Annotated in this window: 64 protein-coding genes and 1 tRNA gene (1 of these 65 cut by a window edge); 56 read left to right on the forward strand and 9 right to left on the reverse strand. The window is 59.4% G+C overall.

Annotated elements, in window-relative coordinates:
• Positions 1-2: 2 nt before the first annotated feature.
• From tuf (H6A60_RS08690) to H6A60_RS08900, 43 genes are all read left to right on the forward strand, one after another.
• Complete coding sequence (gene tuf / locus H6A60_RS08690; protein ID WP_205103554.1) at positions 3-1193, forward strand: elongation factor Tu; 1191 nt, start codon at positions 3-5, stop codon at positions 1191-1193.
• Positions 1194-1239: 46 nt separating this feature from the next.
• Positions 1240-1315, forward strand: a tRNA-Trp gene (locus H6A60_RS08695).
• Between the two features lie 200 nt (positions 1316-1515).
• Positions 1516-1899: a preprotein translocase subunit SecE gene (gene secE, locus H6A60_RS08700; RefSeq protein WP_205103556.1), complete on the forward strand. Its 384-nt coding sequence runs from the start codon at positions 1516-1518 to the stop codon at positions 1897-1899.
• Between the two features lie 21 nt (positions 1900-1920).
• Positions 1921-2466, forward strand: coding sequence for a transcription termination/antitermination protein NusG (gene nusG, locus H6A60_RS08705; protein WP_205103558.1), 546 nt, complete (start codon positions 1921-1923; stop codon positions 2464-2466).
• 139 nt (positions 2467-2605) lie between these two features.
• On the forward strand, positions 2606-3037 hold the full coding sequence (gene rplK, locus H6A60_RS08710) for a 50S ribosomal protein L11 (RefSeq protein WP_205103560.1): 432 nt from the start codon (positions 2606-2608) through the stop codon (positions 3035-3037).
• A complete protein-coding gene (rplA, locus tag H6A60_RS08715; RefSeq protein WP_205103562.1) occupies positions 3038-3733 on the forward strand; it encodes a 50S ribosomal protein L1 in 696 nt (231 codons plus the stop codon).
• A 487-nt stretch (positions 3734-4220) separates the two neighbouring features.
• On the forward strand, positions 4221-4751 hold the full coding sequence (rplJ, locus tag H6A60_RS08720) for a 50S ribosomal protein L10 (protein WP_205103564.1): 531 nt from the start codon (positions 4221-4223) through the stop codon (positions 4749-4751).
• Between the two features lie 44 nt (positions 4752-4795).
• Positions 4796-5173 (forward strand): 50S ribosomal protein L7/L12, encoded by a 378-nt coding sequence (gene rplL, locus H6A60_RS08725; RefSeq protein WP_205103566.1) that lies wholly within the window; start codon positions 4796-4798, stop codon positions 5171-5173.
• A 286-nt stretch (positions 5174-5459) separates the two neighbouring features.
• Complete coding sequence (gene rpoB / locus H6A60_RS08730; protein ID WP_205103568.1) at positions 5460-9623, forward strand: DNA-directed RNA polymerase subunit beta; 4164 nt, start codon at positions 5460-5462, stop codon at positions 9621-9623.
• Between the two features lie 13 nt (positions 9624-9636).
• Positions 9637-13989, forward strand: a complete 4353-nt coding sequence (gene rpoC / locus H6A60_RS08735; RefSeq protein ID WP_205103570.1) for a DNA-directed RNA polymerase subunit beta' — start codon at positions 9637-9639, stop codon at positions 13987-13989.
• Positions 13990-14288: 299 nt separating this feature from the next.
• A complete protein-coding gene (rpsL, locus tag H6A60_RS08740; RefSeq protein WP_005434247.1) occupies positions 14289-14666 on the forward strand; it encodes a 30S ribosomal protein S12 in 378 nt (125 codons plus the stop codon).
• Positions 14667-14826: 160 nt separating this feature from the next.
• Positions 14827-15297 (forward strand): 30S ribosomal protein S7, encoded by a 471-nt coding sequence (gene rpsG, locus H6A60_RS08745; RefSeq protein WP_205103573.1) that lies wholly within the window; start codon positions 14827-14829, stop codon positions 15295-15297.
• 63 nt (positions 15298-15360) lie between these two features.
• On the forward strand, positions 15361-17463 hold the full coding sequence (fusA, locus tag H6A60_RS08750) for an elongation factor G (RefSeq protein WP_205103575.1): 2103 nt from the start codon (positions 15361-15363) through the stop codon (positions 17461-17463).
• A 116-nt stretch (positions 17464-17579) separates the two neighbouring features.
• Entirely contained in the window at positions 17580-18770 is a 1191-nt protein-coding gene (gene tuf, locus H6A60_RS08755; RefSeq protein WP_205103554.1) for an elongation factor Tu, read from the forward strand.
• 116 nt (positions 18771-18886) lie between these two features.
• On the forward strand, positions 18887-19198 hold the full coding sequence (gene rpsJ / locus H6A60_RS08760) for a 30S ribosomal protein S10 (RefSeq protein ID WP_005431601.1): 312 nt from the start codon (positions 18887-18889) through the stop codon (positions 19196-19198).
• Positions 19199-19373: 175 nt separating this feature from the next.
• Positions 19374-20018 carry a 50S ribosomal protein L3 gene (rplC, locus tag H6A60_RS08765; RefSeq protein ID WP_205103577.1) on the forward strand — a complete coding sequence of 215 codons (645 nt, stop codon included), beginning with the start codon at positions 19374-19376 and terminating at the stop codon, positions 20016-20018.
• A gap of 11 nt (positions 20019-20029) precedes the next feature.
• Positions 20030-20650 (forward strand): 50S ribosomal protein L4, encoded by a 621-nt coding sequence (gene rplD / locus H6A60_RS08770; RefSeq protein WP_205103579.1) that lies wholly within the window; start codon positions 20030-20032, stop codon positions 20648-20650.
• Positions 20647-20946 carry a 50S ribosomal protein L23 gene (rplW, locus tag H6A60_RS08775; RefSeq protein ID WP_205103581.1) on the forward strand — a complete coding sequence of 100 codons (300 nt, stop codon included), beginning with the start codon at positions 20647-20649 and terminating at the stop codon, positions 20944-20946. Before rplD ends, rplW begins: the two co-directional genes overlap by 4 nt.
• Complete coding sequence (gene rplB / locus H6A60_RS08780; protein WP_205103582.1) at positions 20946-21773, forward strand: 50S ribosomal protein L2; 828 nt, start codon at positions 20946-20948, stop codon at positions 21771-21773. Before rplW ends, rplB begins: the two co-directional genes overlap by 1 nt.
• An 11-nt stretch (positions 21774-21784) precedes the next feature.
• Complete coding sequence (rpsS, locus tag H6A60_RS08785) at positions 21785-22063, forward strand: 30S ribosomal protein S19 (protein ID WP_205103584.1); 279 nt, start codon at positions 21785-21787, stop codon at positions 22061-22063.
• Positions 22064-22402, forward strand: coding sequence for a 50S ribosomal protein L22 (rplV, locus tag H6A60_RS08790; RefSeq protein ID WP_205103592.1), 339 nt, complete (start codon positions 22064-22066; stop codon positions 22400-22402). It begins immediately after the preceding gene.
• Between the two features lie 14 nt (positions 22403-22416).
• Positions 22417-23202, forward strand: a complete 786-nt coding sequence (gene rpsC, locus H6A60_RS08795; RefSeq protein WP_205103595.1) for a 30S ribosomal protein S3 — start codon at positions 22417-22419, stop codon at positions 23200-23202.
• Between the two features lie 2 nt (positions 23203-23204).
• On the forward strand, positions 23205-23621 hold the full coding sequence (gene rplP / locus H6A60_RS08800) for a 50S ribosomal protein L16 (RefSeq protein WP_205103603.1): 417 nt from the start codon (positions 23205-23207) through the stop codon (positions 23619-23621).
• Positions 23622-23638: 17 nt separating this feature from the next.
• Positions 23639-23833 carry a 50S ribosomal protein L29 gene (gene rpmC, locus H6A60_RS08805; protein WP_205103605.1) on the forward strand — a complete coding sequence of 65 codons (195 nt, stop codon included), beginning with the start codon at positions 23639-23641 and terminating at the stop codon, positions 23831-23833.
• Entirely contained in the window at positions 23830-24099 is a 270-nt protein-coding gene (rpsQ, locus tag H6A60_RS08810) for a 30S ribosomal protein S17 (RefSeq protein ID WP_205103607.1), read from the forward strand. The genes rpmC and rpsQ overlap by 4 nt, the downstream gene beginning before the upstream one ends.
• Before the next feature lie 245 nt (positions 24100-24344).
• On the forward strand, positions 24345-24713 hold the full coding sequence (gene rplN / locus H6A60_RS08815; RefSeq protein WP_205103609.1) for a 50S ribosomal protein L14: 369 nt from the start codon (positions 24345-24347) through the stop codon (positions 24711-24713).
• 14 nt (positions 24714-24727) lie between these two features.
• Positions 24728-25048, forward strand: coding sequence for a 50S ribosomal protein L24 (gene rplX / locus H6A60_RS08820; RefSeq protein ID WP_205103611.1), 321 nt, complete (start codon positions 24728-24730; stop codon positions 25046-25048).
• An 11-nt stretch (positions 25049-25059) separates the two neighbouring features.
• Complete coding sequence (gene rplE, locus H6A60_RS08825; protein WP_205103613.1) at positions 25060-25599, forward strand: 50S ribosomal protein L5; 540 nt, start codon at positions 25060-25062, stop codon at positions 25597-25599.
• A 12-nt stretch (positions 25600-25611) separates the two neighbouring features.
• Complete coding sequence (rpsN, locus tag H6A60_RS08830; protein ID WP_205103620.1) at positions 25612-25917, forward strand: 30S ribosomal protein S14; 306 nt, start codon at positions 25612-25614, stop codon at positions 25915-25917.
• Positions 25918-25934: 17 nt separating this feature from the next.
• Positions 25935-26330, forward strand: a complete 396-nt coding sequence (gene rpsH / locus H6A60_RS08835; RefSeq protein ID WP_205103622.1) for a 30S ribosomal protein S8 — start codon at positions 25935-25937, stop codon at positions 26328-26330.
• 15 nt (positions 26331-26345) lie between these two features.
• A complete protein-coding gene (gene rplF / locus H6A60_RS08840; protein ID WP_205103624.1) occupies positions 26346-26879 on the forward strand; it encodes a 50S ribosomal protein L6 in 534 nt (177 codons plus the stop codon).
• Between the two features lie 15 nt (positions 26880-26894).
• Entirely contained in the window at positions 26895-27263 is a 369-nt protein-coding gene (gene rplR / locus H6A60_RS08845; RefSeq protein ID WP_205103627.1) for a 50S ribosomal protein L18, read from the forward strand.
• A gap of 14 nt (positions 27264-27277) precedes the next feature.
• Complete coding sequence (gene rpsE, locus H6A60_RS08850; protein WP_205103629.1) at positions 27278-27796, forward strand: 30S ribosomal protein S5; 519 nt, start codon at positions 27278-27280, stop codon at positions 27794-27796.
• A 14-nt stretch (positions 27797-27810) separates the two neighbouring features.
• Positions 27811-27993, forward strand: a complete 183-nt coding sequence (gene rpmD, locus H6A60_RS08855; RefSeq protein WP_205103631.1) for a 50S ribosomal protein L30 — start codon at positions 27811-27813, stop codon at positions 27991-27993.
• Between the two features lie 16 nt (positions 27994-28009).
• On the forward strand, positions 28010-28444 hold the full coding sequence (rplO, locus tag H6A60_RS08860) for a 50S ribosomal protein L15 (RefSeq protein WP_205103633.1): 435 nt from the start codon (positions 28010-28012) through the stop codon (positions 28442-28444).
• 29 nt (positions 28445-28473) lie between these two features.
• The gene (gene secY / locus H6A60_RS08865; protein WP_205103635.1) at positions 28474-29799 is read left to right on the forward strand and encodes a preprotein translocase subunit SecY; all 1326 of its coding nucleotides are present in this window, start codon (positions 28474-28476) and stop codon (positions 29797-29799) included.
• A 219-nt stretch (positions 29800-30018) separates the two neighbouring features.
• Positions 30019-30132 carry a 50S ribosomal protein L36 gene (rpmJ, locus tag H6A60_RS08870; protein WP_205103637.1) on the forward strand — a complete coding sequence of 38 codons (114 nt, stop codon included), beginning with the start codon at positions 30019-30021 and terminating at the stop codon, positions 30130-30132.
• 12 nt (positions 30133-30144) lie between these two features.
• Entirely contained in the window at positions 30145-30510 is a 366-nt protein-coding gene (gene rpsM, locus H6A60_RS08875; protein ID WP_205103639.1) for a 30S ribosomal protein S13, read from the forward strand.
• A gap of 13 nt (positions 30511-30523) precedes the next feature.
• On the forward strand, positions 30524-30925 hold the full coding sequence (rpsK, locus tag H6A60_RS08880) for a 30S ribosomal protein S11 (RefSeq protein ID WP_205103646.1): 402 nt from the start codon (positions 30524-30526) through the stop codon (positions 30923-30925).
• 101 nt (positions 30926-31026) lie between these two features.
• Positions 31027-31653: a 30S ribosomal protein S4 gene (gene rpsD / locus H6A60_RS08885; protein WP_205103655.1), complete on the forward strand. Its 627-nt coding sequence runs from the start codon at positions 31027-31029 to the stop codon at positions 31651-31653.
• Positions 31654-31956: 303 nt separating this feature from the next.
• Entirely contained in the window at positions 31957-32979 is a 1023-nt protein-coding gene (locus H6A60_RS08890; protein ID WP_205103658.1) for a DNA-directed RNA polymerase subunit alpha, read from the forward strand.
• 183 nt (positions 32980-33162) lie between these two features.
• Positions 33163-33570, forward strand: a complete 408-nt coding sequence (gene rplQ / locus H6A60_RS08895; RefSeq protein WP_205103660.1) for a 50S ribosomal protein L17 — start codon at positions 33163-33165, stop codon at positions 33568-33570.
• Positions 33571-33656: 86 nt separating this feature from the next.
• Positions 33657-34040 carry an RNA-binding S4 domain-containing protein gene (locus tag H6A60_RS08900; protein WP_205103663.1) on the forward strand — a complete coding sequence of 128 codons (384 nt, stop codon included), beginning with the start codon at positions 33657-33659 and terminating at the stop codon, positions 34038-34040.
• Positions 34041-34136: 96 nt separating this feature from the next.
• On the opposite strand, the gene hemB is transcribed toward H6A60_RS08900, so the two are convergent.
• The 7 genes from hemB to lptM all read right to left on the reverse strand — a co-directional run bounded on the left by hemB (position 34137) and on the right by lptM (position 41402).
• Positions 34137-35150: a porphobilinogen synthase gene (hemB, locus tag H6A60_RS08905; RefSeq protein WP_205103665.1), complete on the reverse strand. Its 1014-nt coding sequence runs from the start codon at positions 35148-35150 to the stop codon at positions 34137-34139.
• A gap of 59 nt (positions 35151-35209) precedes the next feature.
• Positions 35210-35893, reverse strand: coding sequence for a ribosome biogenesis GTP-binding protein YihA/YsxC (yihA, locus tag H6A60_RS08910; protein WP_205103668.1), 684 nt, complete (start codon positions 35891-35893; stop codon positions 35210-35212).
• Positions 35894-36033: 140 nt separating this feature from the next.
• Positions 36034-36861 carry a MetQ/NlpA family ABC transporter substrate-binding protein gene (locus tag H6A60_RS08915; RefSeq protein ID WP_205103670.1) on the reverse strand — a complete coding sequence of 276 codons (828 nt, stop codon included), beginning with the start codon at positions 36859-36861 and terminating at the stop codon, positions 36034-36036.
• 223 nt (positions 36862-37084) lie between these two features.
• The gene (locus tag H6A60_RS08920; protein ID WP_239477675.1) at positions 37085-38356 is read right to left on the reverse strand and encodes a hydantoinase/carbamoylase family amidase; all 1272 of its coding nucleotides are present in this window, start codon (positions 38354-38356) and stop codon (positions 37085-37087) included.
• Between the two features lie 241 nt (positions 38357-38597).
• A complete protein-coding gene (locus H6A60_RS08925) occupies positions 38598-39644 on the reverse strand; it encodes a GMP reductase (RefSeq protein WP_205103671.1) in 1047 nt (348 codons plus the stop codon).
• A 204-nt stretch (positions 39645-39848) separates the two neighbouring features.
• Positions 39849-41270 carry a diaminopimelate decarboxylase gene (lysA, locus tag H6A60_RS08930; protein WP_205103673.1) on the reverse strand — a complete coding sequence of 474 codons (1422 nt, stop codon included), beginning with the start codon at positions 41268-41270 and terminating at the stop codon, positions 39849-39851.
• 3 nt (positions 41271-41273) lie between these two features.
• A complete protein-coding gene (lptM, locus tag H6A60_RS08935) occupies positions 41274-41402 on the reverse strand; it encodes an LPS translocon maturation chaperone LptM (protein WP_205103675.1) in 129 nt (42 codons plus the stop codon).
• Positions 41403-41418: 16 nt separating this feature from the next.
• Between lptM and cyaY the strand changes: the two genes are divergently transcribed.
• Positions 41419-41715, forward strand: a complete 297-nt coding sequence (gene cyaY / locus H6A60_RS08940) for an iron donor protein CyaY (RefSeq protein WP_205103677.1) — start codon at positions 41419-41421, stop codon at positions 41713-41715.
• A 139-nt stretch (positions 41716-41854) separates the two neighbouring features.
• Here cyaY and H6A60_RS08945 read toward each other — a convergent pair whose 3' ends face one another.
• On the reverse strand, positions 41855-44245 hold the full coding sequence (locus H6A60_RS08945; RefSeq protein WP_205103679.1) for a PBP1A family penicillin-binding protein: 2391 nt from the start codon (positions 44243-44245) through the stop codon (positions 41855-41857).
• Positions 44246-44686: 441 nt separating this feature from the next.
• Here H6A60_RS08945 and H6A60_RS08950 point away from each other — a divergent pair, with 441 nt between their 5' ends.
• The 12 genes from H6A60_RS08950 (at position 44687) to tatC (ending at position 52888) form a co-directional block, all read left to right on the forward strand.
• Positions 44687-45169 (forward strand): acyl-CoA thioesterase, encoded by a 483-nt coding sequence (locus H6A60_RS08950; RefSeq protein ID WP_205103681.1) that lies wholly within the window; start codon positions 44687-44689, stop codon positions 45167-45169.
• A gap of 12 nt (positions 45170-45181) precedes the next feature.
• A complete protein-coding gene (locus tag H6A60_RS08955) occupies positions 45182-45985 on the forward strand; it encodes an ABC transporter ATP-binding protein (RefSeq protein WP_205103682.1) in 804 nt (267 codons plus the stop codon).
• Complete coding sequence (gene mlaE, locus H6A60_RS08960) at positions 45982-46767, forward strand: lipid asymmetry maintenance ABC transporter permease subunit MlaE (protein WP_205103684.1); 786 nt, start codon at positions 45982-45984, stop codon at positions 46765-46767. Before H6A60_RS08955 ends, mlaE begins: the two co-directional genes overlap by 4 nt.
• A gap of 22 nt (positions 46768-46789) precedes the next feature.
• Positions 46790-47269 carry an outer membrane lipid asymmetry maintenance protein MlaD gene (mlaD, locus tag H6A60_RS08965; protein ID WP_439145080.1) on the forward strand — a complete coding sequence of 160 codons (480 nt, stop codon included), beginning with the start codon at positions 46790-46792 and terminating at the stop codon, positions 47267-47269.
• Between the two features lie 33 nt (positions 47270-47302).
• A complete protein-coding gene (locus tag H6A60_RS08970; protein ID WP_205103688.1) occupies positions 47303-48067 on the forward strand; it encodes an MlaA family lipoprotein in 765 nt (254 codons plus the stop codon).
• A gap of 66 nt (positions 48068-48133) precedes the next feature.
• Positions 48134-48805, forward strand: coding sequence for an MlaC/ttg2D family ABC transporter substrate-binding protein (locus H6A60_RS08975; RefSeq protein WP_239477677.1), 672 nt, complete (start codon positions 48134-48136; stop codon positions 48803-48805).
• A complete protein-coding gene (locus tag H6A60_RS08980) occupies positions 48802-49083 on the forward strand; it encodes an STAS domain-containing protein (protein ID WP_205103689.1) in 282 nt (93 codons plus the stop codon). The genes H6A60_RS08975 and H6A60_RS08980 overlap by 4 nt, the downstream gene beginning before the upstream one ends.
• Positions 49084-49188: 105 nt before the next feature.
• Positions 49189-50442 (forward strand): UDP-N-acetylglucosamine 1-carboxyvinyltransferase, encoded by a 1254-nt coding sequence (gene murA / locus H6A60_RS08985; RefSeq protein WP_205103691.1) that lies wholly within the window; start codon positions 49189-49191, stop codon positions 50440-50442.
• A 180-nt stretch (positions 50443-50622) separates the two neighbouring features.
• Positions 50623-50961, forward strand: a complete 339-nt coding sequence (locus H6A60_RS08990) for a histidine triad nucleotide-binding protein (RefSeq protein WP_205103693.1) — start codon at positions 50623-50625, stop codon at positions 50959-50961.
• A gap of 62 nt (positions 50962-51023) precedes the next feature.
• Complete coding sequence (gene tatA, locus H6A60_RS08995; RefSeq protein WP_205103695.1) at positions 51024-51269, forward strand: Sec-independent protein translocase subunit TatA; 246 nt, start codon at positions 51024-51026, stop codon at positions 51267-51269.
• 134 nt (positions 51270-51403) lie between these two features.
• Positions 51404-52072 carry a Sec-independent protein translocase protein TatB gene (gene tatB / locus H6A60_RS09000; protein ID WP_205103696.1) on the forward strand — a complete coding sequence of 223 codons (669 nt, stop codon included), beginning with the start codon at positions 51404-51406 and terminating at the stop codon, positions 52070-52072.
• Positions 52073-52084: 12 nt separating this feature from the next.
• Complete coding sequence (tatC, locus tag H6A60_RS09005; protein ID WP_205103698.1) at positions 52085-52888, forward strand: twin-arginine translocase subunit TatC; 804 nt, start codon at positions 52085-52087, stop codon at positions 52886-52888.
• Positions 52889-53014: 126 nt separating this feature from the next.
• Here the strand turns inward: tatC and H6A60_RS09010 are convergent, their stop codons facing one another.
• Positions 53015-53098 carry the end of a S1C family serine protease gene (locus H6A60_RS09010; RefSeq protein ID WP_205103700.1) on the reverse strand. It continues 1140 nt past the right edge of the window, so 84 of the gene's 1224 nt are visible here — the last part of the coding sequence; its start codon lies off the right edge, out of view; the stop codon is at positions 53015-53017.

Below are 53098 nucleotides of genomic sequence, written 5' to 3' on the forward strand. Positions count from 1 at the left end.
AAATGGCAAAGGAACATTTTGAGCGCAAGAAGCCGCACGTCAACGTCGGCACCATTGGTCACGTCGACCACGGCAAGACGACGCTCACGGCTGCTATCACGACGATTCTCGCCCAGAAGTTCGGCGGCGAAGCTAAGGCCTACGACCAGATCGACGCGGCGCCTGAAGAACGCGCTCGCGGCATCACGATCAACACCGCGCACGTTGAATACGAAACGGAACACCGTCACTACGCGCACGTTGACTGCCCGGGCCACGCCGACTACGTGAAGAACATGATTACGGGTGCCGCCCAGATGGACGGCGCGATTCTGGTGGTTTCGGCCGCTGACGGCCCCATGCCCCAGACCCGTGAGCACATCCTGCTTGCCCGCCAGGTCGGCGTTCCCTACATCATCGTCTACCTGAACAAGTGCGACATGGTCGACGACGAAGAACTGCTCGAACTCGTGGAAATGGAAGTTCGCGAACTTCTCTCGAACTACGACTTCCCGGGCGACGACATTCCCATCGTCAAGGGTTCGGCCAAGCTCGCCCTCGAAGGCGACGAAAGCCCGATCGGCGTTCCGTCGATCCTCAAGCTTGCCGAAACGCTCGACAGCTACATCCCGACGCCTGAGCGCGCCGTTGATCAGCCGTTCCTCATGCCGATCGAAGACGTGTTCTCGATTTCGGGCCGCGGCACCGTTGTGACGGGCCGTGTCGAACGCGGCGTGATCGCGGTTGGCGACGAAATCGAAATCGTCGGCATCAAGCCCACGGCGAAGACGACCTGCACGGGCGTCGAAATGTTCCGCAAGCTGCTCGACCAGGGCCAGGCCGGTGACAACGTCGGCATCCTGCTTCGCGGCACGAAGCGTGAAGAAGTCGAACGCGGCCAGGTTCTCGCCAAGCCGGGTTCGATCACCCCGCACACCCACTTCAAGGGCGAAGTTTACGTTCTGACGAAGGAAGAAGGCGGCCGTCACACGCCGTTCTTCAAGGGTTATCGTCCGCAGTTCTACTTCCGTACGACGGACGTGACGGGCACGATCGAGCTGCCGGAAGGCGTCGAAATGGTCATGCCTGGCGACAACATCACGATGACCGTCAAGCTGATCTGCCCGATCGCTATGGAACAGGGTCTGCGCTTCGCTATTCGCGAAGGCGGCCACACGGTCGGCGCCGGCGTCGTTGCCCAGATCATCGAATAATGATCGAAATTTTCAGCAACCGATCTAGTCGGTTGCTGGAAAGTGTAGGGGTATAGCTCAATCGGCAGAGCGACGGTCTCCAAAACCGTAGGTTGAGGGTTCGATTCCTTCTGCCCCTGCCAAAAATTTAAAGCCAAGCTGCTCAATGCAGCTTGGCTTTTATTTTGATCGCAAAAAAGTGCTTCGAATGTCTGCAGGGCGAAAGCGATCTCGTTAAAATCTCTTGTTATTTTTCGAATTCATATCATTGTCCGCATTGCGCTAGGCGCACCGTGCGCCGCATGCCGGTGCGCTGCGGACATGACTTAAGGATCTGCTATCAATGAGCAACCAAGATGTTGAAATCGTAACGAGTAAGAGCGACATCGTTCTCGTTACGCTGGCGGTTCTTTGCGCCCTGGCCGGTGTTGTCGCTTTTGCTCTGCTTTCGGAACAGTCGCTGGCAGTGCGGCTCGGCTCGCTCGCGGGCGGCATCATCCTCGGCATCGGTATCGCCTGGATGAGCCCTTCTGGCAAGCGATTGCTCGCCTACGGCCGGCAGTCCTATGAAGAGCTTCGCCGCGTTGTTTGGCCGACCAAGAAAGAGACGCTCAACACGACCGGCCTCGTGATGGCCTTCGTCGTGATCATGGCCTTCTTCCTCTTCATTTGCGACAAGATCATCGAGTGGGGCCTGTACGACGTTCTGCTTCAGATGACCATCTAACGATTCAAGGACCGCGTGATCATGAGTAAGGATACGAGCAAGATGCACTGGTACACGCTTCATGTGTACTCGTCGATGGAAAAGAGCGTGAAGAATGCGCTCGAAGAGCGTATTGCTCAGAGCGGCTCGCTGCGGGACAGCTTCGGCGAAGTGCTGCTGCCGATTGAGCGCGTGCACGAAATTCGCAATGGCCGCAAGGTCACGAGCGAGCGTCGTATGTATCCGGGCTACGTCTTCATTCAGATGGAAATGAATGATGCGACGTGGCATCTGGTCAACTCTACGCCGCGCGTTATCGAATTTCTCGGCAACAACAACCCTGTCATGCTTTCCGAGGCGGAGGTTTCGAGCATTCTGAATGCTGCGGAATCGAGTGCCGAAAAGCCGCGTCCCAAGATCGAATTCGAAGTCGGAGAAATGGTTCGCGTCAAGACGGGCGCTTTCGAAGACTTTACGGGTCGCGTGGACGCTGTCGACTACGACAAGAGCCGCCTCGAAGTCTTTGTTTCCATCTTCGGTCGCGACACGCCGGTTGACCTGGCTTTCAACGAAGTCGAGAAAATTTAAAAAAATCGACATTTCGGGTTGCAGCGCAGTTTTTACCGTTGTATATTGCCGCTTCTCGAATTTCCACCCCAACTGGGGAGCTCCGGAGAAAGCGCCTTTGCTTTTGAGGGGCGTCTGAACCCAAAGGAAACTTTTCAAAATGGCTAAGAAAATCGTCGGCTTTATCAAGCTGCAGGTTCCTGCAGGTAAAGCCAATCCTTCGCCTCCTATCGGTCCGGCGCTCGGCCAGCGCGGTCTGAACATCATGGAGTTCTGCAAGGCCTTTAACGCTAAGACGCAGGGCATGGAAGCCGGTCTTCCGATCCCGGTTGTCATCACCGCGTACGCCGACAAGAGCTTCACGTTCGTCATGAAGACCCCCCCGGCCACCGTCCTCATCAAGAAGGCGGCTAAGGTGCAGAAGGGTTCTTCGCGTCCGCACATGGACAAGGTGGGTAAGATCACCCGTGCCCAGGCTGAAGAAATCGCCAAGCAGAAGGAACCTGATCTTACGGCTGCCGACCTCGACGCCGCCGTCCGCACGATCGCCGGTTCCGCTCGTTCGATGGGCATCATCGTGGAGGGTCTCTAAATGGCTAAGCTTACGAAGCGTGCAAAGGCTCTCCAGGGCAAGATCGAAGCCGGCAAGCTCTACGCTGCCGCTGACGCTTTCGCCCTCGTTCGCGAATGTGCCACCGCCAAGTTCGACGAATCCGTTGACGTTGCCATCCAGCTCGGCATCGATCCCCGTAAGTCCGACCAGGCTGTTCGCGGCGCTGTCGTGATGCCGGAAGGCACGGGCAAGACGGTTCGCGTTGCGGTCTTCACGCAGGGCGCCAAGCAGGAAGAAGCTCGCGCTGCTGGTGCCGATATTGTCGGTTTCGACGACCTCGCTGCCAAGGTCAAGGCCGGTGAACTCGACTTTGATGTTGTGATCGCCTCTCCGGATGCGATGCGTGTCGTCGGTCAGCTCGGTCAGATCCTCGGCCCGCGCGGCCTCATGCCGAACCCGAAGGTCGGTACGGTCACGCCGAACGTTGCCCAGGCTGTCAAGAACGCCAAGGCAGGTCAGGTTCAGTTCCGTGCCGACAAGGCCGGTATCATCCATGCTCCGATCGGCCGCGCCTCGTTCGAAGCCGATCGTCTGCAGAAGAACCTCGCTGCGCTGATCGATCAGCTCAACAAGCTTAAGCCCGCCTCCTCGAAGGGTCAGTACCTGCGCAAGGTTGCCGTCTCTTCCACGATGGGCCCGGGCGTCCGCGTCGATATCGGTACGATCGGCGCTTAATGAAGCGAAATTTCAGGGGCAAACACTCCTGCTGAGCGCTGAAGACGGATACTCTCCGTCTTCGGCGAACTCCGAAAAAACACATCGGAGATGTTCGAAAAAAGCGTTTTGCGTTTTTTTCGTGAGGTCGTGAGGCCTCAAGGGCTTTGGGTGATGCGGTCGCCTTACGGTTGACTGCGTCGCTGTCAAAGACCGCTGGAGAGCGCTGTCGTGCAATCGCTCGAAAGCATCTGCGGCGATCCGCAGGCAGGCTTTTAATCGTCTTGTGTCTCTTGTGCAAAGGCTTTCTTTGCTGAGGGAAGACCGCCAAGACATCCAGCGCAGACGGTAAACCGAAGAGAGATATTGCGTTGTGTTTCCATGCGGTGCGAGAGCGGCTCGAAAAGCCCGATCGTGCTGAATGAATCAGCCAAAACTCTCAGAAGTATGCCGGTTATTAGAAACCGGTGTTTCTCGCAAGAGGAACACCTCTGAGTGGAGCCAGACCATGGGTCTTAATCGTCAAGATAAGGCTGCTGTCATCGCGGAAGTGTCGGAAATCGTTTCCAACTCTGCCTCGATCGTCATCGCCGAATACCGTGGGCTGAGCGTTGAGGCCGTCACCAAGCTTCGCGCCAATGCGCGTAAGGAAGGGGTGACGTTGCGTGTTGTCAAGAACACGCTTGTCCGCCGCGCCGTTGAAGGCACCGAGTTTGCCGGGCTTGCCGACCAGTTCGTTGGTCCGCTCGTCTACGCTTTCTCCGCCGATCCGGTCGCTGCGGCCAAGGTTCTCGTCAACTTCGCCAAGGACAACGACAAGCTCGTCGTTAAGGGCGGTGCGATGGCCAACTACGTCATGGACGTGGAAGCCGTCAAGAACCTCGCCTCGATGCCGAGCCGCGACGAACTCCTTGCCAAGTTGATGGCCACGATGAACGAGCCGATCGCGAAGTTCGTCCGTACCATCAACGAAGTCCCGGCGCGCTTCGTGCGCACCGTGGCTGCCGTGCGCGATGCCAAGGAACAGGCTGCTGCCTAATCAGCTATCAAATTAATTAAACACTACGTAATACGGAGCTAAAAATGGCCCTTACCAATGAAGAAATCCTCGACGCGATCGCGTCCAAGACCGTCCTCGAAATCTCCGAACTCATCAAGATGATGGAAGAGAAGTTCGGTGTTTCCGCCGCTGCCGCTGCTGTTGCTGTTGCCGCTCCTGGCGCCGCTGCCGCTGCCCCGGCTGAAGAAAAGACCGAATTCGACGTCGTCCTCGAAGCCGCTGGCTCGAACAAGATCGCCGTCATTAAGGCTGTCCGCGAACTCACGGGTCTTGGCCTCAAGGAAGCCAAGGACCTCGTCGAAGGCGCTCCGAAGGCCGTTAAGGAAGGCCTCCCGAAGGCCGACGCCGAAGCTGCTGCCAAGAAGCTCGAAGAAGCCGGCGCCAAGGTCGCTCTCAAGTAATTTTTTACTTGAATCAGCCTTCCAAGTGGGCGCATAATAATGCGCCTGCTTGTCTCAAAGCCTCCGCAAGGAGGCTTTGATCTGATCAGCTTCGGGAAACCGGAGGTCAGATCAAAGTCTATTCCTTGATGAAATCTACGCTTAAGCTCAATTCTCACTATTGACGCCGCGCGGACTCAGAAAATTCTGAAGTGCCGAGCGGCTTTTCGGCGTCTTCAATTTTCCCCGTCCATTTCTCATCAAGCCCCGACTTTTTGGTTCATCCCTAGTGCCGAACGGAGTGTCCATGTCGTACTCGTTCACTGAAAAGAAGCGCATCCGCAAGAGCTTTGCCTCTCGTCCGAGCGTCCTTGAAGTGCCTTCCCTGCTTGATATCCAGCTTCGTTCCTACGAAGACTTCCTGCAGGCGAACGTGGCTCCTGCTGCCCGCAACATCAATATGGGGCTTCAGGCTGCTTTCTCGTCCATTTTCCCGATCCTGAGCCACAACGGCTATGCGTGCCTGAAGTTCGTCAATTACGAACTCGCCGAGCCTGAATTCGACGTGGCCGAATGCCAGCTCCGCGGCCTGACCTATTGCAGCCGCCTTCGCGCCAAGATCCGTCTTGAGATCTATGACCGCGAAGCATCCCAGCCCGGCACGATCAAGGAAATCCGTGAAAACGATGTTTACATGGGCGAAATTCCGCTGATGACGGAAAAGGGCTCGTTCATCGTCAACGGTACGGAACGCGTCATCGTCAGCCAGCTGCATCGCTCTCCCGGCATCTTCTTCGAGCACGATAAGGGCAAGACCCATTCGTCTGGGAAGCTGCTTTTCTCCGCGCGCGTGATTCCCTATCGCGGTTCGTGGCTCGACTTCGAATTCGATGCGAAGGATATTCTTTACTTCCGTGTCGACCGCCGCCGCAAGATGCCCGGTACGATTCTGCTCAAGGCCATCGGCTACACGGTTGAAGAAATTCTTGCTCGCTTCTTCAAGTTCGACTGCTTCACGCTCACGAAGACGGGCGCGAAGTTGCCGTTTACGCCGGAACGCCTTAAGGGGCAGACCGTTTCGTTCGACATTGAAGACGCAGAAGGCAAGGTGATCGTGCCGCGCGACAAGCGCATTACGGCCAAGCACATTCGTGACCTCACGAAGGCGGGTGTCACTTCGATCCCCGTGCCCGATGAGTACATCATCGGCCGCGTGCTTGCCAAGACCGTTCTTGATGCCGAAACGGGCGAAATCATCGCCAACGCCAACGACGAGATCACCGATGTGATCCTCGAGCGTCTGCGTGCGGCCCGTGTCCGCAAGTTCGAGACGATCTTCACGAACGAGCTTGATCACGGTCCCTATATCTCCAACACGTTGCGTCTCGACGATACGCCGGATCAGTTCTCGGCGCGCGTTGCTATTTACCGCATGATGCGCCCGGGTGAACCGCCTACGGAAGAAGCCGTCGAAATGCTCTTCGACCGTCTCTTCTTCGATCCGGACGCCTACGACCTCTCCCGTGTCGGCCGCATGAAGGTCAACGCGCGCTTCGGCCGTGAGTCCGCCGAAGGCGAACGCACCCTCACGCGCGAGGACATCGTCGACACAATGGCGATGCTCGTTGCGCTGCGTAACGGTCAGGACAATGTTGAGCTTGTCGACGAAAAGGGCGAAGTCCGCGTCTGTGCCGTCAATGGTGTCGACGACATCGACCACCTCGGCAATCGCCGCGTGCGCTGCGTAGGCGAACTGGCGGAAAACCAGTTCCGCTCCGGCCTTGTTCGTGTTGAACGCGCTGTTAAGGAACGTCTCAACCAGGCCGAAAGCGACGGTCTTACGCCGCAGGACCTTATCAATTCGAAGCCCATTTCCGCCGCGATCCGCGAATTCTTCGGCTCGAGCCAGCTTTCGCAGTTCATGGATCAGACGAATCCGCTCTCGGAAATCACGCACAAGCGCCGTATTTCTGCTCTCGGTCCGGGTGGTCTGACGCGCGAACGTGCTGGCTTCGAAGTGCGAGACGTTCACTCGACGCACTACGGCCGCGTCTGCCCGATCGAAACGCCTGAAGGTCCGAACATCGGTCTGATCAACTCGCTCGCCCTTTATGCGCGACTCAACGAGTACGGCTTCCTCGAAACGCCCTATCGCAAGGTCGTCAACGGCGTTGTGACCAAGGAGATCACGTACCTTTCCGCCATTGAGGAAGGCCGTTATATCATTGCGCAGGCCAACGCCGAAATGGATGACGAAGGTCGTCTCACGCAGGAGCTTGTTTCCGCGCGTGACAACGGCGAAACGATTCTTGCCTCGCCCGATCGTATTCAGTACATGGACGTCGCGCCGTCGCAGATCGTTTCCTGCGCTGCTGCGCTTATTCCGTTCCTGGAACACGACGACGCGAACCGTGCTCTGATGGGTGCGAACATGCAGCGTCAGGGTGTGCCGTGCCTGCGTCCCGAAAAGCCTGTTGTCGGTACCGGCATTGAACGCACGGTTGCTGTCGACTCGAAGACAGCTGTCCAGGCGCGCCGCGGCGGTGTTGTCGACTTCGTCGACGCCAACCGCGTCGTTATTCGAGTTAACGACGAGGAATCGGTTGCGGGTGAAACGGGCGTTGACATCTACAACCTGCAGAAGTTCACGCGCTCGAACCAGTCGACCAATATCAACCAGCGTCCGATCGTTGTGAAGGGTGACCGCGTTGCCGTGGGCGACGTACTTGCCGACGGTGCTTCGACCGATACGGGTGAACTCGCGCTCGGCCAGAACATGCTGGTCGCGTTCATGCCGTGGAACGGCTACAACTACGAAGACTCGGTCTTGATCTCCGAGCGCGTGGTTGCCGACGACCGCTATACGTCGATTCACATCGAAGAACTGTCCGTCGTTTCGCGCGATACGAAGCTCGGGCCTGAAGAAATCACGCGAGACATTTCGAATCTGTCGGAAAACCAGCTCTCGCGCCTCGACGACTCGGGCATCGTATTCATCGGTGCCGAAGTGAAGGCTGGCGACGTGCTCGTGGGCAAGGTAACGCCGAAGGGCGAAACCCAGCTTACGCCGGAAGAAAAGCTGCTTCGCGTCATCTTTGGCGAAAAGGCGAGCGATGTGAAGGACACCTCGCTGCGCGTACCGTCCGGCATGACCGGTACGGTGATCGACGTTCAGGTGTTCACGCGTGACGGTGTCAAGCGCGACAAGCGTGCCGAAAGCATCATTGCCGACGAACTCAAGCATTACCACCGTGACCTTGACGACCAGCTGCGCATTGTCGAACGCGATGCGTTTGACCGTCTGCGCCGCCAGCTCGTCGGCCGCAAGGTTGTCTCGACGATGAAGCTCGACGGTCTTGCTGCCGACTTCGTGCTCACGCGCGAGTTCCTCGAATCCATGCAGGGCTACGATCTCTTCGACCTGCGCATGGAGGATGAAGACGCCCAGCACTACATCGAGCTCACGAAGCAGACGATCGAACACACGCGCGAAGAAAACGCTCGTAAGTACGAAGTCAAGCGCGATAAGCTTACGCGCGGCGACGAGTTGCCTCCGGGTGTGCTCAAGATGGTGAAGGTGTACATCGCCGAACGCCGTCGTCTGCAGCCTGGTGACAAGATGGCCGGCCGTCACGGTAACAAGGGTGTGGTTTCGAAGATTTGCCCGATCGAAGACATGCCTTACATGGCCGACGGTCGTCCTGCCGACATCGTGCTCAACCCTCTCGGCGTGCCGTCGCGTATGAATATCGGTCAGGTTCTCGAAGTTCACCTCGGCTGGGCTGCCAAGGGCATCGGTTGGCGCATTGCCGAGATGCTCAAGACTGAAACGGTTCGCCAGATTCGTGCATTCCTCAATGAGGTCTACAACCGTACGGGCAAGCACGAGGATCTCGACAGCCTCACGGATGAAGAGCTGCTTCGCATGGCCGAAAACCTCAAGGAAGGCGTGCCGTTTGCGACGCCGGTCTTTGACGGTGCTTCCGAAGAGCAGATTCGCATGATGCTCGACCTCGCGTTCCCGGACGATGAAGCCAAGCGCCTGCAGCTGACGCCTTCGAAGACGCAGGCCACGCTTTATGACGGCCGCACAGGCGATCCGTTCGAACGTCCTGTCACGGTCGGCTACATGCACTACCTCAAGCTGCACCACCTTGTCGACGACAAGATGCACGCTCGCTCGACGGGCCCGTACTCGCTCGTGACGCAGCAGCCGCTCGGCGGTAAGGCGCAGTTCGGCGGCCAGCGTTTCGGTGAAATGGAAGTCTGGGCGCTTGAAGCCTACGGCGCTTCGTACGTTCTGCAGGAAATGCTGACGGTGAAGTCCGACGACGTGAACGGCCGCACGAAGGTGTACGAAAACATCGTCAAGGGCGACCACAAGATTGAAGCCGGCATGCCCGAGTCCTTCAACGTGCTCGTCAAAGAAATCCGGTCGCTTGGCATCGACATCGACCTCGTGAAGAATTAAGAGGACTTAAGCGATGAATTCTGCGCTTAACGATATTTTCAATCAGGTCCAGAAGGACGATCACTTCGAAGCGATTCGCATCGGTCTCGCGAGTCCCGAAAAGATCCACTCCTGGTCTTACGGCGAAGTCAAGAAGCCGGAAACGATCAATTACCGCACCCAGAAGCCCGAGCGCGACGGTCTGTTCTGCGCGAAGATCTTCGGGCCGGTGAAGGATTACGAGTGCCTTTGCGGCAAGTACAAGCGTCTGAAGAACCGCGGCGTCATTTGTGAAAAGTGCGGCGTGGAAGTGACGCTTGCCAAGGTGCGCCGCGAACGCATGGGCCACATTGATCTGGCGAGCCCGGTCGCGCACATCTGGTTCCTCAAGAGCCTGCCGAGCCGTATGGGCATGGTGCTCGACATTCCGCTTCGCGACATCGAACGCGTGCTCTACTTCGAAGCCTATATCGTTGTCGATCCGGGCCTCTCGACGCTCGAGCGCGGTCAGCTTCTGACCGAGGACGAGTTCATCCAGTGCACGGCTGAATTCGGCGACGACTTCAAGGCCATGATGGGTGCCGAAGCCATCGGCGAACTGCTTCGCACGATCGATATCGACAGCGAAGTACTGCGTCTGCGCGACGAGCTCAACAGCACTTCGTCCGAAGCTAAGATCAAGAAGTACGCCAAGCGCCTCAAGGTGCTCGAGGGCTTCCAGCGCTCGGGTATCAAGCCCGAGTGGATGATCATGACGGTGCTGCCGGTGCTGCCGCCCGATCTGCGTCCGCTCGTGGCGCTCGATGGCGGCCGCTTTGCGACCTCGGATCTGAACGATCTCTATCGCCGCGTTATCAACCGCAACAACCGTCTGAAGCGCCTTCTTGAAATCAAGGCGCCGGACATCATCGTGCGTAACGAAAAGCGCATGCTGCAGGAAGCCGTCGACTCTCTGCTCGACAACGGTCGCCGCGGCAAGGCGATGACGGGCGCCAACAAGCGCCCGCTCAAGTCGCTCGCCGACATGATCAAGGGGAAGAGCGGCCGCTTCCGTCAGAACCTGCTCGGTAAGCGCGTTGACTATTCCGGACGTTCGGTTATTACGGTCGGTCCTGAACTGCGTCTGCACCAGTGCGGTCTGCCGAAGCTGATGGCGCTTGAGCTCTTCAAGCCCTTCATCTTCAACAAGCTCGTTCAGCGCGGTCTTGCGCCCACGCCGAAGGCTGCCAAGAAGATGGTTGAGAATCAGGAGGATATCGTTTGGGACATCCTCGAAGAAGTGATTTTCGAACATCCGGTGATGCTCAACCGTGCCCCGACGTTGCACCGTCTCGGTATTCAGGCGTTCGAGCCGAAGCTCATCGAAGGCAAGGCCATTCAGCTGCATCCGCTCGTCTGCGCGGCGTTCAACGCCGACTTCGACGGCGACCAGATGGCCGTTCACGTGCCGCTCTCGCTCGAAGCTCAGCTTGAAGCGCGCGGCCTCATGATGTCTTCGAACAATGTCCTCTTCCCGGCCAACGGCGATCCGTCGATCGTGCCGTCGCAGGACATGGTGCTCGGTCTTTACTACGCCACGCGCGAAAAGATCAACGGCAAGGGTGAAGGCATGTTCTTTGCCGACGTGAGCGAAGTTCAGCGTGCTTGGGATTCGGGTGTCGTCGAGCTGCAGACCCGCTGTACGGTCCGCATCAAGGAGTACGAGCTCAACAAGGAAACGGGTGAGGCCACGGAAAAGGTCGTTCGCTATGAAACGACTGTCGGGCGTGCGCTCCTTTCCGAAATTCTTCCGAAGGGCATGAGCTTCAAGGAGCTCAACATCACCCTCAAGAAGAAGGAAATCGCCAAGCTCATCAACCGCTGCTTCCGCAAGTGCGGTCTGCGCGCGACGGTGATCTTTGCCGACAAGCTCAAGGACAACGGCTATCGCCTTTCCACGCGCGCCGGCATCTCCATCTGCGTGGGCGACATGAAGGTCCCCGCTCAGAAGGAAGAGCTCATCCGCGAGGCCGAAAAGGAAGTGAAGGAAATCGAAAGCCAGTACACCTCCGGTCTTGTTACGCAGGGCGAACGCTACAACAAGGTCGTCGACATCTGGGGCCGCACGTCGGATCAGGTCGGCAAGGTGATGATGCAGGAGCTTTCGACGGAACCCACGATCGACCGCCACGGCAAGAAGGTCCGTCAGGAATCCTTCAACAGCGTGTACATGATGGCCGACTCGGGTGCCCGAGGCTCCGCTGCTCAGATTCGTCAGCTTGCCGGTATGCGCGGCCTGATGGCCAAGCCGGACGGCTCGATTATCGAAACGCCGATTACCGCGAACTTCCGCGAAGGTCTGAACGTTCTGCAGTACTTCATCTCGACGCACGGTGCGCGTAAGGGTCTGGCCGACACGGCGCTGAAGACCGCTAATTCGGGTTACCTCACCCGTCGTCTCGTCGACGTGACGCAGGACCTCGTGGTGACCGAAGACGATTGCGGCACGACGAACGGTTTTGAAATGCGCGCCCTCGTGGAAGGCGGTGAAGTCATCCAGGCGCTTCGCGACCGCGTGCTCGGCCGCGTTGCTGCCGTCGATGTGAAGAACCCGGATACGGGCGAAGTCGTGATCGAAGCCGGGACGCTCATTGACGAAGATCTCTGCGATCTCATCGACGAGCTCGGCATCGACATGATCAAGGTCCGCACGCCGCTTACTTGCGAAACCCGTTACGGTCTTTGCGCGAAGTGCTATGGTCGCGACCTCGGCCGCGGTTCGCTTGTCAACGCGGGCGAATCCGTTGGCGTTATCGCTGCTCAGTCGATTGGTGAACCGGGTACGCAGCTGACGATGCGTACGTTCCACATCGGTGGTGCGGCTTCGCGTGCGGCGGTTGCTTCGAGTGTTGAAGCCAAGTCCGCCGGTGTCGTGAGCTTTACGCCCGCGATGCGCTACGTGCTTACGCAGAAGGGCGAATACGTCGTTATTTCGCGCTCGGGCGAGATCGTCATTACCGATCACGGCCGCGAACGCGAACGTCACAAAGTTCCGTACGGCGCAACGCTTCAGGTCAAGCCTGATCAGACGATCAAGGCCGGCCAGCAGCTCGCTACGTGGGATCCGATGACGCGTCCGATTATCTCGGAATACGCCGGTCGCATTCGCTTTGAAAACGTGATCGACAACGTGACGGTGATGAACCAGGTTGACGAAGTGACGGGGCTTTCGAGCCTCGTCGTCATCGACCCGAAGAAGGCCAAGGGCGGCAAGAGCGCCGCTGCCGGCATTCTTCGCCCCTTGGTCCACCTGATCGATGCTGACGGCAACGAAGTGAAGATCCCGGGTACGGATCATGCCGTGACGATTCAGCTTCCCGTGGGTGCGTTCGTCGTGGTTCGCGACGGGCAGGAAATCGGTGAAGGCGAAGTCCTGGCCCGTATCCCGACCGAATCGCAGAAGACCCGAGACATTACGGGCGGTCTGCCTCGTGTTGCCGAACTCTTCGAAGCCCGCAGCCCGAAGGATGCCGGCATGCTCGCCGAAGTGACCGGTACCGTGACGTTTGGCCGCGAAACGAAGGGCAAGCAGCGTCTGATCATCACCGACAGCGAAGGCTACGCGCACGAAACGCTCATCAGCAAGGACAAGACCGTTCTCGTTCACGACGGTCAGGTTGTGCAGAAGGGCGAAGAAATCGTTGACGGACCGGTTGATCCGCACGACATCCTGCGCCTGCTCGGCATTGAAGAGCTCGCTCGCTACATCGTCGACGAAGTGCAGGACGTCTACCGTCTGCAGGGCGTGAAGATCAATGACAAGCACATTGAAGTGATCGTTCGCCAGATGCTTCGCCGCGTTCAGATCACCGATCCGGGCGACACGAAGTTCATCCAGGGTGAACAGGTCGAACGTTCGGAAATGCTCGATGAGAACGATCGCGTCATTGAGCTCGGTAAGCGTCCCGCGCAGTATGAAAATATTCTGCTCGGCATCACGAAGGCCTCGCTCTCGACCGACAGCTTCATCTCTGCGGCCTCGTTCCAGGAAACGACCCGTGTGCTGACCGAAGCTGCCATCATGGGTAAGCGTGACGAACTGCGCGGTCTGAAGGAAAACGTGATCGTCGGCCGTCTGATTCCTGCGGGTACGGGCTTGGCGTATCACAAGGCGCACAAGGCCAAGGAACTTGCGGAACGCCTCGAGCGCGAAACGCAGTCGTTCCTTGACTCGAGCGCGCCGGAAACCGCGCCGGCCGACGAGCCCGAAGAGCTCTTCGAGCGCAAGCCCGTCGCCGATCCCTTTGCCTTCATCGACCACAAGGGCGTTGAAGTGCAGGAAGAAGTGAAGAAGGCGCAGAAGAAGCCAGAAGCGGCAGCTCAGACGGAAGAAAAACCGACTGAATAAGTCCTTTCGGAAAGCGCTAGGCAGCGGGCGCTGAGTGCCCGCATGAAAAGAGCCGTTTGACTCCAACTGGGGTCGAGCGGCTCTTTTTCGCTCAAGGACTGCGAAAATTCGCCATATTTGGCTTGACAGGTCAAAAACTTTATTCGAAAATCACGTGCTTTCGGGATTTCCAAAGCTCGATCGAATCGTGTCTACGCTACTGCGTCGGGCGCGTTCGGGGAGAATAGGGGGCCCCGGATTCTTTTGAAACCTTGTCTTTCAGCGAATTCGGCTGAAAGCAAATTTTTTAGACGGACGATATGCCTACCATTAACCAGCTTGTTCGCAAGCCCCGCGAGCTCACGCACGATAAGAGCAAGAGCCCCGCGCTGAAGAACTGCCCGCAGAAGCGCGGCGTCTGCACGCGTGTCTACACGACGACCCCGAAGAAGCCGAATTCGGCTCTTCGTAAAGTTGCTAAGGTTCGCCTCACCAACGGCTTCGAAGTCATTTCGTACATCGGCGGTGAAGGCCACAACCTGCAGGAGCACTCCGTTGTGCTTATCCGCGGCGGTCGTGTGAAGGACCTTCCGGGTGTGCGTTACCACATCGTGCGCGGCTCCCTCGACACGCAGGGTGTCAAGGACCGTAAGCAGGCCCGTTCCAAGTACGGTGCCAAGCGCCCGAAGGCCGCTTAATGCTTCGCGGCGTTCAGCCGCAGGAGAACGGTCGAGACGGCTGAGCCGTTCGAGGCCGAGTAAGTCGCGGTCGTTGACCGCAATGAAATTGAATTGCGCATATCGTGGCCGTTAATTATCAAAGGCCCTTGCGCAAAGACTGAAGTAAAGAGGAATTCAAATGCCCCGTCGTCGCGAAGTACCCAAGCGCGAAGTGCTGCCTGATCCGAAGTTTGGCAGCGTCGAAATCACCAAGTTTGTCAACGTGATCATGCTCGATGGTAAGAAGGCCGTCGCCGAACGCATCGTCTACGGCGCCCTCGCGCAGATCGAAGAAAAGACCGGCAAGAACGCTCTGGAAGTGTTCACCACCGCCCTCAACAACGTCCGTCCGCTGGTGGAAGTCAAGTCCCGCCGCGTCGGTGGTGCCAACTACCAGGTGCCGGTCGAAGTCCGCCCCGTCCGCCGCATGGCTCTTGCGATGCGCTGGCTCCGCGAAGCGGCTAAGAAGCGTTCCGAAAAGTCGATGCCGCAGCGCCTTGCTGGCGAACTGCTCGATGCCGCTGAAGGCCGCGGCGGCGCTATGAAGAAGCGCGACGAAGTGCATCGCATGGCTGAAGCCAACAAGGCCTTCTCGCACTTCCGCTTCTAACCGCTTTTGCAAAGCTGTCAAGGCCCTCCGGGGCCTTGTATGCGATTCTGAGAGGAACCTCAAATGGCTCGTCAAACCCCGATTTCGCGTTATCGCAACATCGGTATTTCTGCCCACATCGACGCGGGCAAGACCACCACGACCGAACGCATCCTGTTCTACACGGGCGTTAATCATAAGATCGGCGAAGTGCACGACGGTGCTGCGACGATGGACTGGATGGAACAGGAACAGGAACGCGGCATCACGATTACGTCGGCCGCTACGACCTGCTTCTGGCGCGGCATGGAAATGCAGTGGCAGCCGTACCGCCTGAACATCATCGACACCCCGGGGCACGTCGACTTTACGGTCGAAGTCGAACGCTCCATGCGCGTCCTTGACGGCGCCTGCATGGTGTACTGCGCCGTGGGCGGCGTTCAGCCGCAGTCGGAAACGGTCTGGCGTCAGGCAAACAAGTACCACGTGCCCCGTCTTGCCTTCGTGAACAAGATGGACCGTACGGGCGCCAACTTCTTCAAGGTCTATGACCAGATGAAGAAGCGCCTCAAGGCCAATCCCGTGCCCGTCGTTATTCCTATCGGTGCCGAAGACCAGTTCAAGGGCGTCGTCGACCTCATCAAGATGAAGTCGATCATCTGGGATGACGCGACGCAGGGCATGAAGTTCACGTACGAAGACATCCCGGCCGATCTCGTCGACACTGCCAACGAATGGCGCGAAAAGATGATCGAAAGCGCTGCGGAAGCCAACGAAGAGCTGATGAACAAGTACCTCGAGAACGGTGAGCTCTCCGAGGAAGACATCATCGCTGGCATCCGTGCCCGTACGATCGCCTGCGAAATCCAGCCGATGCTCTGCGGTACCGCCTTCAAGAACAAGGGCGTGCAGCGCATGCTCGACGCTGTCGTTCAGTTCCTGCCCGCCCCGACGGATATTCCGCCTGTTGCCGGCTTCAACCTCGACGGTGCCGAAGAAACTCGCGAAGCCAAGGACGACGCTCCGTTCTCGGCTCTCGCCTTCAAGATCATGACCGACCCCTACGTCGGCCAGCTCACCTTCCTTCGTGTGTACTCGGGCCTCCTTAACTCGGGCGACACGGTTCTCAACTCGACGAAGGACAACAAGGAACGCATCGGCCGTCTGCTGCAGATGCACGCCAACGATCGTAAGGAAATCAAGTTCGTCGAATGCGGCGACATCGCAGCTGCCGTGGGCCTGAAGGCCGTGACGACTGGCGACACGCTCTGCGCGCTTGATCACCCGATCATCCTCGAACGCATGGAGTTCCCGGATCCGGTTATCTCGCAGGCCGTCGAACCGAAGACCAAGGCCGACCAGGAAAAGATGGCCCTCGCCCTCAACCGCCTGGCTCAGGAAGACCCGTCGTTCCGCGTTCGCACGGACGAAGAATCCGGCCAGACGATTATTTCGGGTATGGGCGAACTGCACCTTGAAATTCTCGTTGACCGCATGAAGCGCGAATTCAACGTTGAAGCCACGGTCGGCAAGCCCCAGGTGGCCTACCGTGAAACGATCCGCTCCGTCGTCGAAAACGCCGAATGCAAGTTTGCCAAGCAGTCTGGCGGCCGCGGCCAGTACGGCCACGTCGTGCTCAAGCTCGAACCGCTCGAACCCGGCAAGGGCTTCGAATTCGTCGACGCCATCAAGGGCGGCGTGGTTCCGCGCGAATACATCCCGGCCGTTCAGAAGGGCGTTGAAGATACCCTTAAGTCTGGCGTTCTTGCCGGCTTCCCGGTCGTTGACGTCAAGGTGACGCTGCACTTCGGTTCCTACCACGAAGTCGACTCGAACGAAAACGCGTTCAAGATCGCCGCTTCGATGGCTTTCAAGGACGGTATGCGCCGCGCCAACCCCGTGCTTCTCGAGCCGATCATGGCCGTTGAAGTCGAAACGCCTGAAGAAAAAATGGGCGACGTCATGGGCGACCTTTCGTCCCGTCGCGGCGTCATTCAGGGCATGGAGGACCTCGCCGGCGGCGGCAAGAGCATCAAGGCTGAAGTGCCGCTCGCCGAAATGTTCGGTTACGCCACGCAGCTGCGTTCGCTCACGCAGGGCCGTGCGACGTACACGATGGAATTCAAGCACTACGCTGAAGCGCCTCGCAATGTCGCCGAGGCCGTGATGGCCGACAAGGCGAAGTAATAAAATCGGAGTGCACTCCGCGGCACTCCGGACCGTGGGAGTTGCCGGCGTCAGCGCGAAGCGCGGCGCCGCTCTCACGGGACAGAAAGTTTTTTATCTAGATCTAAGGAACCAAAATGGCAAAGGAACATTTTGAGCGCAAGAAGCCGCACGTCAACGTCGGCACCATTGGTCACGTCGACCACGGCAAGACGACGCTCACGGCTGCTATCACGACGATTCTCGCCCAGAAGTTCGGCGGCGAAGCTAAGGCCTACGACCAGATCGACGCGGCGCCTGAAGAACGCGCTCGCGGCATCACGATCAACACCGCGCACGTTGAATACGAAACGGAACACCGTCACTACGCGCACGTTGACTGCCCGGGCCACGCCGACTACGTGAAGAACATGATTACGGGTGCCGCCCAGATGGACGGCGCGATTCTGGTGGTTTCGGCCGCTGACGGCCCCATGCCCCAGACCCGTGAGCACATCCTGCTTGCCCGCCAGGTCGGCGTTCCCTACATCATCGTCTACCTGAACAAGTGCGACATGGTCGACGACGAAGAACTGCTCGAACTCGTGGAAATGGAAGTTCGCGAACTTCTCTCGAACTACGACTTCCCGGGCGACGACATTCCCATCGTCAAGGGTTCGGCCAAGCTCGCCCTCGAAGGCGACGAAAGCCCGATCGGCGTTCCGTCGATCCTCAAGCTTGCCGAAACGCTCGACAGCTACATCCCGACGCCTGAGCGCGCCGTTGATCAGCCGTTCCTCATGCCGATCGAAGACGTGTTCTCGATTTCGGGCCGCGGCACCGTTGTGACGGGCCGTGTCGAACGCGGCGTGATCGCGGTTGGCGACGAAATCGAAATCGTCGGCATCAAGCCCACGGCGAAGACGACCTGCACGGGCGTCGAAATGTTCCGCAAGCTGCTCGACCAGGGCCAGGCCGGTGACAACGTCGGCATCCTGCTTCGCGGCACGAAGCGTGAAGAAGTCGAACGCGGCCAGGTTCTCGCCAAGCCGGGTTCGATCACCCCGCACACCCACTTCAAGGGCGAAGTTTACGTTCTGACGAAGGAAGAAGGCGGCCGTCACACGCCGTTCTTCAAGGGTTATCGTCCGCAGTTCTACTTCCGTACGACGGACGTGACGGGCACGATCGAGCTGCCGGAAGGCGTCGAAATGGTCATGCCTGGCGACAACATCACGATGACCGTCAAGCTGATCTGCCCGATCGCTATGGAACAGGGTCTGCGCTTCGCTATTCGCGAAGGCGGCCACACGGTCGGCGCCGGCGTCGTTGCTCAGATCATCGAATAAGTCTGAAAAATTTCGCCTAGCGAAAAAAATCGACTTTTGAGTTGATCACAAGAGGGAGCGGAGGCTATACTCCGCTCCCTCTGTTCTTTTATTGTTCTTTTACTTAGGAAAACGAAATGCAGTCTCAGCGCATTCGCATCCGCCTCAAGGCCTACGACTACAAGCTGATCGATCAGTCGGCTCTCGAAATCGTCGATACCGCCAAGCGTACCGGCGCCGTTGTTCGTGGTCCCGTTCCCCTGCCCACCCGCATTCAGCGTTTCGACATTCTCCGTTCGCCGCACGTCAACAAGACGAGCCGCGATCAGCTCGAAATCCGCACGCACCAGCGTCTCATGGACATCGTTGACCCGACCGACAAGACGGTTGACGCGCTCATGAAGCTTGACCTGCCCGCCGGCGTTGACGTCAAGATCAAGGTCCAGTAAGCAATTTGATTTTTACCGTGAAATTTCCGGCAATTTGCGTTGCAGGATGAAATAAATCGCGGCTAAAATCGCGCCTTTGTGCTCTTGAAGAGGTCGTTTCCTCTTTTCCGAAGCGACCTTGAGCAATTTCCCAAAAAAACGGTCCCGGCCAATCGCAGCCGGGGTGGAGAAAACAATGAGTGATAAGCTCGGCCTCGTCGGTCGCAAGATCGGCATGACGCGTATTTTCACGGAAGACGGTGTGTCCGTTCCCGTGACCGTGCTCGACGTGTCGAATAACCGTGTCACGATGGTGAAGACGGTTGAAACCGACGGCTACAATGCAATCCAGGTCGCGTTCGGCTCCAAGAAGCCCTCGCGCGTCAACAAGGCTCTGACCGGTCACTACGCCAAGGCTGGCGTCGAAGCCGGTTCGATGCTCAAAGAGTTCCATATCGATGCCGATAAGGTCGCCGAGTTCAAGCCCGGCATGACCCTCACGGCCGAAATGTTCACGGAAGGCCAGAAGGTCGACGTGACCGGTACGACCATCGGTAAGGGTTTTGCAGGCGCCATTAAGCGCCACCACTTCTCGTCGAACCGTGCTTCGCACGGTAATTCCGTGACGACGAACGCCCCCGGCTCCATCGGTAACCGCCAGGATCCGGGCCGCGTCTTCCCCGGCAAGCGCATGGCTGGCCACCTGGGTGACGTGCAGCGTACGACCCAGAATCTCGTCATCGCGCGTGTCGACAAGGAACGTCAGCTTCTGCTGGTTCGCGGTGCCGTCCCCGGCGCCAAGGGCGGCGAAGTCATCGTCCGTCCGGCTGTTAAGGCGTAAGGAGCGAAACAATGGAACTCAATGTCCTGAACGAACAGGGAAAGACGGTCGAAGCCGCCGACGCCGTGTTCGGTCGTGAATACAACGAAGCCCTGGTGCACCAGATCGTGGTCGCCTACCAGGCCAATGCTCGTCTCGGTACGCGTGCTCAGCTCAACCGCCGCGACGTGCATCATTCCACGAAGAAGCCCTGGCGTCAGAAGGGTACGGGCCGCGCCCGTTCGGGTATGACTTCCTCCAACGTTTGGCGTGGTGGTGGTCGTGCCTTCCCGAATACGCCGGATGAAAACTTCAGCCAGAAGGTCAATAAGAAGATGTATCGCGCCGCGATGGCTTCGATCTACTCGAAGCTCGTTGCCGATCAGCGTCTCGTCGCTGTCGACACGATCAAGGCCGAACTTCCGAAGACCAAGGCTTTCGTCGGCCAGCTCAAGTCGCTCGGCCTGACGGAACGTACCCTCATCATCGTCGGTGAGGAAGAATATGACGACAACCTCATCCTCGCCTCGCGCAACCTCAAGGATGTGCTCGTCGTTCCCCCGCGCTTTGCTGATCCCCTCTGCCTAATCTATTTCGACAAGGTTGTGGTCACGAAGGCGGCTGTTGCTCAGATCGAGGAGATGTTGGCATGAATCAGGAACGTCTGATGAAGGTGCTCGTCGGCCCCATCGTCTCGGAAAAGAGCACGATGATCGGCGAAAAGCACAAGCAGATTTCTTTCGTGGTCGTCCCGGACGCTACGAAGTATGAGGTCAAGGCTGCGGTCGAGCTGCTTTTCAACACGAAGGTCAGCTCCGTTCAAATTCTGAACCTCAAGGGCAAGCAGAAGCGCTTCGGCCGTTACATGGGCAAGCGCAACGACGTCCGCAAGGCGTACGTCACGCTCGCTGAGGGTCAGGAAATCAACTTCGAACAAGAGGTGATGTAATGGCTCTCGTCAAACTCAAGCCGACGTCCCCGGGCCGCCGTCATGCGGTTAAAGTGGTCAACAAGGAGCTCCACAAGGGCAAGCCCTGGGCCGCTCTGGTCGAGAAGAAGAACCGTATCAACGGTCGTAACAACGATGGTCACATCACCTGCCGTCACAAGGGCGGCGGTGCCAAGCGTCACTATCGTCTGATCGACTTCAAGCGTCAGAAGGACGGTATCCCCGCCCGCGTTGAACGCATCGAATACGATCCGAACCGCTCGGCCAACATCGCTCTCGTCTGCTATGCGGACGGCGAACGCCGTTACATCATTGCCCCGAAGGGCCTTGTTGTCGGCCAGGAAATCATGAACGGTGCGGAATCCCCGATCAAGGTCGGCAATACGCTTCCGCTTCGCAACATCCCCGTTGGTTCGACCATTCACTGCATCGAACTGCTTCCGGGCAAGGGTGCTCAGCTCGTTCGTGCTGCCGGTGCTTTCGCTCAGCTCGTCGCTCGCGAAGGCGAATACGCTCAGATCCGTCTGCGCTCCGGCGAAGTCCGCCGCGTTCTTATCGAATGCCGTGCCACGATCGGTACGGTCGGCAATGAAGAAAACAGCCTGCGTGAACTCGGCAAGGCCGGCGCCAAGCGTTGGCGCGGTATCCGTCCGACGGTCCGCGGCGTTGCCATGAACCCGGTGGATCACCCGCACGGTGGTGGCGAAGGCAAGACCGGTACCGGTCGCGCGCCTGTTACGCCGTGGGGCCAGCTCACGAAGGGCTATCGTACCCGCAACAGCAAGCGCACCGACTCGATGATCGTGTCGCGCCGTAACCGTAAGTAAGGGGGCCTCGAATGTCTCGTTCTTTGAAGAAAGGCCCGTTTGTTGACGGGCACCTCATGAAGAAGGTTGAAGCCGCCCAGGCGAGCCGCGACAAGCGTCCGCTCAAGACCTGGTCGCGCCGCTCGACGATCGTTCCGGAATTTGTCGGTCTGACGATCGCCGTTCACAACGGCCGTCAGCACGTGCCGGTCTACATCAACGAAAACATGGTCGGTCACAAGCTCGGCGAATTTGCGCACACGCGCACGTTCAAGGGTCATGCCGCCGGCGATAAGAAGGTGGGTAAGTAAATGGAAACTACTGCTATCGTTCGTGGCGTCCGCCTGTCTGCCCAGAAGGGCCGTCTGGTGGCTGACCTCGTCCGCGGCAAGCCCGTGGACAAGGCTATTGCCATCCTGACCTTCACGCAGAAGCGTGCCGCCGGGATCATCAAGAAGGCTCTGGAAAGCGCCATCGCTAACGCCGAACACAACTTCGGCGCCGACATCGACACGCTCGTCGTGACGAAGATTCACGTTGAAAAGGCCGCCACTCTGCGCCGCTTCGGTGCTCGCGCCAAGGGTCGCGGCACGCGAATCAACAAGCAGACGAGCCACATCTACATCACCGTCGGCGACGGCGAAAGCTAATAAGGTGAATTACCATGGGTCAGAAAATTAATCCCACCGGCTTCCGTCTTCCCGTTACGCGCAATTGGACGTCGCGCTGGTATGCGATCGGCCGTGACTATCCGAAGACCCTTCAGGAAGACCTGAAGGTCCGCAGCTTCCTCATCAAGAAGCTTCGCAACGCGAGCGTGAGCCGTATTCTTATCGAACGTCCGGCTAACAATGCCCGTATCACGATCTTCACGGCTCGTCCGGGTATCGTAATCGGCAAGCAGGGGGCCGACATCGAAGCGCTCAAGACTGAAGTTCAGAAGATGATGGGCGTGCCCGTTCACGTCAACATCGAAGAAGTTCGTCGTCCCGAACTCGACGCTCAGCTGATTGCCGACGGCATCACGCAGCAGCTCGAAAAGCGCGTTATGTTCCGCCGCGCGATGAAGCGCGCCATGCAGAACGCCATGCGCCTCGGCGCCCAGGGCATCAAGGTCATGTCGTCCGGCCGTCTCAACGGCGCCGACATCGCCCGTGCCGAATGGTACCGTGAAGGCCGCGTGCCTCTGCAGACGCTTCGCGCCAACATCGACTACGGCTTCTCCGAAGCTCGTACGACGTACGGCGTCATTGGCGTTAAGGTTTGGGTCTACAAGGGCGACAACCTCGGTGCCGCTGAGGCGATCGAAGCGCCGGCTCCGCGCGAAGACCGCCGCGGCCGCCGCAACGACCGCGCCGGCAAGCCCGGTGCTCGCCGCGGCAATGCCCGCCGCAACGATCAGAAGCAGGACCGCGCTGCTCGCAAGCCGGCTGCTAAGGACGGAGAATAACGATGCTGCAGCCTAATCGTCGTAAGTACCGCAAGGACCAGAAGGGCCGCAACTACGGCCTCGCTACGCGCGGCGCCAACGTTTCGTTCGGCGAATTTGGTCTCAAGACGCTTGAACGCGGCCGCATCACGGCCCGTCAGATTGAAGCCGCTCGTCGTGCCATCACGCGCCACATCAAGCGCGGCGGCCGCGTGTGGATTCGTATCTTCCCGGACAAGCCCATTTCGAAGAAGCCTGCCGAAGTCCGTATGGGTAACGGTAAGGGCAATCCTGAATACTGGGTTGCGCTGGTCCAGCCGGGCCGCGTGCTCTACGAAATGGACGGCGTGGACGAACAGCTCGCCCGCGAAGCCTTCGCGCTCGCAGCTGCCAAGCTGCCCGTGAAGACCACGTTCGTTGTCCGCCAGGTCGGCATGTAATTGAAGGAGACACGGACATGAACGCTAAGGAACTGCGCGCCAAGGATGTGGCCGCGCTCAACCAGGAACTGCAGGATCTTCTGAAGACGCACTTCAAGCTGCGCATGCAGAAGGCCACCCAGCAGCTTCAGAACACGGCTTCGCTGCGTCAGACGCGTCGCGACATCGCGCGCGTTCGCACGATCCTCACTGAAAAGGCGACCACGAAATGACGGAACAGAGCACTGAAAAGCTGACCCGCACCCTCCAGGGCGTGGTCACCAGCGCCAAGATGGAGAAGACGGTGACGGTCCTTGTTGAACGCAAGGTCAAGCACCCTCTCTACGGCAAGTACGTCGTCAAGAGCAAGAAGTATCACGCTCATGACGAATTCGGCTGCCAGGAAGGCGACAAGGTTGAAATCGCTGAATGCCGTCCGCTCTCCAAGACGAAGTCCTGGACTGTGACGAAGGTTCTCGAAAAGGCCGTTGTCCTTTAATACAGCCGAAGCGAAAAATATTTCGCTAATTCGCTTGCAAAGCTTCTGAGCACTCAGTTATATTTGCAAGCCGTCGCCCGGAAGACCCCAGGTGGTGTTCCGGGCGACAACATTTCTTGGGTGGCGATTGAGCCCGTTTCCCCTGCGCGATGCTGGGCTTCGGAATGGGTTCGTTTGCAACCTGTCTTCCCGAAACGGGACCAATACTATCCGCTAATGTGGAATAAGTTGGGATTTTTCAAACCATGATTCAGATGCAAAGCCGACTGGACGTCGCCGACAATACCGGCGCTCGTTCAGTGATGTGTATCAAGGTGTTGGGCGGCTCCAAGCGCCGTTATGCCAACATCGGCGACGTCATCAAGGTGACTGTCAAGGAAGCTGCTCCGCGCGGCCGTGTCAAGAAGGGCGAAGTCTACAACGCTGTTGTGGTTCGTACCGCCAGCGGCGTCCGTCGTCCGGACGGTTCGAAGATCTGCTTCGACGCCAATGCCGCCGTTCTCCTCAACAACAAGCTCGAGCCGATCGGCACCCGTATTTTCGGGCCGGTGACTCGTGAACTGCGTACCGAGCAGTTCATGAAGATCGTGTCGCTCGCTCCCGAAGTTATCTAAAACCAGGAGAAGAAATGCAGCGCATTCGTAAGGGCGACCAGGTGGTCGTCATCGCTGGTCGCGACAAGGGCACGAAGGGCACGGTCCTCTCCCGCGTCGATGATCGTCACGTGATCGTTGAGGGCGTCAACGTTGTCAAGAAGGCTGTTCGTCCGAACCCGGCTCTCGGGATCGAAGGCGGTCTCATCGACAAGGCCATGCCGATCGATCAGTCCAACGTCATGCTTGTCAACCCGGAAACGGGCAAGGGCGACCGCGTCGGCTTCAAGATTGTCGACGGCAAGAAGGTTCGCGTGTTCAAGTCGAACGGTGCCGAAGTCGGCGCCAAGGCCTAATGAGGGTGACGATGTCTCGTTTTAGTTCTCTTTATCACGACACCATTGTCCCCGAACTGATGAAGAAGTTCGGCTACAAGACCGTCATGCAGGTTCCGCGCATCACCAAGATCACGCTCAACATGGGCGTCGGTGAAGCCGTCAACGACAAGAAGCTTGTTGAGAACGCTCTCAACGACATGACGAAGATTGCCGGCCAGAAGCCCGTGATCACTCGCACGCGCAAGGCCATCGCGAACTTCAAGATCCGTGAAAACATGCCGATCGGCTGCATGGTTACGCTTCGCGGCGAACGCATGTACGACTTCCTCGATCGTCTCATCACCATCGCCTTCCCGCGCGTTCGCGACTTCCGCGGCGTTTCGGGTCGTGCCTTCGACGGTCGCGGCAACTACAACATCGGCCTGAAGGAACAGATCATCTTCCCGGAAATCGAGTACGACAAGATCGACGCGCTCCGCGGGATGAACATTTCGATTACCACGACGGCGAAGACGGACGAAGAAGCCAAGGCGCTTCTCGCCGGTTTCAACTTCCCGTTCCGCAACTGAGGTTGACGCAAAATGGCAAAACTTGCTCTTATTAACCGCGAAGCCAAGCGCCGCGCCACCGTGGCCAAGTTCGCGGCCAAGCGCGCCGCCCTCAAGGCAATCATCAACGACGCTACCCGCTCCATGGACGAACGTCTGGAAGCCCGTGCGAAGCTCGAAAAGCTTCCCCGCAACGCGAGCCCGGTCCGCCTGCACAACCGCTGCGCGATCACCGGCCGTCCCCGCGGCAACTTCCGCAAGTTCGGTCTGTGCCGCGAGATGATCCGTGACGCTGCCATGCGCGGCGACATTCCCGGCCTCGTGAAGGCTAGCTGGTAAGCGAGGAGATTACGACAATGAGTATGAGTGATCCGATCGCCGACATGCTGACCCGCATCCGCAACGGTCAGATGGTCGATAAGGCCGAAGTGGCCATGCCTTCCTCCAAGCTGAAGGTCGCCATTGCCAAGGTCCTTAAAGACGAAGGCTATATTGAAAACTTCGAAGTTGCGGCCAACAACGGCAAGCCCGAGCTCACCGTTACGCTCAAGTACTATGCCGGCCGTCCCGTGATCGAACGCCTCGAACGCGTCTCGCGTCCTGGCCTTCGCATCTACAAGAACCACGAGAACATCCCCCAGGTCATGAACGGTCTCGGCATCGCGATCGTTTCGACCCCGAAGGGTGTGATGACCGACCGCGCGGCCCGTGCTGCCGGCGTCGGCGGCGAAGTTCTTTGCTACGTCGCCTAAGCCGAGGAGTGAGAAATGAGTCGTATTGCTAAGATTCCGGTTGCCATCGCCAAGGGCGTGACCTGCACGCTCAGCGATGAAAACATCACGGTGAAGGGCCCGATCGGCGAAGTCTCGATGCACATCCTCAAGGATGTGAAGGTGACGGAAGCCGATGGCCACCTCCACTTCGAACAGCTCGCCGAAACCCGCGAAGCCAACGCCAACGTCGGCACGATGCGTGCCCTCGTCAACGACATGGTCAAGGGCTGCTCGGTCGGCTTCGAAAAGCGTCTCGCGCTCGTCGGCGTGGGCTATCGTGCCCAGGCTCAGGGTGACAAGCTGAACCTTTCGCTCGGCTTCTCCCACCCGATCGTTCACCAGATGCCGAAGGGCATCAAGGTTGAAACGCCCAGCCAGACGGAAATCGTGATCAAGGGTGCCAACAAGCAGGTCGTCGGTCAGACTGCTGCCGAGATCCGCGCGTACCGCTCGCCCGAACCCTACAAGGGCAAGGGTGTCCGCTATGCGAACGAGCACGTCGTGATCAAGGAAACCAAGAAGAAGTAATCGGGACGTTAGAAGATGATCAACAAGAAACAAAGCCGCTTGCGCCGTGCCCGCGCCACGCGCGCCCGCATTCTGCTGCAGAAGGTCGATCGCCTGACGGTCCATCGTACCAACCTGCACATCTACGCCAGCATCATTTCGGCCGACAACGGCCGTACGCTGGTTTCGGCCTCTACGGTCGAACCCGAAGTGCGCGCTCAGCTCGCGAACGTCTCTGGTCGTGGCGGCAACATCGCTGCTGCCAAGATCGTTGGCGCCCGTCTGGCCGAGAAGGCGAAGGCTGCCGGTATTGAAACCTGCGCTTTCGACCGTTCCGGCTACCGTTTCCACGGCCGCGTCGCCGCGCTTGCTCAGGCCGCGCGCGAAGCTGGCCTCAAGTTCTAATCAGGGGCTGGTAAATGGCTAAGGTTCAAGGTAGAAACGCGGTCGACGAACAGGACGACGGCCTGCGTGAAAAGATGATCGCGGTCAACCGCGTCACCAAGGTCGTCAAGGGCGGCCGCATTCTCGCCTTCGCGGCGCTGACGGTTGTCGGCGACGGCGATGGCTCCATCGGCATGGGCACGGGCAAGTCCCGCGAAGTGCCGCAGTCCGTTTCGAAGGCGATGGAACGTGCTCGTCACACGATGAAGCGCGTCCCGCTCAAGAACGGTACGCTGCATCACGCCGTTGAAGGCCGTCACGGCGCTTCCCGCGTGATCATGATGCCGGCGCCCGAAGGCACCGGCGTGATCGCTGGCGGCCCGATGCGTGCCGTCTGCGACGCTGTCGGCATCCGCAACGTCGTTGCTAAGGCCTACGGCTCGACCAACCCGTACAACCTGGTCCGTGCGACGCTCAACGCGCTCGACAACCTTCGCTCGCCCGCTGAAATCGCGGCCAAGCGCGGCAAGTCGGTCGAAGAGCTTCTCGGCTAATCGGGAGACTGAACATGTCCGAAAAGAAGACCCTCCAGGTCACGCTGGTTAAGAGCCCCATCGGCACGAACAAGGAGCATCGCGCTTGCGTTCGCGGCCTCGGGCTGAAGAAGATCCGCCAGACGCGCGTTGTCGAAGACACGCCCGCCGTGCGCGGCATGATCAATAAGGTCGCGTTCCTCGTTCGCGTCGACTGATCAAAGGATGACCCAAATGCGTTTGAATACGATCAAGCCCGCTGAGGGCTCGAAGAAAGTCGCGCACCGCGTCGGTCGCGGCGTCGGCTCCGGTTGGGGCAAGACGGCCGGCCGCGGTCACAAGGGGCAGAAGTCCCGTGCCGGCGGCTTCCACAAGGTCGGCTTCGAAGGCGGCCAGATGCCGATGTATCGTCGTCTGCCGAAGCGTGGCTTTACGTCGCGCTCGCGCCAGTTCTGCGAAGTTGTTCGCCTCTCCGATCTGCAGCGTCTCGGCGTTGACGAAATCGATCTGCTCGTGCTCAAGGAAGCCGGCATCGTTTCGTCGCTCGCTCAGAATGCTCGCGTGATCCTTTCGGGTGAAATCTCCCGCAAGGTTACCGTGCGCGGTCTCGGCGTCACCAAGGGCGCTCGCGCCGCTATCGAAGCGGCTGGCGGCTCCATCGCCGAGTAAGACAGCAACGCTTGCAAAGAGGATAGGACGTGGCGACCAGCCCCAGCTCTAAACAGCAAAGCGGCCTCAGCAAGTACGGCGACCTCAAGGGTCGCCTCATCTTCCTGATGCTCGCGCTTGTTGTGTACCGCATCGGTGCGCATGTGCCGGTGCCGGGTATCGATCCCGATATGCTCAAACAGCTGTTTAATCAGCAGCAGGGCGGCATTCTCGGGCTGTTCAACATGTTCTCCGGCGGTGCGCTCTCGCGCTTTTCGGTCTTCGCGCTCGGCATCATGCCGTACATTTCTGCATCGATTATTTTCCAGATGCTCTCGTATGTGCTGCCGTCGCTTGAAGCACTTCGAAAAGAAGGCGAGCAGGGCCGCAGAAAGATCACGCAGTACACCCGTTACGGGACGCTTGCGCTCGGTCTTTTCCAAGGCTTCGGCATCGCCGTCGCTCTCGAAACGCAGGCCGGTTTGGTTCTTGATCCGGGCTTTATGTTCCGGATCACGACCACGGTTTCTCTGCTGACGGGAACGATGTTCCTGATGTGGCTCGGCGAGCAGATTACCGAGCGTGGTCTCGGCAACGGTATCTCGATCATCATTTTTGCCGGTATTGTGGCCGGTCTCCCGAACGGTGCGAGCGGCTTGTTCCAGCTCGTTTCGACGGGCGCCATCAGCCCCCTTGCCGCCATCTTCGTGATCGCGATTGTCCTGGCCGTCACTGCCTTTGTGGTCTTTGTCGAACGCGGTCAGCGCCGCATCACCGTCAACTACGCCAAGCGTCAGATCGGCAACCGAATCTACGGCGGTCAGAGTTCGTACCTGCCGCTCAAGATGAACATGTCGGGTGTTATTCCCCCGATCTTTGCTTCTTCGCTGATTCTGTTCCCGGCGACTCTCGCTGGCTGGTTCACCTCTGGTGATTCGACCCGCTGGATCCGCGACCTCGCAGCTTCTCTTTCGCCTGGTCAACCGCTTTACACGCTGCTTTACGCTGCGCTCATCATTTTCTTTGCCTATTTCTATACGGCTCTTGTTTTCAATCCGAAGGAAACGGCGGAGAATCTGAAGAAGGGCGGTGCGTTCATCCCTGGTATTCGCCCGGGTGAACAGACCGCGCGCTACATCGACCGTGTGCTTCTTCGCCTCACGCTCGGTGGTGCTGCGTACCTCGTCTTCGTGTGCCTTGTCCCTGAATTCCTCAACCTTCGCTTCAACGTCCCGTTCTATTTCGGCGGCACCTCGCTGTTGATTGTGGTCGTTGTGACGATGGACTTCATGAGTCAGGTTCAGGCGTACATGATGTCGCACCAGTACGAAAATCTCCTGCGGAAGACCAACTTCCGCGGCCTCTCTCGGAAGTAATTCCGCAGTCAAGAGAGCGTGCTGCCTCAAAGGCGGCCGAAATAAAAGGCAGGGCGCGTCCGGAACGGGTGCGCCCTGCATTTTCCTGAAAAAAACAGGTCACCGCAGAAGCACTACGCTGCGGCGACTTGCATCGTGCAGTGAAACTCTAGTATTATTCGGAGCTTTCCTGCCGTGTGGGCAACGTTTTTCCATGCTTTAGAGCATGTGGAGTTAAGAATGAAGGTTAGAGCTTCAGTCAAGAAAATGTGCCGCAACTGCAAGATCATCAAGCGCAAGGGCGTTGTCCGCGTGATCTGCAGCGACCCGCGTCACAAGCAGCGTCAAGGCTAAAGAGGTAACAGAATGGCTCGTATCGCCGGTATCAACATTCCGCCGCAGCAGCACGCCGAAATCGGTCTCACCGCCATCTATGGCATCGGCCGTTCCCGTGCTCGCCTGATTCTCGAACAGTGCGGCATCCCCAATTCCAAGAAGGTCAAGGATCTCACCGACGCCGAACTCGAACGCGTTCGCGACGCTGTTTCGCAGTTCACGGTTGAAGGCGACCTCCGTCGTGAAGTCCAGTTGTCGATCAAGCGCTTGATCGACCTCGGCACGTACCGTGGCATGCGCCATCGTCGCGGTCTTCCCTGCCGCGGCCAGCGCACTCGTACCAACGCTCGCACCCGTAAGGGCCCGCGCAAGGTTGGTGTGACGCTCAAGAAGTAATTAAAGGATAGCTATGGCTGGCAACAATTCCAAGGCTGCGCTTCGCGGCCGCAAGAAGGTTCGCAAGGTCGTGACCGAAGGTATCGCTCACGTTCACGCATCCTTCAACAACACCATCATCACGATTACCGACCGCCAGGGCAACGCCATCGCTGCGTCGTCCTCCGGTGCTCAGGGCTTCAAGGGCTCGCGTAAGTCGACCCCGTTCGCCGCTCAGGTCGCTGCCGACCAGGCCGGCAAGATCGCCCTCGAACATGGTCTGAAGAACGTCGAAGTTCGCATTTGGGGCCCTGGTCCCGGCCGCGAATCTTCTGTGCGTGCGCTCAATGCGCTCGGCATCCGCGTTACCTCCATCCAGGACGTCACGCCGATCCCGCACAACGGCGTTCGTCCTTCCAAGCGCCGCCGCGTCTAATCAATTGAAAAATTTCTGTTGAATCCCGCGTTCGCTCTGCATAACTGAGGCAGAACGAACTGAATGTAGGGAGTCCTACAGGATAAGAGAGGCATTTTTAAATGGCACGATATCTCGGTCCCAAGCTCAAGCTTTCGCGCCGCGAAGGCATTGACCTGAATCTGAAGAGCGCCCGTCGTTCGTTTGAGTCGAAAGTCAAGGACGTCGGTTCCAAGCCGGGCCAGCACGGCAAGATTTCCGGAGCCCGCATGTCCGACTACGGCAACCAGATGCGTGAAACGCAGAAGGCCAAGCGCATGTACGGCGTTCTCGAACGACAGTTCCGTCGTTACTTCGCTGAAGCCGCTCGTCTGCGCGGCAACACCGGCGAACGTCTCATTCAGCTTCTTGAAAGCCGTCTTGACAACGTCGTCTACCGCATGGGCTTCGGTTCGACCCGCGCGGAAGCCCGTCAGCTCGTCAGCCACGGCGCCATCCTCGTGAACGGCCGCAAGGTCAACATCCCGTCGTACTCGGTTAAGGCCGGCGACGTGATCTCGATTCGCGAAAAGGCCCAGAAGCAGACCCGCATCCTCGAAGCCCTCGATCTCGCTCAGCAGAACGGCTTCCCGGGCTGGGTCTCCGTTGAACCCAAGAAGTTCGAAGGCACCTTCAAGAACGTTCCGGCTCGCGACGAAGTCGCTCCGGAAATCAACGAAGCGCTGATCATCGAACGCTACTCGCGTTAATCCGCAAAGTAGTGCATCGGCTCCGGCAGTTCGACGTAGTGCGTCTGCTGCCGCAGCTTTGGAAAAATGTGCGCCCACACGCACCTCCAAGAAGAACGGTCGGTTACCCGGCCGTTTTTCTTTTTTTGCGAAGGTGCAGATAGCTTTCTGCACTCGCTCGCGCGACTTCCGTCGCAGGTTGCGATACAATCGCAACGCTTTCGGTTTCGCAGCGCTGAAAGCGGCGCCCTGCGCGCTCCCCGTTGACTGCGCTCAGCCTTATCGGTGTAACGAGCCGAGGGTATTGATAGGAAATCACAACACATGGCTAACACTGCTCTTCTGAAGCCGACGTCTGTTGAAGTCGAAATTGACCAGCAGAACCCCAATCGCGCCGTTATTACGCTCGAACCGTTCGAGCGCGGCTACGGCCACACGCTCGGCAACGCGCTTCGCCGCATCCTCCTTTCCTCCATGGTCGGCTACGCGCCTACTGAAGCTCAGATCACGGGCATTGTTCACGAATACTCCCAGATCGACGGCGTCCTCGAAGACGTGGTCGACATTCTCCTGAACCTCAAGGGCGTCGTCTTCAAGCTCAACAATCGTGACGAAGTCACGATCATGCTGCGCAAGGACGGCGAAGGCGTTGTCACGGCGGCCGACTTCGACCTCAACCACGAAGTTGAAGTCCTCAATCCCGAACACGTCATCGCGCACCTCTCGGGCGGCCGCCTCGAAATGCAGGTTAAGATCGAAAAGGGTCGCGGCTATCAGCCTGGCGACGTGCGCGGTTTCCGCGACGACTACTCCAAGTCGACGATCGGCCGCATCATCATGGACGCTTCCTTCTCGCCGATTCGCCGCGTTGCTTATCAGGTTCTCGCCGCCCGCGTTGCGCAGCGTACCGACCTCGACAAGCTTGAAATGACGATCGAAACGAACGGCGCCATCTCGCCTGAAGAAGCGCTGCGCGAATCCGTCCGCATTCTGCAGGATCAGCTCGCCGTCTTCGGCACCATCCACCAGGATGCCGCTCAGAAGGATGCTCAGGAAGACAAGTCCTCGACCAATCCGCCGCCGCTCGATCCGATCCTCATGCGTCCTGTCGACGATCTCGAACTGACGGTTCGTTCCGCCAACTGCCTGAAGGCCGAAAGCATCTACTACATCGGCGACCTCATCCAGCGCACGGAAAACGAGCTTCTCAAGACGCCGAACCTCGGTCGCAAGTCGCTCAACGAAATCAAGGAAGTCCTCGCTGCGCACGGTCTTACGCTCGGCTCCAAGCTTGAGAACTGGCCGCCCGCTACGAACGGCGCCATGGGCACGACCGATCGTCGATAAGATTCGAAAATTGATCGGCCCTTCGGCTTGATTCACAAGGCGCGATTCTTTAAAATCGCGCCTTTGTTGCCTTTACCTGACCGCTCCGCGTTGCGGAGATAGAAGATTGACAGGGCGGGCAGCATCGATCGCCCGAAGCTTTCGAGCGATCCCCATTTAATAGATTTATAGGAACTGAAGAAAATGCGTCATCGTCACGGCCAGCGCAAGCTTAACCGCACGACCTCCCACCGTCTCGCCATGCTCCGCAACATGGCCTGCTCGCTCATCAAGCACGAAGCCATCCGCACGACGCTGCCGAAGGCCAAGGAACTTCGCCGCGTTGTCGAACCGCTCGTCACGCTCGCCAAGGAACCGACGGTTGCCAACAAGCGTCTCGCTTTCAATCGCCTTCGCGATCGCGAAGTCGTCGTGAAGCTTTTCAACGAAATCGGTCCGCGCTTTGCGAACCGCAACGGCGGCTACACCCGCATCCTCAAGATGGGCTTCCGCGTTGGCGACAACGCCCCGATGGCCTACATGGAATTCGTTGAACGCGCCGAAGCGGTCGAAGCCGTTGAAGCACCCGCTGAAGAAGCCAAGGCTGAATAATTCGCCTTAGCCCTTTTGGCCAGATAAGCCCGCCGCCGCACTGTCGTCGACGGGCTTTCTTGTATCGATATTTCGAGAGGTTCTCTATGGACAGCATGCGCATCGACAAATGGCTCTGGGCGGCTCGTTTTTTTAAAACACGCTCCATCGCGCAGGACGAAGTGTCTCTCGGACGTGTGCTCCTTGCCGGCGCACGAATTAAACCATCGCGCGATGTGCGTGTAGGCGATCGCCTCGAGATTCACCGCGGACCGGAGGTCTTCGTCGTTTATGTTGAGGGGCTTTCGAATCAGCGTGGTCCCGCCTCGCAGGCTCAGGCGCTCTACCGCGAAACCGAGGAGAGTCGCCTTGCTCGCGAAAAAATGAAAGCGCAGCGTGAAATCGCCGCTGAGCCGGCGTCCTTCATCAAGCGGGGACGCCCGACCAAGAAGGACGGTCGCCTGTTGCGGCGTTGGCAGGGCGACTTTTGAGCCAATCAGGCGCTCGATTACGCTAAAAAACAAAAACGGCTGCCGAATCGTTCGGCAGCCGTTTTGTCAGGTGCGTGTCACTTTAGCGGCGCAGGATCAGTAGTTGTAGCCTTCCTTGATCCAGCGCGCGACGTCAAGCGCACAGTAAGTGAGAATGCCGTCGGCGCCCGCACGCTTGAAGCAGACCATCGTTTCAAACGTGACCTTCTTTTCATCGATCGCGCCTGCCTGGGCGGCAAATTTGATCATCGCGTATTCACCCGAGACGTGATAGGCAAAGGTGGGCGCACCGAACTCCTGCTTAACGCGCCAGAGCACATCAAGGTAGGGGACGCCAGGCTTAACCATCACCATATCGGCGCCTTCGGCGAGGTCGAGCCCCACTTCCCAGAGCGCTTCGTTCGTGTTCGCGGGATCCTGCTGATAGACGGCTTTGTTCGAGCGACCGAGGTTCGAAGCTGAACCCACGGCGTCGCGGAAAGGACCGTAGTAGGAAGAGGCGTACTTGGCCGAATAAGCCATGATCCGCGTGTGGATATAGCCTTCTTCCTCAAGCTTCTTGCGGATGATGCCGATGCGGCCGTCCATCATGTCTGAGGGGGCAACGACGTCAGCGCCTGCCTGGACCTGCGCCATCACCTGCTTGACGAGCATTTCGATCGTTTCGTCGTTGAGGATATAGCCCGTTTCGTCAATGAGGCCGTCCTGACCGTGCGTCGTGTAGGGGTCAAGCGCAACGTCGCACATGACACCGAGCTGCGGATAGGCGGCCTTGAGCGCCTTGACAGCACGCGGAATCAGACCGTCGGGATTGGCAGCCTCGCGGCCGTCGGGCGTCTTCAATTCGTCTTCAATGTGCGGGAAGAGCGCGATCATCGGAATGCCGAGTTCGACGCATTCACCTGCCACTTTCAGCAGCTCGTCAATCGTGAGGCGTTCCACGCCGGGCATGCTCTTCACCGGATCACGGCGGCTGACGCCCTCCATCACGAAGACCGGAAGGATGAGGTCGTTGGGCGTGACGACGTTTTCACGCATCAGACGGCGGGAGAAATCGTCGTGACGCATGCGGCGCATGCGCACGGACGGGTAGGAACCAAGAGTCTGCATTTCGAATGCCTCGTTTGTTGAGAAAGTAATGCGGGTCGTTTCGACTCGGTAAGAAGATGTTAGTCCTTTGCTTCGGTCGCCGTTCCGAGCACTTCGAGCGGTGCGGTCGGTTCTGCATCGCTGAGTGCAAGCCACCCGCGCAGGACTTCGGCAAGCTCTTCGGTGCCATCTTTTTTGAGGCCGGAGAAGAGCTGTACGGTTACATTCGGACCGAACTCGGCAGCGCGTTTTTTCGCCATGCGAAGCGTTTCGCGTTTTTGCATCGTTTTGAGCTGGTCGGACTTGTTGAGTAGCCAGTGCATCTTGACTTCGGGCCGTGCACGCATGAATTCGATCAGCCATTCATCCGTCGGCATAAAGGGACGGCGAGCGTCCATGACGACGACCAGCCCAGCGAGCGAGCGGCGCTTGGCGATGTAGCCCCCGACGAGGTCGGACCAGGACTTGCGTACGGCTTCCTGTGTCTTTGCAAAGCCGTACCCCGGCAGGTCCACGAGGTAGCCGACCTGTTCGCGGCCGCCCTCAGGGCGCTTTCTCGAGAGCGTGAAGAAGTTGACGAGCTGCGTCCGTCCGGGCGTCTTTGACCAAAAGGCGAGGCGCGTCTGACGCGTCAGTACGTTGATAGTGGTGGATTTGCCGGCGTTGGATCGCCCCGCGAAAGCAATTTCGGGCATGCGTTCGGGGGGAAGGCCCGAGAGCTTGGCGGCGGAGATTTCAAAGCGTGCGGAGTCGAAGATGCTCAAGTCGTTCTCTTGCAAGTTGGTTTTGGGGAAATGCTAGGCGCGTAAGCTTAGCGGCCCGTTACGCGAGCATTGTAAGAAAAACGCCCCGCCGGCACGGAGCAGGCAGGGCGTTTGATGGACTTTTACGCAGAGTCGGTCGGTTAGAAAGTCGGGATGAGCGATCCCTGGTACTTTTCTTCAATGAATTTCTTGATCTCGGCAGAAGTGAGCGCTCGCTTCAGTGCCTGAAGTTCGGGACGCGTCCCCTCGCCGGTGCGCACCGCAACGATATTGGCGTAGGGCGAATCCTTGGCTTCGATTGCGATGGCGTCCTTGATCGGATTGAGGCCCGCGCCGAGCGCGAAGTTGCAGTTGATGACGGCAAGCGCTACGTCTTCAAGCGAACGGGGGAGCTGTGCGGCTTCGACTTCAATAAAGCGAAGTTTTTTCGGGTTGTCGACGATGTCCGCGGGGGACTTGAGAAAGGGCGCATCGGCAGCGAGTTTGATGAGGCCTGCGTGCTCGAGCAGCAGCAACGCACGACTGCCGTTCGTCGGGTCGTTCGGGATGGCGACCGAACCGCCTTCGGCGATATCTGTCGGCGTCTTGAGCGTCTTCGAGTAGATGCCGATCGGCGCGATGAAGACCGGTACGAGCGATTCAATTTTGAGATTGTGCTCTTTGGCGAAGTCGTCCATGTAGGGTTTGTGCTGGAAGAGATTCGCGTCGAGCGAGCCATCTGCGAGCGCGAGATTCGGTTGAATGTAGTCGCTGAACTCGATCGACTCGAGCTTGACGCCCTCCTTGGCAAGAACGGGTGCGATTTCCTTCATAAGGTCACCGCCCGGCACGGGCGAGACGCCAACCTTGATGGTTTTGACCGCTTCGGCTGCAGGGGCCGTGTTCTTTGCGCCGTCGTCGCCGCAGCCGGCGAGTCCGACGGCAAGTCCGGCAGTAAGGAAGAGGGCCGCCACTTTTTTCAAAATCATTTTTGTTCTCCCTAGTGTCCTTGCGCACCACGCCGCGAGCGGGCGGCGCCGTTTTCTGATGACTTTATTTTGCGGCGTGAGAGCGCATTTGCCGTGTGTTTGAGGGCGGCGATTGGCGCTCGCTTGCGGTATTACTCGGGCGCTTGAGCATTTCGACCAATCGGCGGCGGCACGGTCGGCCGCCGCCGAAGATGTGCGGAAGCTTCGCTTGGTCGGCTCGCAATCAGCGATCGAAGTCGATGGCAGCGCGCGTCAAAATCGCAGCACCCGCAAGGAAGTCTTCCATGCGCATGGCTTCGTCGGGGTTGTGCGAACCGTTCTGGTTCGAGACGAAGAGCATCGCAAAGGGGATGCCTTCAAGACCGAAAGTCTGCGCGTCGTGTCCCGCGCCCGAAGGCTCTTCAATGACGGGAACGGCGAGCTCGTCGGCAGCACGGTGCAGACGGCCGATTAGTTCGCTCGAGCTCTTCTGGGCAACGAGGCGGCCGACCGGGTCGAAGCGGAACTCAACGCCGTAGGCTTCGCCGAAGCGCTGTGCTTCGCGTCGATACTCATCGTAGAAGCTCGAAAGCGTCTCGTTCGAGAGTGAACGCGCGTCGAGGCTGAACGCGACGTAACCCGGAATTTTGTTGAAGGTCCCCGCATCGGGTGTGCGCAGGATGCCTGTCGTGAAGACAAGGTCTTCGCCGCGCGCAACGCGGTCCGCCCAGCGCTCGTGCATGTGCGTGAGAAATGCCATGCTGGCAGCGAGTGCGTCCTTTCGGTACGGATAGTCGATTGCGCCGGCATGCGCAGTCGTGCCGACGCACTCGATCGTGCGGTGCCAAACGAGTCCCCGGATGCCCGTGACGATCGCGACACGCGGCCCTTCGGGCATGTCGAGACGAACCCCCTGTTCGATGTGCAGCTCCATAAAGGCGGCGATGCGCTTCGGATCGACGACAGGTTTGCCTGAGACAAGGGGGGCGGGATCGATGCCGCAGGCGGCGATCGATTCACCGAGCGTTGGCGCGTCCGGGCGCCAGCGGCGGTCGAGATCTTCTTCGCTCAGTTTCCCCATCATGGCCTTCGAGCCGATGAGGCCCTGCTCCTCCGAGCGAAGCACGACGACGCAGAAATCGCGCTTCGGCGTAAAGCCCTGCGCCTTCATGGTTTTTGCGGCGAGAAGTGCCGCAGCAACGCCGGCAAGGCCGTCATAATTGCCGCCGTCAAAGACGCTGTCGGCGTGACTGCCGCAGACGAGTGCGGGCAGTGTGCGGTCTTCGCCCGGCACCGTCATCCAAAGGTTGCCCGCCAGGTCGTGCGAGATTTCGAGGCCGAGTTCTCGCCCTTTTTCTTCGAGTCGCGCCATGACGGCCGTTTCCACGGGACCGTAGCCCAAGCGAGTGACGCCGCGTCCGGGGGCCGGCGAAGCGGAAATCGCGCGAATTTCGTCAAAGACGGCTTGCGCAAGCTCGCCGTTCGTTCGGATGAAGTCGTTCATATTTATCGTCATGTCGGGGCCTCCGAAGGTTGCTGAAACAAGAACGAGCTTAAGACGCTAGGTGCTCGGGCGGCATCGGTTGTTTGGCCTAGACGAGAGCGCATTGCAAAGGAAAGCGCGAAATAAAGCCGGCGAGAGAACGAAAAAAGACCGCGGCGCATCGGGCGATGCGTAGCGGCCTTGCGGCGCAACCGCTTCAATCGGTGGTCATTTCGAAGCGGTCTTGTGCGCGGTTACAGATTTCCTTCGGCAATCAGGCACTTTTGCCGAAGATGTCGTTTGTCTGCATGGAGACGCGCACGAACGTCGTGCGCATCGTGAGCTCCTTCAAGCGGCGGGCACCGACATAGGTGCACGCCGACCGAACGCCGCCGAGAATCTGCTGCACGGTCGGCTCGACAGGGCCGCGTGCGGGCAGCAGCACCGACTTGCCTTCGGCGGCACGGTATTTCGCCACGCCCCCGGCGTACTTGTCCATGGCGTCCTTGGAGCTCATGCCGTAGAAACGCTTAAAGAACTTGCCGTCGACTTCAACGGTTTCGCCGCCCGCTTCATTGTGACCGGCGAGCATGCCGCCGAGCATCACGAAGTCGGCGCCGCCGCCGTAGGCCTTGGCAATGTCGCCCGGGACCGTGCAGCCGCCGTCCGAGCAGATGCGCCCGCCCAAGCCGTGCGCAGCGTCCGCGCACTCAATGACGGCGGAAAGCTGCGGATAGCCAACACCCGTCATCTTTCGCGTCGTGCAGACGGAGCCCGGGCCGATGCCGACCTTGACGATGTCGGCGCCCGAGAGCAGAAGCTCTTCGGTCATGTCGCCCGTCACGACGTTGCCCGCCATGATGACGAGATCAGGATAGGTGTCGCGCACCTTGCGTACGAACGCGACGAACGCCTCCGTGTAGCCGTTTGCCACGTCAATGCAGACATAGCGGATGGCGCCCTGCGGGGCGCGGCGCATGGTCTCACAGAACTTCTGCCAGTCGCCGTCGCCGATGCCGAGCGAGTAGAAGGCGGTGTGCTTTTCTTCCAGACGGCTGAAGAACGCGACGTACTCATCGATCGTATAGTGCTTGTGCAGCGCCGTTGACAGACCGTGTTTGCCGAGCGCCTGCGCCATCTCGAAGGTACCCGTCGTATCCATATTTGCCGCGATGATCGGAATCGCGTGATACTTCTCGCTAGAGTGCAGGAACTTGAATTCGCGGGTGATGTCGACTTCACTTCGACTCGTGAGCGTCGAGCGCTTCGGACGGATAAGAACATCCTTGAAATCGAGTCGAACGGTGTTTTCGATATGCATGCCTATGACCTCTCTAAAAATGGAGAGGATTCCGCTTGGGCCGCAGGCGCTTGGGGAATCCGCGCAGGAAAGTGTGGATTGGCATTGCGTGCGCGATGCACACGCAAAAAACGCCGAGCTTCTAGCACTTGCATGGCAGAAGTCCGGCGTTGAGTCATTGTAAGTCAAAGCCGACCCCCACCCGAGCGATCGGCCCCTAGAAATTTACGTTCGCTCGAGGCTCTCCTTCATGAAGCGAACAAACGCGGCCGTTTCTTCATAAAGAGCCGCTGCGCGTTCCCGCGCTTCGCCCGCCGCGGATTTATCAAGGAGGGAGCGTTGCGCCTCAATGAGATCGAGCGGCGTTTGGCGGCGCTTTTGCAGCGGTTCGACCCGATCGCCCGAAACAAGGACTTCAAAGGGCAGTGGACGCGAATTGTAGTTGGAAGCCATGGACATGCCGTAGGCGCCTGCCGTTCGCGCAACGAGCAGGTCGTTGTCGAAAGTGGCGATGATGCGGTTGCGCCCGAGGATATCGGTCGATTCGCATACCGGCCCTGCGATGGAAATCGGCAGTTCCGTTTGCGCGGCGGCGCTCCCCACGCGCTCGATTTCGTGCCAAGCGCCGTAGAGTGCCGGGCGGAGCAGTTCGCTCATTGAGGCGTCGACAATGGCGTAGCGCGCGCCCGCACGCGCGTGCTTCAAAAATTCAACGCGCATGAGGAGTACGCCCGCTTCGGCCACAATGGAGCGGCCGGGTTCGATGAGGTAGGTGAGCGCTTCACCGGGGAGCACCTCGCGCGCTTTTTCAACGAGCGCACTGACGAGCTCGCCGGGCGGGAGTGTTTTTTCGCCCTCGCGGTAGGCAACGCCCGCACCGCCCCCGAAATCGATGTGCTTCAGAACAATGCCTTCGGCGTGCAGCTGACGAACAATGTCGGCGAGCACTTCGACCATGCACAGGTAAGGCTCGGTCGACTGGATTTGGCTGCCGATGTGGCAGGAAATGCCGACAATTTCGACGTGCGGCAGTTCGCGGGCGCGGCGATAGAGCGGCAATACGTCGTCGCGATCGACGCCGAACTTCGAGGTGCCGAGTCCGGTCGCGATTCGTTCTTCAACGTGCGGATCGACATCCGGATTCACGCGCACGGCGATCGGTGCGCGGCGCCCGAGACGAGCGGCTTCTGCCTCAATGCGTTCGAGTTCTTCAATGCTTTCGATGTTGAAGCATCGAATGCCCGCAAAGAGCGCAAGCGCGATTTCCGGCCGCGATTTGCCGACGCCCGAAAAGACGATTTTCTTCGGGTCGGCTCCCGCAGCGACGGCTTTGAGAATTTCGCCGCCGCTCACGGTGTCGAATCCGGCGCCTCGGCTTGCGAGCGTCTCGAGAATGCCAAGGGCCGCATTGGCTTTGACTGCGTAGCAGACAAGGTGCGGGGTTTCGCCAAAGGCCCGGTCGTACGCGGCAAAGCGCGATTCGATCATCGCTTTGGAGTAGACGTAGGTCGGCGTGCCGAAGCGGCGCGCGATTTCTTCGAGCGAAACGCCCTCGCACCAGAGCGTGCCGTCGGGCGTCGGTCGGCCGAAGCCCTGCGCAAGCGGTTCGCTTTCGCTATGCTCTCGGGCGGGATTCGATGCGTGCATGACTCAGAATCCTCTTTGGACGGCGTCGGGCTCGTCGCCCGGCATGTAAAGGTCGCCCTTGAGGCCGCAGCCCGCGAGCGTGAGACTCAGGATGGCGGCAATCGCGCCGAGGAAAACGGTTTTTTTGATCATGACGAAGAGGGAAAAAATGGATGAGACGACTTTTCTTGCTGCGGCAGACAAAGCGCTCGAAGCGCTGCAGGACGCGCTTGAGGCCGAGTATGATGACCTCGACTGTACCCGCAGCGGCAACGTGCTGACGATCGAACTCGAGTCGGGCGCGCAGGTCGTCGTGAACATTCAGACGCCGATGCGCGAAATCTGGCTCGCATCGCACTTCGGCGGGCTGCATTTCGAGATGCGTCCCGAGGGTTGGATCGATCCGAAAACGGGCGGCACGCTCCTTGCGGCTGCCGAGTCTGCCGTGGCCCGCCTGCGCGGCTGACCGCCCAAGCAAGCTTTCATTCTATTGCCGCAGGCGATCTGCTTTTGCGGGCGGTGCGGCAATTTTTATTAGTGCCCCCTGCAAAAGAAAGCCCCGCCGGATTGCATCGATCGGGCGGGGCATTTTGACTGGCGAGCACTCAGAAGATCTGGTCTCGAACGAGCTCGCGCGTCTCTCTGTTGACGTCTTCGCTCGAGGCGGCACCCTCTTCGGGGAGAACGCCCTTCACGGGATCGCGGTAGTAGAGAAGTCCGCCGCGTTCGACGACGGAATCGGGCTGCACGCGCACCGTTTCGGGGACGTCCTTGAGCGCGGAGCGCATGTAGTCGATCCAGATCGGCAGTGCAAGGCCGCCGCCGGTTTCGCGCGACCCCAGGGGCTTCGGGTTGTCGTAACCCATCCAGCTCACGCCGACGAGGTTGCCCGAATAGCCGCAGAACCACGCGTCGTGACTGTCGTTCGTCGTGCCCGTTTTGCCCGCGATGTCGCCGCGCTTGAGTTCTCGCGTCGCGCGGGCGGCCGTTCCGCGAACGGCGACGCCGTGCAGCAGCGTATTCATGATGTAGGCGTTGCGTTCCGTGATCGCGCGAATGGATTCGTCGCCCGCCTGGCGGTTCGTCGCCTGCATGAGCGTTCTGCCGTCGGCGTCCGTGACGCGGTCGATCAGGTACGGCAGCACGCGGTAGCCGCCGTTGGCAAAGACCGTATAGGCGCCGAGCATCTGCCAAGGCGTGACGCTGCCCGCACCAAGCGCCATCGGGAGGTTGGCCGGGTGGTCCTTGGGCGAGAAGCCGAAGCGCGTGATGTACTGCTGCACGTACTGCGGCGTGATCGCCTGCATCACACGGATCGATACAAGGTTCTTCGAGCGCTCGAGTGCGCGGTATAGCGGCATCGGGCCGTCAAACCTGTTCTCGTAGTTGCGCGGTTCCCAAAGGCGATTGCCCGTGAGCTTCGGGTCAATCGAAATCGGCGCATCGTTGACGACGGTCGACATCGTGAACCCCTTGTCGAGCGCGGCCGAATAAATGAACGGCTTGAAGCTCGAACCGGGCTGGCGCCACGCCTGCGTGACGTGGTTGAACATGTTGAGGTTGAAGTCGAACCCGCCGACGAGCGCATTGACTGCGCCCGTATTGAAGTTTGCCGAAACGAACGCCGTCTCGACGCGCGGCACCTGCGCGAGCGTCCAGCCGAGCTTCTTCTTTTTGCCCTTGCCCGATTCGCGTCGCATGACGCGGATGATCGAACCGGGTCGGATTGGATCGATATTCTTGCCGGGCTTGGCGGCAAGGTGCCGGCGCCCGAAGCGGTAGCTCTCGTCGTCAAGCTCCACGGTTTCATTGGCGGAAATGGCGGCAACGACTTTCTTCGGGGACGCTTCAAGAACGACCGCGGGCAGCATGAAGGGCGAGGAGGCCGTGCGCGAGAGCGCGGTGCGGATCGCCTTGGCGCGTTCTTCGGGCTTGCTTACGTCGACGAATCCTTCGGGGCCGCGGTAGCCGTACTTGCGGTCGTAAGCGATGAGGTGCCGGCGCACGGCTTCGACCGCGGCGAGCTGGTCTGCCGTATTGATGGTCGTGTAGACATTCAGACCGCGCGTATAAGTTTCGTCGCCGAAGATGTCGTAAACGAGCATGCGCGCTAGCTCGGCGGCATAGTGCGCGGTGACCTTGTCGTCTTTGTCGCCCGCCATGACACGCTCTTCGGCATTAGCGACGCGGCGCGTCTGCATCGGTTGCGCCTTTTCGCTTTGGTAGGTGAGTTCGTCGATGTGGCCGAGGTCGTACATGCGGCGCAGTACATAGTTGCGGCGCATCGTCGCGCGCGTCGGGTTCACGATCGGGTTGTAGGCCGAGGGCGCGACTGGCAACCCCGCGAGCGTAGCCGCCTCTCCCACGCTAAGTTCCGCAAGCGGTCGGCCGAAGTACGTGCGCGCGGCGCTCGAGAAGCCGTAGGCTCGCTGCCCGAGGTAGATCTGGTTCATGTAGATCTCGAGAATCTGGTCCTTCGTGAGCTGACTTTCGATCTTGAAGGACATGGCGATCTCGTAGAGCTTGCGCGTGTACGTTCTCTCCGAGGTGAGAAAGAAGTTTCTGGCAACCTGCTGCGTGATGGTCGAGCCGCCTTGGGCGCGGCGCCCCGTGAGGAGGTTGATGACGGCCGCGCGCGCGATCCCGGTGATTTCAATCCCGGGGTGCTCGTAGAAGTCGGCGTCTTCGGCGCTCAAAATGGCATTTTTGACGTGCTCGGGGATCTCATTGAGGTGCACGAAGTCGCGGCGCTCTTCGCCGAATTCGCCAATCAGCTTGCCGTCAGCGCTCCAGATGCGAAGCGGCACCTTCGGTCGATAGTCCGTCAGCGTATCGATCGGCGGCAGCTGTCGATAAATGAAGGCAAAAATGAAAACTGCGAGGAGCACGCCGGCGGCAAGCCCTGCCGCGCAGAGGCCTGCAAGCCATTTGAAAAAAGTGCCGACGCGCGAGCGGCGCGCAGCAGTGCGTGCGGTTTTTTTCGTTCTGGGCGACACCGGTGATCGGGAGGGAGAAAAAGACAATAAAAGCGCATGAGCGGGACCGGCTCGGCACCCGCTTGCCCGCAGAATGAATTGAGGCGGCGGCCTCGGTGCGCCGAGACCGGTTCAAGCGGCCATTATACGAGTCGGTCTTTGCGCAATGACCGAGTGTCCATGGTGCGTCTTTGCAACACTTTGCTCTTTTTGAACAGTCGTCAACAGCACACGGTAAGGCTGGCGTAAAATAATCGCCTTGCACAACACGGTCGTGGGGCGACGCTCTACGAAGCAGGCGAAGCGCGCGCAGACTGTGCACATCGTATGCTTGGGGCGTTTTTTTATCCTCGGGTTCTGAACGTTTGTTCAGCGCTCGTGCAGGGTACCCTCCGGGCTTTGGATTCAGTTCATTCGCATGACGCGGTGTTCCGTTACGGCACGCCGCGCGATTGATTTTTAATGACCGAAAGGATTTATCGCGAGACATTTGTTGTCGGCCCGGAGTCGATTGATGTGCTTGGGCACGTTAACAACTGCAAATACTTGAAGTGGATGGAGCATGCCGCCATGCACCACGCTGCGTCCATTGGCTGGGGCTTTGCCGCGCTGCGCTCGATGGGGCGCACGTGGGTTGCCCGCGAGCATTGGGTCGAGTATCTGCGGCCGAGCTTTGAGGGCGAGCGTCTCGAGATGTTTTCCTGGATTCAAGGCTGGCGCGCTGCCGCAAGTCTGCGCCGCTACGCCATTCGACGCGCCGACGAACTCATCTTCGTCGGCGCGACGGAATGGGTGTTTGTCGACTATGAGAAGCGCCGTCCGGCGCTTTTTGCCGACGAGCAGATTGCCGTGCTCGAAAAGTACGCCGTTTCGCCCGAGGACCCCGTGCTCGAATCGCTCGGGATCGCAAGAAGCGTCCGCTATCTGCCGAGTCGAGGGCTTTGAGAGGAGACGACGATGAAGGATTCTTTGCTGATTGATCGTGTGACGTTCGGCTACGGCTCGCGCCTTATCCTCAAGGACGTGTCGATGCGTTTCGGCGCAGGCCAGGTCGTTGCGATCATGGGCGGCTCTGGCATGGGCAAGACGACACTCTTGAAGCTCATCGGCGGCCTTTTGAAGCCGCAAAGCGGTACGGTGACTTTCTGCGGTGAAAAGGTCGATGCCGACGATACGGCTTCGCTTTACAGGCTGCGCCGGAAAATGGGCATGCTCTTTCAGTTCGGAGCGCTTTTCACCGACATGTCCGTGTTCGAAAATGTCGCTTTTCCGATGCGAGAGCAGACCAACCTTGACGAGGAGACGATTCGCGACCTCGTTCTCATGAAGCTCGCTGCCGTCGGACTGCGCGGTGCTGCGCCCCTCATGCCTTCGGAGATTTCGGGCGGCATGTCGCGCCGCGTGGCGCTTGCGCGCGCAATCGCGCTCGATCCGGCGCTTATTCTCTACGACGAACCGTTTGCCGGGCTCGACCCCATTTCGATGGGCGTTACCGCAAATCTCATTCGCCGTCTCAACGATTCGCTCGGCGCCACGTCGCTTATTGTCACGCACGACGTGGCCGAAACCTTTGCGATCGCCGACTACGTGTACATGATTTCTTCGCAGCGCGTCGCCGCCGAAGGCACGCCCGAAGCGCTCAAGCGCTCGGACGACCCGTTTGTCAAGCAGTTCATCGGCGGACTGCCCGACGGCCCGGTGCGCTTTCACTATCCGGCGCCCGATTACGGTGCCGATCTCGGATTCGGAGGCGGGCAATGAAGGGCATCGCCGACTTTTTTGCGCTCCTTGGCCGCGCCGTCTTCAAGACGATTCGCGGCATCGGGCGCTTCGGCATTTTTTCGGCAGCATCGTTCGTTCGGCTCGGCGGCGTGAAGCTGCGCTACGTGATCGAGCAGATTCACTTTATCGGCAACTACTCGCTCTTGATCATCGGCGTTTCGGGCCTCTTTGTCGGGTTCGTGCTCGGTCTGCAGGGCTATTACGTGCTTGTGAGCTACGGTAGTGAAGAGGCGCTCGGCGTCCTTGTCTCGCTCGCGCTCGTGCGAGAGCTCGGTCCGGTCGTAACGGCGCTTCTCTTTGCCGGGCGTGCCGGCACGGCACTTACGGCCGAAATCGGCCTGATGCGTGCGGGTGAGCAGCTCACCGCCATGGAAATGATGGGCGTCGACCCGTTGCGGCACGTGATTGCGCCTCGCCTGGCGGGCGGCCTTGTCGCCATGCCGATTCTTGCGCTTGTTTTCTCGGCGATCGGCATCGTCGGCGCCTGGATCGTGGGCGTGGGTCTCATCGGCACCGACAGCGGCGCCTTCTGGTCGCAGATGCAGGGCTCAGTCGACGTCTTTCACGACATTCTGAACGGCTTTGTCAAAAGCGTCGTTTTCGGCATTGCCGTGACGCTTGTGGCTCTTTACGAAGGCTATACGGCGCGTCCGACCCCGGACGGCGTCGCCCGTGCAACGACGACGACCGTCGTCGTCTCCTCTTTACTTGTCCTCGCGCTTGACTTCATCATGACCGCTTGGATGTTTACGACTGTTTAGTTTTTTAGCAACGACGAGCAATATCATGCAGAAGACGCGTTCACTTGAAATTCTGGTCGGGTTCTTCATTGTGCTCGGCTTCCTTGCTGCGCTCTTTATGTCGCTGCAGGCAGCCAACCTCGGAAGCTTCTCCTTCGGGCACAAGACCTATATGGTGACGGCTGAGTTTGACAATATCGGCGGCTTGAAGCCTCGCGCGGCCGTCAAAAGCGCGGGCGTCGTTGTCGGCCGCGTGAAGTCGATCGTGTTTGATCCGGAAATCTTCCAGGCGCGCGTAACGATGGAAATGGACGCTGCATATCCGTTCCCGGCCGACACCTCCGCGAAGATCCTCACTTCGGGGCTTTTGGGCGAGCAGTACGTCGGACTTGAGGCCGGGGCCGATATGGAGAACCTGCAGGACGGCAGCCGCATTTCGCGCACGCAGTCGGCCGTCGTTTTGGAAACCCTGATCAGTCAGTTCCTTTATTCGACGGCAGAGAAAGAAGGCGGCTCGAAGTAAGCACGCACGGCAAACGAGACCGGAGATGAATCGATGACAGCTCTCAAACTTTTCGGCCGCGCCCGCTTTGCGGCGCTCGGCGCAGCGCTTCTCGCCGCTGGCTGCGCGCAGGTGCCGCCTGACGCCGGCCAGAATCCGGCCGACCCCTTCGAGAAGTTCAACCGCAATATGTGGGCCTTTAACGATGCGATCGACCGAGCGGTGCTCAAGCCTGTTGCAACCGCCTACGTCGACTGGGTGCCCGAGATTGTCCGCAACAGAGTCACCAACATGACGGACAATCTTTTTGAGCCGAGTAACGCGCTCAACAACACGCTCCAGGGCAAGGTTGACGACGGCATCACGTCGGTGTTCCGCTTCCTCATCAATTCGACCTTCGGCATCGTCGGCATGTTCGACGTCGCAGAAAAGATCGGCATGCAGCGCCACGAAGAGGACTTCGGCCAGACGCTCGGCGTCTGGGGCGTGCCATCGGGCCCCTACCTCGTGCTGCCCTTTATGGGTCCCTCGAGCGTTCGCGACGTGACGCGTTATGCCGAAGAGTTCGGCACAAGTCCGCTCACTTACGCCTTCTGGGACGAAGATTGGTGGATCGGCGCGAGCTTCACTGTCGTTGCCGTTATCGATGGTCGTGCGCAACTTCTGCAGCTCGAAAACATTCGCGAGAGCACGATCGACGAGTATGTGGCCGTGCGTGACGCGTACCTCAAGATGCGCGCCAATCTGGTTCGCGACGGCGAAGCGCTTGACGAGGAAGAAGAGCTCGAGCAGCTCACGCCGCTCGAGTTTGACGAATAAGGCTTTATGATCGAGGTCGAATGCGGTGACGCACGCTGCGACCGCACAATTTCGAGGAACGACATCATGATTGACCGCAGAACGCTTTTGGGCGCCGCACTCGGTGCCTGCGCCCTGATCGGGCTGCCCGCGGCGCAGGCTGCCGAGCTGCCTTACGACGACAAGGGCGATCCCTTCAAATTCATTCTCGACCTCAACAACGCCGTGCTCGATCGCATTCGTGGCGACAAGTCGCTCAAGAGCGGCGACATCGAGGCGGTACGCAAGCTCGTCGACGGTCTCATCATGCCCGCGGTTGACTTCACAATGATGACGCGCATGACGGTGGGACCGAAGTGGCGCAGTGCCACCGACGAGCAGCGCAAGGCGCTTGAAGAAGGTTTTGAACTGCTCCTGATGCGCGTCTACTCGGGTGCGCTCACCAACGTGACCGATCAGCGCGTCGAGCTGCGTCCGACGCGCTCGAAGGCCATTCGCGACGAAATGGTGATCCGCACGCTCATGAAAGGCAGCGGCACCGCTCAGCCGGTGGGCCTCGACTACCGCATCTATCGCGCCAAAGAAAAAACTTGGAAGATTGTGGACGTCAACATCGAAGGCATTTGGATGGTTGAGAACTACCGCTCGCAGTTTGCGAGTATCCTCAATCAGGAAGGCGTCGACGGTCTGATCCGCCAGTTCAAGGAAAAGGGCGAAAGCCTTGCGGCGAGCATGAAGTCGCCCGGAGCCAAAGAATGAAGCTTGTGTTCGAGCGGGTGAGCTACGAAACGGCTCCCGAAGTAAAGCGCCTCGTGCTCGGTGCGGTTGAGGCGGGCGACGAGGTGATCGACCTCTCGATGCTGCGCCACGCTGACAGCACGATGCTCTCGATTTTGCTTTCGGCTGCTCGGTGTGCGAAGCGCCGCGGCTCGAACCTTGTTATCCGGGCGATGCCCGCCGAACTCGAGTCGCTCGCGGCGCTCTACGGCGTAAGCGGCTTTTTGCCGCTCGAGCGCAATCGAACCGAAGCGGCATAGCCCCAAAAGAAAGCTGCCGTCGCGCGCGGCGTAGCGAACTATCGAACAACGCCTGCGTCGACGGCTTCAATCGGTCCGTTCGCGGGCGCCTCTGACAGGACCAACATGGAAAAACTCAAGATTCGAGGCGGACGCCGTCTTGTGGGCGAAGTCCGCGCTTCGGGCGCAAAGAATGCAGCGCTGCCGATTCTTGCCGCGTCGCTTTTGACCGCACACGATCTCGTGCTGCACGAGGTGCCCGATCTCGCCGACGTGCGTACGATGCTCAAGCTTCTCGAAGGCATGGGCGTTCGCGTTGAGCGCAGCGGCAGCGACGTGCGGCTCAATGCCGGGGCCGTGACGTCGACCGTGGCGCCCTACGAGCTCGTCAAAACGATGCGTGCTTCCATTCTGACGCTCTGTCCTCTCGCGGCGCGCTTCGGACACGCGCGTGTGAGTCTGCCCGGGGGCTGCGCAATCGGCGCACGTCCCGTCGATCAGCACATCAAAGGGCTTGAAGCGCTCGGCGCAGAGGTTGAAATCGATCACGGGTATCTCAACGTCAAGTGTGCTCGCCTCAAAGGCACGCGCATCGTCACCGATATGGTGACCGTGACGGGCACGGAAAACCTGATGATGGCCGCTGTTCTCGCCGAAGGACGCACGGTCATCGAAAACGCCGCACGCGAGCCCGAAGTGACCGATCTCGCCAACTGCCTCATTGCAATGGGCGCCAAGATTTCGGGGGCGGGCACTTCCACGATCACGATCGACGGCGTTGAAGCGCTTGGTCCGGCCGAGCATTCGGTCGTGCCCGACCGCATTGAAGCGGGCAGCTTCCTTTGCGCTGCGGCTGCCGCCAAGGGCGACGTCCTTGTGACGCACTGCGTACCCGCCGACCTTGAAGCCGTTATTGCGAAGTTGCGTGAGATGGGGTGCAGCGTTGAAACGGGCGCCGACTGGATTCGCCTGCGAATGGATTCCCGCCCGAAGGCGATCCGCATTCGTACGCAGCCGCACCCGGGGTTCCCGACCGACATGCAAGCGCAGTTCATGGCGGTGCTCGCGCTCGCCGACGGCGCTTCGCAGGTGACGGAAACGATTTTCGAAAATCGCTTTATGCATGTGCCCGAACTCAACCGCTTGGGCGCTCATATTCTCACCGACGGCAACAACGCCAATATCGAGGGCGTCGAGTCGCTTTCCGGCGCCGATGTAATGGCGACCGACCTGCGCGCCTCGGCTTCACTCGTGATTGCCGCGCTTGCCGCTTCGGGCGAGAGCACCGTCGATCGGCTCTACCACCTCGACCGCGGCTACGAACGCATGGAAGAGAAGCTGCGGGCGCTCGGCGCCGACATCGAGCGCATTCGCTTGTGAGGCGCCGCCTTTTGATAAGCCTTCGATAAGCCGAAAAGAAAAACATGTGTGGCGCGGGAGAAAGCTCCTGCGCGATAATTGAAAGATCCGTGCTGCGCTGCCCGAGACGCCGCGCGGCACCGCGCTCGACCCTCTGTTCGGCGGCGCGCGTCCCACTCACAAGCGAGGTCATTTCAAGCCATGCAGAAAGAGGATTGCATCTTTTGCAAGATCGCTCGAGGCGAAATCCCGAGCGGCAAGATCTATGAAGACGACGAGGTTTTTGCCTTCCGCGACATCAACCCGAAGGCACCCGTTCACTTTCTGATCATTCCGAAGAAGCACATCGAGTCTTTGGCCCACTGCGAAGCCGTAGACACGCCGCTTTTGGGTAAAATGCTTGCGCTTGCACGCACCCTTGCGCTTCAGGAAGGCTGCGGCAACGGCTTCCGCGTGGTAATCAATACCGGGCGCGACGGCGGCCAGGAAGTGCCTCACCTTCACGTTCACGTGATGGGCGGCCCGCAGCCCTGGAAGTAATTTTTTCAGACAGTTCGCCCCCGCAAAAGCGGGGCTTTCTCACAGACCTGCAGGAGAAATAAATGGGTTCCCTTTCCGTTTGGCATTGGCTGATCGTTCTCGTGATCGTCGTGCTCGTTTTCGGTACCGGCAAGCTCAAGAATATGGGCAAGGATCTCGGCGGCGCCATCAAGGGCTTCAAGGAAGGCATGCGTGAAGGCGACGAAGCCCCCGCCCAGGCCGAAAAGAAGGAGATTGCTCAGGAAAAGACCGCCGCCAAGGGCGAAGCAATCGACGTTGAAGCCAAGGAAAAGCAGCCGAAGGCTTGATCGCGTTTTTCGCGATCGCATGTACGGACCGTCTCTACCGTTTCTAAAGGAGGCGGTCCGGATCTTGTCAAGCACGGACCGCGGCAGCGCCAGCGCGTTTCCGCGGCCTTTTACGCACTGCAAGCAGAGGTGTCATGTTTGATTTCGGTTTCAGCGAAATGCTCATCGTCGGCATCGTGGCGCTCGTCGTTCTCGGGCCGGAGCGTTTGCCCGTCGTAGCGCGTACCGCCGGCGAATGGATCGGTAAGGCGCAGCGCTTTGTCGCACAGGTGAAGTCCGACATCGACCGCGAAACGGAGCTCTCCGAACTCAAGAAGATTCAGGAAGAGGCTCAAGCCATTGCCAACGATGTGAAGACCGAAGTCGAATCGACGGCGAGCGACATCGAAAAGAACATGAACGAGACGGCCAAGGCGGTCGAGGCGGCGGGTGAGTCGATCGAGTCCTCTGTCAACGAAGCGGCGGCCGAGACGGGGGCCGCGGATGCGGCGGGCAAGCTCGAAAAGGCTGCCGAGCCGGTCGTTCAGAAGGTGCGCACGACCACGCCCGAAGACCTCGCGCAGATCTACGGTTGGGGCTCGAACGAGAGCGAGCCGCCGCAACCGACCTACGGCGGCTGGACGGAGCCGAAAACCTTCAAGAAGCGTTATCACAGCGGTCCGTCCGTCGACGAGCTCGCGCAGGAAATCGAGCGGCTTCGCCGCGAACTCGGCATGCGCGAAACCAATATGGGCGGCACCGTCGGCAGACGTCGCGCGCTCGCGCCGCGTGCCCGCAGCAATCGAACCCGAATTTATCGCTAAGGACTTGCAAGCATGTCAGACGAACAGAAACTGCTTGAGGCTCCCGACGATCCCGCCAACGAGCAGCCGCTCATGAGCCATCTCGTCGAGCTGCGCAACCGCATGGTGAAGGCCGCGCTTGCCGTCATCGTTGTTTTCGTTGCGCTCTCGCCCTTCATGAAGGAAATCTTTGATTTCCTCTCCGAGCCGCTCATGGTGGCGCTGCCTCAGGGCGTGAAGCTCCTTGCAACCGGCGTGGTGGCTCCTTTCTTCGTGCCGCTCAAAGTGACGCTTTTTGTGGCGTTTCTTATCGCGCTTCCCGTGGTGCTTTACCAGTGCTGGGCTTACATTGCGCCCGCGCTCTACCGCCGTGAAAAGCGCCTGGCGCTGCCGATCATCGTCTCGTCGATCCTGATGTTCGCTCTCGGAATGACGTATTGCTACTTCATCGTCTTCCGAGTGGTCTTCCAGTTCATCGCGGGCTTCTCACCCGAGTCGGTGAATTTTGCGCCGGACATCGATGCATACTTCAGCTTCGTTCTGACGATGTTCCTCGCCTTTGGCGTGACGTTTGAAGTGCCAATCATCGTTGTGGTGCTTAACCGCGTGGGCTTCGCTTCGCACGAAAAGCTCGTAAAGGCGCGCCCCTATGTGATCGTCGGCGCCTTCGTGCTCGCCGCCATCTTTACGCCGCCCGACGCGCTCTCGCAGATTCTGCTTGCCGTGCCGCTTGTGCTTCTTTTCCAGCTCGGTATCGTGCTCGTGAAGTACTTCGGCCGCTCGAGCGAAGAAATCGAAGAGGCCAAGGCCAAGCAGGCTGACGAAGAAGAGGCTTGATCGCGGGGCGACCAGGAGGTCGCACCAAGGTGTTCCAATACGCAAAAGAAAAGCGTCCGTTCGCTCTGAACCGGGCGCTTTTCTTCGTTTGGTCACTTGGGATCGGAGGTCGGGCGTGCTCTTGGGTTAGCGACCGACGTCTTCGGGCGCCTCGGGCGGCAGCGGGATAAGCACTTCGCGCTCACGAGACCCCACCGGTCGCGTACTCAC

This window comes from Sutterella massiliensis, from assembly GCF_016899755.1.
In the GTDB taxonomy this organism is placed as follows: domain Bacteria; phylum Pseudomonadota; class Gammaproteobacteria; order Burkholderiales; family Burkholderiaceae_F; genus Sutterella; species Sutterella massiliensis.

What these genes read in the sequence shown, in the direction of transcription:
- H6A60_RS08920 (WP_239477675.1), bottom strand. Translation starts at nt 38,356, where the DNA reads ATGACGATAAATATGAACGACTTCATCCGAACGAACGGCGAGCTTGCG.
- rplO (WP_205103633.1), top strand. Translation starts at nt 28,010, where the DNA reads ATGCGTTTGAATACGATCAAGCCCGCTGAGGGCTCGAAGAAAGTCGCG.
- hemB (WP_205103665.1), bottom strand. Translation starts at nt 35,150, where the DNA reads ATGCAGACTCTTGGTTCCTACCCGTCCGTGCGCATGCGCCGCATGCGT.
- rpsG (WP_205103573.1), top strand. Translation starts at nt 14,827, where the DNA reads ATGCCCCGTCGTCGCGAAGTACCCAAGCGCGAAGTGCTGCCTGATCCG.
- lptM (WP_205103675.1), bottom strand. Translation starts at nt 41,402, where the DNA reads ATGATCAAAAAAACCGTTTTCCTCGGCGCGATTGCCGCCATCCTGAGT.
- rplQ (WP_205103660.1), top strand. Translation starts at nt 33,163, where the DNA reads ATGCGTCATCGTCACGGCCAGCGCAAGCTTAACCGCACGACCTCCCAC.
- rplV (WP_205103592.1), top strand. Translation starts at nt 22,064, where the DNA reads ATGGAAACTACTGCTATCGTTCGTGGCGTCCGCCTGTCTGCCCAGAAG.
- lysA (WP_205103673.1), bottom strand. Translation starts at nt 41,270, where the DNA reads ATGCACGCATCGAATCCCGCCCGAGAGCATAGCGAAAGCGAACCGCTT.
- rplC (WP_205103577.1), top strand. Translation starts at nt 19,374, where the DNA reads ATGAGTGATAAGCTCGGCCTCGTCGGTCGCAAGATCGGCATGACGCGT.
- rpmD (WP_205103631.1), top strand. Translation starts at nt 27,811, where the DNA reads ATGTCCGAAAAGAAGACCCTCCAGGTCACGCTGGTTAAGAGCCCCATC.
- rplX (WP_205103611.1), top strand. Translation starts at nt 24,728, where the DNA reads ATGCAGCGCATTCGTAAGGGCGACCAGGTGGTCGTCATCGCTGGTCGC.
- rplE (WP_205103613.1), top strand. Translation starts at nt 25,060, where the DNA reads ATGTCTCGTTTTAGTTCTCTTTATCACGACACCATTGTCCCCGAACTG.
- H6A60_RS08975 (WP_239477677.1), top strand. Translation starts at nt 48,134, where the DNA reads ATGATTGACCGCAGAACGCTTTTGGGCGCCGCACTCGGTGCCTGCGCC.
- rpsK (WP_205103646.1), top strand. Translation starts at nt 30,524, where the DNA reads ATGGCTGGCAACAATTCCAAGGCTGCGCTTCGCGGCCGCAAGAAGGTT.
- rpoC (WP_205103570.1), top strand. Translation starts at nt 9,637, where the DNA reads ATGAATTCTGCGCTTAACGATATTTTCAATCAGGTCCAGAAGGACGAT.
- nusG (WP_205103558.1), top strand. Translation starts at nt 1,921, where the DNA reads ATGAGTAAGGATACGAGCAAGATGCACTGGTACACGCTTCATGTGTAC.
- rpoB (WP_205103568.1), top strand. Translation starts at nt 5,460, where the DNA reads ATGTCGTACTCGTTCACTGAAAAGAAGCGCATCCGCAAGAGCTTTGCC.
- tuf (WP_205103554.1), top strand. Translation starts at nt 17,580, where the DNA reads ATGGCAAAGGAACATTTTGAGCGCAAGAAGCCGCACGTCAACGTCGGC.
- tuf (WP_205103554.1), top strand. Translation starts at nt 3, where the DNA reads ATGGCAAAGGAACATTTTGAGCGCAAGAAGCCGCACGTCAACGTCGGC.
- secE (WP_205103556.1), top strand. Translation starts at nt 1,516, where the DNA reads ATGAGCAACCAAGATGTTGAAATCGTAACGAGTAAGAGCGACATCGTT.
- rplR (WP_205103627.1), top strand. Translation starts at nt 26,895, where the DNA reads ATGATCAACAAGAAACAAAGCCGCTTGCGCCGTGCCCGCGCCACGCGC.
- rplA (WP_205103562.1), top strand. Translation starts at nt 3,038, where the DNA reads ATGGCTAAGCTTACGAAGCGTGCAAAGGCTCTCCAGGGCAAGATCGAA.
- rplD (WP_205103579.1), top strand. Translation starts at nt 20,030, where the DNA reads ATGGAACTCAATGTCCTGAACGAACAGGGAAAGACGGTCGAAGCCGCC.
- mlaE (WP_205103684.1), top strand. Translation starts at nt 45,982, where the DNA reads ATGAAGGGCATCGCCGACTTTTTTGCGCTCCTTGGCCGCGCCGTCTTC.
- murA (WP_205103691.1), top strand. Translation starts at nt 49,189, where the DNA reads ATGGAAAAACTCAAGATTCGAGGCGGACGCCGTCTTGTGGGCGAAGTC.
- H6A60_RS08890 (WP_205103658.1), top strand. Translation starts at nt 31,957, where the DNA reads ATGGCTAACACTGCTCTTCTGAAGCCGACGTCTGTTGAAGTCGAAATT.
- rplW (WP_205103581.1), top strand. Translation starts at nt 20,647, where the DNA reads ATGAATCAGGAACGTCTGATGAAGGTGCTCGTCGGCCCCATCGTCTCG.
- rplF (WP_205103624.1), top strand. Translation starts at nt 26,346, where the DNA reads ATGAGTCGTATTGCTAAGATTCCGGTTGCCATCGCCAAGGGCGTGACC.
- rplL (WP_205103566.1), top strand. Translation starts at nt 4,796, where the DNA reads ATGGCCCTTACCAATGAAGAAATCCTCGACGCGATCGCGTCCAAGACC.
- H6A60_RS08900 (WP_205103663.1), top strand. Translation starts at nt 33,657, where the DNA reads ATGGACAGCATGCGCATCGACAAATGGCTCTGGGCGGCTCGTTTTTTT.
- H6A60_RS08915 (WP_205103670.1), bottom strand. Translation starts at nt 36,861, where the DNA reads ATGATTTTGAAAAAAGTGGCGGCCCTCTTCCTTACTGCCGGACTTGCC.
- rpmJ (WP_205103637.1), top strand. Translation starts at nt 30,019, where the DNA reads ATGAAGGTTAGAGCTTCAGTCAAGAAAATGTGCCGCAACTGCAAGATC.
- rpsD (WP_205103655.1), top strand. Translation starts at nt 31,027, where the DNA reads ATGGCACGATATCTCGGTCCCAAGCTCAAGCTTTCGCGCCGCGAAGGC.
- rpsE (WP_205103629.1), top strand. Translation starts at nt 27,278, where the DNA reads ATGGCTAAGGTTCAAGGTAGAAACGCGGTCGACGAACAGGACGACGGC.
- rpsQ (WP_205103607.1), top strand. Translation starts at nt 23,830, where the DNA reads ATGACGGAACAGAGCACTGAAAAGCTGACCCGCACCCTCCAGGGCGTG.
- H6A60_RS08925 (WP_205103671.1), bottom strand. Translation starts at nt 39,644, where the DNA reads ATGCATATCGAAAACACCGTTCGACTCGATTTCAAGGATGTTCTTATC.
- rplP (WP_205103603.1), top strand. Translation starts at nt 23,205, where the DNA reads ATGCTGCAGCCTAATCGTCGTAAGTACCGCAAGGACCAGAAGGGCCGC.
- H6A60_RS08970 (WP_205103688.1), top strand. Translation starts at nt 47,303, where the DNA reads ATGACAGCTCTCAAACTTTTCGGCCGCGCCCGCTTTGCGGCGCTCGGC.
- H6A60_RS08955 (WP_205103682.1), top strand. Translation starts at nt 45,182, where the DNA reads ATGAAGGATTCTTTGCTGATTGATCGTGTGACGTTCGGCTACGGCTCG.
- rpsS (WP_205103584.1), top strand. Translation starts at nt 21,785, where the DNA reads ATGTCTCGTTCTTTGAAGAAAGGCCCGTTTGTTGACGGGCACCTCATG.
- rpsC (WP_205103595.1), top strand. Translation starts at nt 22,417, where the DNA reads ATGGGTCAGAAAATTAATCCCACCGGCTTCCGTCTTCCCGTTACGCGC.
- rplJ (WP_205103564.1), top strand. Translation starts at nt 4,221, where the DNA reads ATGGGTCTTAATCGTCAAGATAAGGCTGCTGTCATCGCGGAAGTGTCG.
- fusA (WP_205103575.1), top strand. Translation starts at nt 15,361, where the DNA reads ATGGCTCGTCAAACCCCGATTTCGCGTTATCGCAACATCGGTATTTCT.
- tatB (WP_205103696.1), top strand. Translation starts at nt 51,404, where the DNA reads ATGTTTGATTTCGGTTTCAGCGAAATGCTCATCGTCGGCATCGTGGCG.
- rplN (WP_205103609.1), top strand. Translation starts at nt 24,345, where the DNA reads ATGATTCAGATGCAAAGCCGACTGGACGTCGCCGACAATACCGGCGCT.
- rpsN (WP_205103620.1), top strand. Translation starts at nt 25,612, where the DNA reads ATGGCAAAACTTGCTCTTATTAACCGCGAAGCCAAGCGCCGCGCCACC.
- rplK (WP_205103560.1), top strand. Translation starts at nt 2,606, where the DNA reads ATGGCTAAGAAAATCGTCGGCTTTATCAAGCTGCAGGTTCCTGCAGGT.
- tatA (WP_205103695.1), top strand. Translation starts at nt 51,024, where the DNA reads ATGGGTTCCCTTTCCGTTTGGCATTGGCTGATCGTTCTCGTGATCGTC.
- H6A60_RS08980 (WP_205103689.1), top strand. Translation starts at nt 48,802, where the DNA reads ATGAAGCTTGTGTTCGAGCGGGTGAGCTACGAAACGGCTCCCGAAGTA.
- cyaY (WP_205103677.1), top strand. Translation starts at nt 41,419, where the DNA reads ATGGATGAGACGACTTTTCTTGCTGCGGCAGACAAAGCGCTCGAAGCG.
- rpsJ (WP_005431601.1), top strand. Translation starts at nt 18,887, where the DNA reads ATGCAGTCTCAGCGCATTCGCATCCGCCTCAAGGCCTACGACTACAAG.
- tatC (WP_205103698.1), top strand. Translation starts at nt 52,085, where the DNA reads ATGTCAGACGAACAGAAACTGCTTGAGGCTCCCGACGATCCCGCCAAC.
- rplB (WP_205103582.1), top strand. Translation starts at nt 20,946, where the DNA reads ATGGCTCTCGTCAAACTCAAGCCGACGTCCCCGGGCCGCCGTCATGCG.
- rpmC (WP_205103605.1), top strand. Translation starts at nt 23,639, where the DNA reads ATGAACGCTAAGGAACTGCGCGCCAAGGATGTGGCCGCGCTCAACCAG.
- rpsH (WP_205103622.1), top strand. Translation starts at nt 25,935, where the DNA reads ATGAGTATGAGTGATCCGATCGCCGACATGCTGACCCGCATCCGCAAC.
- rpsM (WP_205103639.1), top strand. Translation starts at nt 30,145, where the DNA reads ATGGCTCGTATCGCCGGTATCAACATTCCGCCGCAGCAGCACGCCGAA.
- rpsL (WP_005434247.1), top strand. Translation starts at nt 14,289, where the DNA reads ATGCCTACCATTAACCAGCTTGTTCGCAAGCCCCGCGAGCTCACGCAC.
- H6A60_RS08990 (WP_205103693.1), top strand. Translation starts at nt 50,623, where the DNA reads ATGCAGAAAGAGGATTGCATCTTTTGCAAGATCGCTCGAGGCGAAATC.
- H6A60_RS08950 (WP_205103681.1), top strand. Translation starts at nt 44,687, where the DNA reads ATGACCGAAAGGATTTATCGCGAGACATTTGTTGTCGGCCCGGAGTCG.